We start from the raw sequence: 57,671 nt of genomic DNA on the forward strand, positions 1-57,671 counted from the left end.
CCTCGTGAGTCCCGGGGAGGACGACTCGGCCGCGCTGGTCGATCCGCCCGCGGAGGTCGCCGTGACGGCATCCGAACCTCCGCCGAAGACGCCGCGCAAACAGCCTGCCGCCGATCGGACCAAGGCTCCGGCGGCGGACGACGACGAGCCGATCAAGCTCTCCCCGCGCGCCGCCACGAACCTCATGATTCGGGCACTCCGGCTGGGGATCGCCAAGAGCGACAGCGAGTGGATGCCGAGCTCAGAGGTGAAGAAGCAGATGCGGCGCATGGACCCCGCATTCAGCGAGTCTGCCCTGGGCTACAAGACCTTCACCGACTTCGTGAAGTCGCGAAGCGGCCAGGTGGAGATGGACGACGGCGGGGCGAACAACTCTCGTCGCATCCGACTGAGGGCGGCAGCCTCGCCGACCGGCTGACCGCTTCGAGGGCGTACCGGCGGCAGAATGGTGCCATGACGCTCCCCCGCAGCACCCCGGAGGCCGAGGGCCTGTCCTCGTCCGCGATCCTCGACTTCATCCGCGCCGCCGATACCGGCCTCGACAGCCTGCACAGCATGATGATCGTGCGGCACGGTCGGGTGATCGCGGAGGGGTGGTGGGCACCCTATGCGGCGGGGCACCCCCACATGATGTTCTCGGTGAGCAAGAGCTTCACTGCAACGGCCGTCGGGCTCGCGATCAACGAAGGCCTCCTCACCCTCGACGACCGTGTCGTCGACCTGCTGCCCGAGGATCTTCCGGCCGAGATCGACGCCCGCCTCGCGGCCCTGACCGTGCGCCACCTGCTCACGATGACGACCGGGCATGCCGTCGACACCGTCTCGCTCGCAGACAGCACCCACGGCGACAACTGGGCCCGCGCGATCCTCGCCCAGCCGCTCGAGTTCGAGCCGGGCACGCACTACCTGTACAACAGCGGCGCGACCCATGTGCTCTCGGCGATCGTGCAGCGCCTCACCGCCCAGCGCCTGCTCGACTACCTCGGTCCACGTCTGTTCGAGCCGCTCGGGATCACGGATGCCACCTGGGAGAGTTCCCCGCAGGGCATCGACGCCGGAGGGTGGGGGCTCAGCATCACGACCGAACAGCTCGCGACCTTCGGCCAGCTCCTCCTGCAGCGGGGGCAGTGGAACGGCAGCCAACTCGTGCCGGCCGAGTGGATCGACGAGGCCACCTCCCTTCAGGTGGTCACCGCTGCGGCCGACCATGATCTCGACGGCCGCCAGGGCTACGGCTTCCAGTTCTGGCGCAACCGGCTCGCAGGCTATCGTGCCGACGGGGCCTTCGGCCAGTTCTGCATCGTGCTGCCGGAGCAGGATGCGGTCGTGGTGCTCACCTCCGCGCTTCCGGTCGCGCAGCTCGCGCTCGACCTCGTGTGGGAGCACCTGCTCCCTGCTTTCGGCAACTCGGCGCTTCCGCCCGTGGAGAGCCCGCTTACGGCGCTGCTCGCCGGCCTCAGCCTCCCGACCATTGCCGGCGACGCGACGGCCGCGATGGCGGAGCAGGTCTACGGAGTGCGCTTCACTTTCGAGCACCCGGCGATCTCGGCGGTGACGGTGGAGCCTGGGCGGATCATGGTCGACGAGAACGGCGCGATCACCGAGCTCGCTTTCGAACACGGCCGGTGGTCGGCTTCCGCCGATTCTCGGGTGAGTGCCAGCGGCGCCTGGGTCTCCCCCGACACCCTCGTCGTGCGGGCCCATGATGTCGTGACGCCGTATTCGCGCACAGTGACTCTGACCTTCGCGAACGACACCGTGACCCTCGATATCGCACAGAACGTGGCCTTCGGCGACCTGCCACACACCCACGCGGTGTCGCTGCCGCGCCGCTGAGCCGGGCAGCTCGGTCGGCGGGCAACCCGCCAGTTGACCTGATGTTCAGGCGACACTGTCGCGCAATTTACTGTCTGTCCAACTCGCCTCGCGAAGGTGGTCTCGCTACGGAGCAACGCTCCGGAGCGAGGCTCCTCCTTCCGCGAAAGAGGTCGCAGTGCCAGACGTCACCCGTCGCTCACTCCTGCTCTCCGGGGCCGGTGGGCTCGCGCTCCTCTCACTCGGTGGCCTCTCGGCACAAGCCGAGGGTCGCATCACCCGCCTGACCGATTCCCGGGCTTTCACCACGGCGGGTACGACACTCGAACAGACGGCGAGCGCTTCCGCGACCAGCGGATATCGTCGCCTGGTCGCGGGGCCGGGCTTTGCGCTGGTCGTGCGAGAGGAACTCGCGGCCTCACGGCGCGGGCGGGATGACCGCCGCTCGGCGCTGGCCTCGATCGTGCATCTCACCGACCTGCACATCATCGATGCCCAGTCGCCGATGCGCTTCGAGTTCATGGCAGAGTCCTGCCCGTCCTTCTTCCGCCCTCAGGAGGCCCTCGGAACCCACGCGGCAGCACAGCTCATTACGCGGATCAACCAGCTCGCGACAGGACCATTCAGCGGCCGGGCGTTCGACTGTGTCGTCTCGACCGGCGACAACTCCGACAACAACGAAGAGCTCGAGATGCAGTGGTTCCTTAGGGTGATGAGCGGCGGGGCGATCGTGGCGAATTCCGGTGCCGAGACCGAGTGGGAGGGCGTGCAGCACTCGGGCGATCCGCTCTACTACAACCCGGAACTCGCCGTGATGGACCGCTACAAGAAGGCCGGATTCCCGCGCATCGAGGGGTTCTTCGACCGGGTGATCCGCGAGCACGACAGCGACGGGGTGAAGACGCCGTGGTACTCGGTGTTCGGCAACCACGACGACTCGATCGGCGGCACGATCCCCGCGAACTGGACGCCGCTCGAGGAGCTCTACACCGGCCCCACCAAGTTCACCGGTTTCACGACGGAGGCCGCCAACGCGACGCTGGCCGCGGGCCTCACCGGAGACCGGTCCGCACGTCTCGGTCGAGAGGTGCGAGCAGAGCGACGCTGGGAGGTGACTGCCGACCACCGGCGCAAGCCATTCTCGCCGCGGGGGTTCATGGCCGCCCATCTCGACCCATCAGCGACCGGTGCCGGTCCGGTCGGACACGGTTTCACGCCGAAGGCGGCGGACGAGGGCATCGCGTATTACAGCTTCGAGATCTCGCCCGGAGTCACCGGCATCGCCCTCGATTCGACCCATCATGGTGGATGGACCCGCGGGTCGGTGGGACACGCCCAGTTCCTCTGGCTGGAGAGGATGCTGCGCTCGGGAAGCAGCACCTCCTACGACGAGAGCGGCGCGAGGGTGATGCGCCAAGCCGATGACCGCCTTTTCGTGCTGTTCAGCCATCACACCAGTAGGTCCATGGACAACCTCGCGCGGGATCCGGCCGACCCCGACGAGAAGAGGCACCCCGGGGGCGAGATCGTCGCCCTCCTGCAGCGCTATCCGAATGTCCTCGCCTGGGTGAACGGTCACTCCCACACCAACGCGATCACGCCGCACCCAGGGCCGTCCCCCGAACGCGGCTTCTGGGAGATCAACACCGCGTCCCATATCGAGTTCCCCCAGCAGGCGCGGATCATCGATGTCTGCGACAACCAGGACGGAACGCTCTCGCTGTTCACGACGCTGATCGAGTCGGCGGCGCCGTACCAGAGCTCCTACGGGGATGGCGACCAGGCCGCCCTCGCTTCGCTGTATCGCGAATTCTCCCTCAACGATCTCCACTACACCGGGGCACACGAGGGGCTGCCGAAAGACCACAACACCGAGTTGCTGTTGCCCCATCCGCTTCACTGACGGAGCTCCTCCGAAGGCTCGCCCTACGAGAGCGTGAGCCGCGGCACATCCGGCGGGTCGAAGCCCAACACCTGGCCGTAGAAAGAGAGTTCGCTCTCGGTGGCGTCGATGATCGTCTCCGCCCGCCGGAACCCGTGGGATTCACCCTCGTAGGCCAGGTAGGCGTGCGGCAGCCCCTTCGCCGCGAGCGCATCACGAAACAGCTCGGACTGGGCCGGGGGCACGATCTCGTCGTCGAGCCCCTGCAGCAGCAGCACCGGTGTTGTCAGGTCGTTGACGTGGGTGATGGGCGATCGTTCCGTATAGAGGGCGGATGCCTCGGGCAACGGGCCCACCAGGCCGTCGGTGTAGCGGGACTCGAAGTCGTGGGTCTCGGCGGCGAGCGTGGCGAGGTCGGAGACGCCGTAGTACGAGGCTCCCGCCGCGAAGACGGCAGATCGGGTGAGCGCCGCGAGCACCGTGAAGCCACCGGCGGACCCCCCGCGGATCGCGACGCGGGCGGCATCGGCGAGACCGGCATCCGCGATTCCGCGCACCGCGGCGATGACATCTTCCACGTCGACGACGCCCCACTGGCCTCGAAGCCGGTTGCGGTATTCGCGCCCGTAGCCCGAGGATCCGCCGTAGTTCACGTCGATGATGCCGATCCCGCGGCTGGTGAAGTAGCTGTAGATGGGCGAGTATCCGCCGGAGCTGTGCCCGGTGGGACCGCCATGGACGACCGCGATATAGGGGGGCTTCTCCCCGGCCGGAGCGTCGTAGTCGTCGTTGCGCGGCGGGTAGACGAAACTGTGGACATCGCGCGCACCGTGGAAGGTCCGCGCCTCTGCGATCGGCACGTATGCCGCATCCGGCATGCTATCGACGTCGCGGCGCACATCGGTGAGCGTGCCATCGTCGAGATCGAGCATGCGGAGCCCTCCGCAGAGAGCCGAGCTACCTCCGGTGAGCAGCACCCGGCTGCCGTTACGGGCACCGAGTCGGATACCGGTCAATGGCAGATCGACGGTGCGCGCGGTGCCATCGACGGGGTCGACGATCACGAGACCGTCCGCTCCGAGAGTGCGAACCGCGAGAATCCTCCCATCATCGAGCGGGTCGTAGAAGCGGTTGCCGAGTTGCCAGAGCGGGCCGCCGAAGTCGGCGTCCTCCCGATGGAGTGTGGCAACCTCGCCGTGAACGGTCACCGAGTAGAGATTCCACCAGCCACTCCGGTCGCTCACTATCGAGAGCGTCGCATCGTCGATCCACTCCGGTTGCAGCACGCTCTCGGTGACCGAACCCGCGAGGGTCTCGACTCTTCCGCTCTCCAGTTCGGTCACGCGGAGTTCTGTGCCGTCCCACGGCATCTGGGGATGTTCCCATCCGATCCAGGCGAGCCTCGCACCGTCAGGCGAGAACCGCGGGAACGCGAGAAAGTGCGACCCGGAGGCCAGCGAACGGATGCCCGGGTCTTCGACCGCCGCTGTACTGTCGAATGACGCTGTGCTGTCGACCGCCCCCGTGCCATCGAGCTGCACGGCCACGATGTCCCGGGTGACCGCGCCGTCCGCGTGGATCTCGCGGACGGCGATCACCTCCGACCCCCGAATACTGATGTCGCCGAAGCGGAAGCCGCGGCCCGCGGGCGTGAGCGGCACGGGAATCGAGCCACCGTCGTCCAGCCGGTACAACCGCTGGTCGCTGAATTCGACGAAGACGAGCGCCCGATCCGCGGTCACGGCCCAGGCGCCTCCCCCGTACTCGTGCACGCGGCTGCGGGCATTCCAGGGGCCGGGCAGCACGTCGCCCCCGGCATTCGCCACGACGTAGCGACCGCCCTCCTCAGGTCGCCCCTCGCACCACCACGGCTGGTCACCGACCCAGCATCCGCCCTGCACCGGATGCCCACCCGCGGCGATGTCGCGGGCAGAGATCGGAGAGCGCCAGGTTCCGTAGGGAGAGATGGTGGTCATCGTCTCATTCTGCCCGCTGGAGGGTGGGGGAATTCCACCCTTCCGCGATCGATCCGGCGGGTCTAGCCTCATACCGTGACGGCCGACCCGGATGCCTACAGAGAGCCCCTCGAGCGCGCCCATGCCCATGCCAGGGAATGGCTCGAATCCATCCCCACCCGACCGGTACCTCCGCGGCTGACGGCCGATCAGGTGGCTGCGAACCTGGCCCGGCCCCTCGCCGAGCACGGTCGAGATGCAGCCGAGGTCGTCGATTCACTCTCCGCGATAGTCGAGCCCGGCCTGATGGCAGTGCCCTCCGGTCGATTCTTCGGTTGGGTCATGGGCGGCACGCTCCCCTCGGCGATGGCGGCCGACTGGCTCGTGAGCGCCTGGGACCAGAACGCCGGGATGCGCTTCGCCACCCCGGGTGTGGCCGCGATCGAGGAGGCAGCCGGTGCCGAGCTCCTCGACCTGCTCGGACTCCCGGCCGGGTCGGATGTCGGATTCACGACCGGGGGCACCACGGCAAATTTCGTGGGAATCGCCGCCGGGCGCCAGCACGTGCTCGACCGCGTCGGCTGGAATCTCTCGGAGGACGGGCTGAGCGGCGCACCGCGGATCGCCGTCTTCGCCGGACGTGAGCGACACGCCTCGGTCGATCTCGCCCTGCGCTACCTCGGCCTCGGACTGCCGATCGAGGTGGATGCCGACCGCGAGGGACGCATCATCCCCGCGGCTCTCGCCGAAGCGATGCGCGACGTCGACGGGCCGGCGATCCTCTGCCTTCAGGCCGGCAACCTGCACTCCGGCGCCTTCGACCCGATGCGCGAGACGATCGAGATCGCGCATCACCATGGTGCGTGGGTACACGTGGACGGCGCCTTCGGACTGTGGGCTGCGGCGAGTCCGCTCTATCGCACGCACCTCGACGGTCTCGAAACTGCTGATTCCTGGGCGACGGATGCGCACAAGACTCTCAATGTGCCCTACGACTGTGGAATCGCGGCCGTCGCCCATCCGGAAGCGGTGAGATCGGCCTTCGCTGTGCACACCAGCTATCTCATCAATGCCACCGAGGGTCCGGGCGACCCCTTCGACAAGGTGCCGGAGCTGTCTCGCCGGGCGCGGGGGGGTTCCGGTGTGGGCCGCCCTGCAGGAGCTCGGACGCGCGGGGGTGATTGCGCTCGTCGAGCGTCTCGCCGCGAACGCCCGCGCTCTCGCCGAGGGCCTCTCGTCTCTCCCCGGTGTCGAGGTGCTCAATGATGTCGTCTTCACGCAGGTGAGCCTCGCCTTCGGGGATGACGAGAACACCCGCCGGGTCACCAAGAACCTCATCGCCGATGGTGCGGTCTGGATGAGCGGATCGCGGTGGCAGGACCGCGACATCCTGCGGATCTCGGTGAGCAACTGGTCGACGGATGACGCGGACCTGGCCATCGCGATCGACGCGGTGCGACGGGCGATGGCCGGCTAGCGCCGGAGCGGACCGTCTACAGGGAGAGCGTGCCCCACGCGCGACTGCCCCGGGAGGCGCGATCGTCGAGAGCGCCGTAGACCGCTGACCAGCCCGCCTCGAACTGCACCGGGGTGAGTCGGCCGGCGCGGTATTCGGCATCCAGTTGCTCCAGGCGCTCGAGACTGCGACGAAACAGCTCGGGCTGGCCGACGAGCCGGGTCTCCCCCGCCAGACAGGTCACGATCGCCGACACGACGCGGAGTTCGCCGCGCAGACGGCGAGCGAGGGTACGGGTGATGAGCAGGCCGGCCGCATAGACGACCCCGAGCATCAGAAGGGGGGCGAAGGATCGAAGATCGGCGAGCGCGACAGCGCCGATGAGCGCGACGGCGAATCCCCAACCGCTCCACGACTGTGAAAGGGCGAGAGTGCGTCGTTCCGAATCGTTGGTGCCGGGTGGGAAGACGGTGAGTCGATAGCGACCCCACCCCCTGCGATGCACGTCGGCGAGATTCGGGAGCTCGACCCGGCCCCATTCGTGATGGCTATCCAGGGGGATCCGCGTGACGCTTCTCGATGACAGGGACTTCTTCGCCCGGGACTCTGTTGACACAGCCACAGGTCTACGCCCGCATCCGCTGCCGCTCGGGCATCCTTACGAAACCTCTACGAGATCCTCACGGCGAGGCTCGGCGAGGCCGTCAGACAGGCGAGGCCGTCAGACAGCCGAGGCGGCCCGGCGGGCTTCGCCGAGCCGCGGCCGTCGTCAGCTCATCGCGGGAGCAAGAGGCGAATCCTCTTCCCCGTCCCGCCAATAGCGGCGCCGCAGGAGCGCCCGTTCGCCGAGGGTCCACGCGGTCGTCGCCGAGAGATAGATCGTGGCAGCGAGGGGAACGAATGCCGCGAAGACGATGGTGAGGAACGGCATCCAACTGAGAACCCGCACGATCGTGGCAGCCGACTCCGGCGCATCCGGATTCGGAAGGGTGAGCCGCAGTGCGACTCTCCGGGACAGCCAGGCGACGCCGGCCATCATCGCGAAGAGCACGAGGTAGACGGCGATGCCGGCAGCCCCGGTCGTGGCGAGGTGCACGAAGGTGGTGCCGAGCGGCACCCCGAACAGACGCTCGGTCAGGAGCGCATTCGGGTGCCCGTCCACGGTGGTGCGGATGAAGAGGGCGTAGACGAGAGAGAGAACCGGCGCCTGTGCGAGGGCGGGCAGGAACCCCGCGAATTGCGAGGTGTTCTCTGCCTTGTACAGCGCCGCCGTCTTCTGTTGAAGCAGCAGCGGATCCTTCTTGTGTCGCCGTTGCAGGGCGAGGATCTGTGGGTGGAGGCGACGGCGAGTGCCCTCGGCCTTCACCTGCGAGACGCCGACCGGGATGAGCAGCGTGCGCACGATCGCGGTGAGCAGGATGATGGCGAGGGTGGCGCTGGCCGCGCCGGCGAGCGGAGACACGAGGGTCGCGAGACCCTCGACGAGGGAGTAGGCCAGGTCGAGAAGAGTGGCTATGGGGGCAAAGGAAAAGAGGTCCACGATAAGAGTCCTTGCAGTCGAAACGGATGCGTGACCGAGAGTGGCCACGCGGCATCCGCTTGCGCGGGGCTCTGCTAGGTGGCCGGGATCGGCTGCGAGGGCGCCCTGGTACGCGGGCGGCCGGGGGTGGTCGGATGCTGCGGGGCGGGCCTGCCGAGGGCGACCGAGCGCCGCGCCTGCGCTCGCGCGCCGACCGTCATCTCTGAGGATCCCACGAGCACGAGGGAATAGCCGATTGCTGCTGCACTCGCCACCGTCACAGCGGCGATGCCGAGAACGGTCAGCGAACCGTGGCTGCCATCCGATACCGCGTAAGACACGAGCAGAAGCGCCGCGAATCCGCCCGGAAGCATGGCCGCAAGGGCATTCAGAAGCCGGGTCGCGACCGCGACTGGCTGCGCCTTCGACGTACTCACCCGGCAACCGTACCCCGCCGAGTGGCCGGAGACCATACTCCGCCGGGCGTAGTCGCCCCGGCGCGAACGCACCGAAGGCCGGATCCCACCGCAGTGGGACCCGGCCTTCGGGGTGATCGCGTTCTGTTGTCAGTCCGCCAGGATCAGATAGAGGGCGCGGCGCGCCTCATCCAGCTTCTCGATCGCGGCCGCGCGTTGGGCGTCCGTCGCCGAGTGACGGAACTGCTGGGCTACGCCCATCAGCTTTCCGACGCTCTCGAAGAAGGCGCCAGCCTGTTCGGAGCGACCGGGGGTCGCCTCCCACGCCTTGGCGAAGTCATCCGCATGCTCACTGACGTAGGTCTTGCCGGCGTCGGTGAGTTCGAATTCGGTCTTGCGACCGTCGCCGACGGAGACGATGAGGTCCTCGTCGACGAGCTGCTGCAGCGTGGGATACACCGAGCCGGGGCTCGGGCGCCAGGCACCACTGGTCTTGTCGGCGATCGCCTTGATCAGGCCATAGCCGTTGGACGGGCCCTCGGCCAGCAGGGAGAGGATGACAGAGCGCACATCGCCCTTGCCTGCCCTGCGCGGACCGCGAGGACCGAAGCCCGGTCCGCCGAACCCGGAGCCGAAGCCCGGTCCGCCGAAGCCCGGTCCGCCGAAGCCCCCGAATCCGGGGCCGCGACCGCGGCCTTCGCCGGAACCGGCGGATTCGTGATTGAACCGAATGGGGTGATGGTCGGAGTTGCGGAAGTTTCTGTTGTGAATATCGTGATTGCGTTTCATGATCGCATGTCCTTTCGTTCGCCCAGCTACGTGATACTTTGCTGAGCCATCGCAGAGTTTCTGCGATGGCTCAAAGATATATCGTTGACTATCGCAATGCAAGTCCCATTCCTGGCAATGTGTTGAGTGTGGACGGCGCGACCCTCGAGCTCGTTGTGAGTCACCCCCCTCTCGCGTTGACGAACGCCCGCCCCCTCGCCAGCCGCTCCATCGTCACGACCCCCCGGACCCGTCGATCCGCGAGAGATGGCCACCCTGCTCCATCCGGTACCAGGCGTCGACACCGAGCCGACGGAGGAAATCCAGGTCGTGGCTGACAACGAGCACCGCCCCACGAAACCCCTGCAGCGCATCCACCAGCTGCGTGACGCTCTGGACATCCAGGTTGTTGGTCGGCTCGTCGAGCACGAGGAGACGGGGCGGCGGGTCCGCGAGTAGCAGCCTCGCCAGAGCGACGCGAAAGCGCTCACCCCCCGACAGGGTCGCGATGGTGCGCCCGACCGAGTCGCCACGGAACAGGAAGCGAGCGAGCCGATTGCGGAGTTCTCCGTCGGTGACCGTGCCGCTGCGCACGCTCTCGAGCACCGTCGCAGAGTCGTCCAGACCGCCGAGACGCTGACTGAGGTAGCCGACCCGATCGCCGCTGTCCCGCACGATCGCCTCGAGCAGCGTCGTCTTGCCGACGCCATTCGGCCCGATGATCGCCACCCGCTCCGGCCCCTGGATGATCACGCCACGAAACTCGGCGATCCGGCGCGACGCCGGCACTCCCGGGTCGGGGAGGTCGATGTGGATGGATGCATCGTGCCGCACCCGATCGGACGCCGCATCCAGGGCCTCCCGAGCCCCGAGCACCCGGTCATCGGCCGCTCCGCGGAGCTTGCCCGCCGATGCCTCCCCCGCAGAACGGCGGGCGTTGAACAGGATCTTCGGCATGCTCCCGCGATCCTTCTCCCCCGACCGGGCGCTGCGAGCGATCTTCGTCTCGGCCTCCATGCGCTGCCGCTTCTCCACCCGAACCGCCTGCTCCGCGGCCCGTTCGGCCTGTCGAGCGGCGGCCTGCTCCCGCTCCACGCGCTCGAGATAGCTGCTGTAAGGGCCGCCGAAAATCCCGAGTTGTCCTTCTCTCAGCTCGGCCGTGTCGTCCATCAGCTCGAGCAGGGTTATGTCGTGGCTCACGACGATCAGGGTGCCACGCCATCCGCGCACCAGGCCCGCCAAGCGCTCGCGGGCGCCGCTGTCGAGGTTGTTCGTCGGCTCGTCGAGCAGCACCATGGGAGTGCCGGCAAGCCGCAACCCTGCGATCGCGACGAGCATCGCCTCTCCACCCGAGAGCGAACCGACCGTGCGATCGAGGCTGACGGTGAGACCGGCATCGCGAAGCGCCTGGGCGGCTTCGATCTCGATATCCCACCTCTCGCCCAGTTCCTCGAATCGCTGTGACGAAACGTCACCGCCCTCTATAGCGCGCAGGGCGTCCACCTGCCGGCGCACGCCGAGCAGCTCGGCCACGCTGCTGTCGACCTGGAGTGGCACATCCTGGGCAAGACAGCCGACGGCTCCGGATGTCGCGATGGTGCCAGAGGTCGGCACGAGAGCGCCGGAGATCAGCTTGAGAAGCGTGGACTTGCCGGAGCCGTTGAGCCCGACGAGCCCGGTGCGTCCGCTACCGAAGGCGGCGGAGATGCCCCGGAGGGCGACGGCCCCGTCGGGCCAGGTCAGCCCGACTTCGCTGAGGACGATGGATGAAGAAGATTGCGCAGACATGCGGCTCCCGAGTGGTCAGTGACTGCACTGACTCCGGCGTCGCGAATGCGGCGGGTCGTCAGCGCCTGGACGCGGGAGCGATCTTCAACGGAATTGTTCCTTCGGTGGGGAGTACTTCAGTCTCTCAGGATGACCGAGCACTCACAAGACGGTGGTCAAAACCGTGAGTACCGGCGGGCCGGCGAGAATCGTGCCCAGGTTCGATGCTCCATCGCCCGCGCGCCAGGCACGGTACGCGGCATCGGCCTCGAGGGATTCCCACCGTTCGAGCACCACGATGTGAAGCGGGTTCGCCACATCGACGAGTACTTCGACACCCTCGTTGCCGGCAAACGCCCGCGTCGCGGCGAGCACCTCGTGGATCACCTCGTGCGCGACATCGGCCGACTCGGGGGCGATGGACAGGTCGAGTGTTGCGGTGACGGGTATTCCCGTGGCTCCAGTCTGTTCGGTTCGGCTTCGGTGTTTTCCGCTATTGCTTGGCGCGCTCCAGCACGAGTTCGCGCACGCGGGCGGCATCCGCCGTGCCCTTCATCGCCTTCATCACCGCACCGATCACAGCGCCGGCGGCCTGCACCTTGCCGTCGCGGATCTTCTCGAGCACGTCGGGCTGGGCCGCGAGAGCCTCGTCGATCGCAGCGATGAGGGCACCGTCATCCGACACCACCTTGAGGCCGCGCGATTCGACGACCGCGGCGGGGGAACCTTCGCCGGCGATGACGCCTTCGAGTACCTGGCGCGCCAGGCGGTCGGTGAGTTCGCCGTCTTCGATGAGGGCGATCAGCTCGCTGACATGCAGTGGCGAGACGAGGGACGACGCGTCCACGTCTGCGGCGTTGGCCAGGCGCGCGATCTCGCCGGTCCACCACTTGCGGGCCTGCGCGGCAGACGCACCGGCAGCCGTGGTCTCCTCGATCTCGACGAGAAGGCCGGAGTTCGCGACATCCTGGAACTCCAGGTCGGTGAATCCCCAGGCCTCCTTGAGCCGACGGCGACGGACGGCCGGTGCCTCGGGCAATGCGGCGCGCAGCTCCTCGATGAGTTCGAGCGACGGCTCGACCGGGAGGAGGTCGGGCTCGGGAAAGTAGCGGTAATCGTCGGCGTCGCTCTTGGGCCGGCCGGCGGACGTCACGCCGGTGTCCTCGTGCCAGTGGCGGGTCTCCTGGATGATCGTGCCACCGTCGGCGAGGATCGCCGCCTGACGCTGGATCTCATAGCGGATGGCGCGCTCGACGCTTCGCAGGGAGTTGACATTCTTTGTCTCGGTGCGAGTGCCGAGCGTGCCGGACCCGCGCGGGGAGAGCGAGATGTTCGCGTCGCAACGAAGGTTGCCGCGCTCCATCTTGGCGTCGCTGATCCCGAGGGAGCGCACGATGTCGCGGATGGTCGAGACGTAGGCCTTGGCGAGCTCCGGGGCATCCCGCTCTGCGCCGTAGATGATGTTGGTGACGATCTCGACCAGGGGCACTCCGGCGCGGTTGTAATCGACGAGCGAGTACTCCGCGCCCTGGATGCGCCCGGTGGCGCCTCCGACGTGCGTGAGCTTTCCGGCGTCTTCTTCCATGTGCGCACGCTCGATGGGGATCTGGAAGGTTCGGCCATCTTCGAGCTCCACTTCGACGCTGCCATCGAAGGCGATCGGCTCGTCGAACTGGCTGATCTGGTAGTTCTTCGCCAGGTCGGGGTAGAAGTAGTTCTTGCGCGCGAAGCGGCTCGAGGGGCGGATGCTGCACCCCAGGGCAAGCCCGAGGCTGATCGAGTACTTCACCGCCTGCTCGTTCACCACCGGGAGGCTGCCCGGAAGTCCGAGGTCCACGGGCGTGACGTTCGTGTTCGGCTCGCCGCCGAAGAAGTTCGGCGCATCGCTGAACATCTTGGTCTTCGTGTTCAGTTCGACGTGCACCTCGAAACCGAGCACCGGCTCGAAGAGCTCGATCGCACGGTCGTAGTCCATCAGTTCAGCTTTAGCCACCAGACGATTCTACGGGCGTGGCGAGGGGAGGATCTTCGGACGGCGAAGGCTCAACGACCGGCTCGGTATTCGCGCCTGCTTCGAGCATCGTCGCGGCACCCCTCTTCTCGGCGCGGACGAAGGCGATGCCGGCCAGGATGAGAGCTCCCCCGATCAACTGCGGCACCGTGAGGTCCTCCCCCAGCAGGATCCACGCGTAGAGCGCTGCCGCGATGACCTCGAGCAGGCCGGCGAAGGATGCCAGCCGGGAGCCGAGCATCTCGGTGGCGGTGATGCTGCTGGCGTAAGCCACTGCCGTGGCGAATACGCCGACGACGATCAGAGGCACCCACCAGCTCACTGTCGTGCCGAGCAGATGCACCGTCGTGAACGTCGCCGCGAAGGGAACGAGACCGGTGAGGCCAGCGATCCCGAGCACAAGGCCGCCGAGCACGAGCCCGCTCGCCGCGAGCGCGACCGGTGGAAGGCCGTCGCTCGGCCGTGCCGCGACCACGTAATAGATCGCGCACCCCACCGTCGCGAGCGTGGCGAAGCCGAGCCCCACCAGGTCGAAACCGCCTCCGCCTCGCGGCGAGACGACGAGAACGAGGCCCGCGACCGCCACGACCGAGCCGATGAGAACGACGACAGAGGGCATCCGCCGACTGGTCACCCAGACGAACCCGACCAGCAGCAGCGGCGCCATGTATTCGATGAGGATCGCGGTGTTCACGGGAATCCGCTGCAGCGCGGCGAAGTAGACCAGTTGAGTGCCGGCCACGCCGATGAGCCCCATCGCCACGATGCGCCAACGGGCGCGCCAGAGCACTACCCAGCTGCCTCGGAGCGAGAACAGGGCGAGCGGCGCGAGCACGAGTCCGCCGATGAGCGCCCTTGCCGTCACCGCGGCCGCAGGGCTCCAGCCCGCCTCGAGAAGGGGCTTGATGAATGCCCCCGACATTCCGAAGGTCGCGGCGGCGATCACGGCGATGACCAGGCCGAGCGAGGTGGACGAAGGCTTCATTCTGCTGACGGTAGTCTGGGGGAAAGTAAGGAGTCAAATTGCTTGTTGCCCCTGACACCGTGGAGACTCTCGAGTTCACCGTCGCGTTGGCGAACACGCATCCGCTCGCCTCCCGAAGCGGGTCGGACGAGCTCACCACAACCGGTGATCTCGACGCGATTCTCGCCCGTTTCCGCTACTCCGGCCGCATCGATCACGACGAGGCGGAGCGCGCCCAGGTCGCGCTCACGCGGCAGCGGCTGCGAGCCATCTGGGACCTCGGGCGAGACGGCGCCGTCACCGAGGTGAACGCGATGCTGGCGGAAGCGGACGCCCTGCCCCAACTCACCCGGCACGACGAATCGGGATGGCATTGGCACGCGACGGCAGCCGATGCTCCCCTTGCCGAGCGCATGCGGGTCGAGGTCGCCCTCGCCCTGGCCGATGTCATCCGCATGGACGCCATGGACCGGCTCCGCACCTGCGACGCACCCGACTGCTCCGGAGTGCTCGTGGACCTCTCACGCAACGGGTCGAAACGGTACTGCAGCGTGCGCTGCGGCAACCGGATGAACATGGTCGCGTTCCGCGAGCGCTCCGCCGACGGGATCTCGAGCCGGTGACGACTCCGCGAGCGGTACTGCCGCCCAGCGCTAGCGCGTGGCCAGCTCCGGTGCCTGGCTGATCAGCGTGCCGCCCCAGCTGTCTTCGAGCAACGCTTCGATGACGGCACCGTGCTCGTAGAGCCGAGCATCCGCGCGTGCCGGCGCCATGAGCTGGAGCCCGGTGGGCAGCCCGTCCTCCGGGGCGAGCCCCATCGGCAGTCCCATGCCGGGGATGCCCGCGAGGTTCGCCGGGATGGTCGTCACGTCGTTCAGATACATCGCGAGCGGATCGTCGATCTTCTCGCCGATCCGGAACGCGGTGGTCGGCGCTGCCGGACTGATCAGGATGTCCGCCTTCTCGAAAGCCGCGGCGAAGTCGCGCTGGATGAGCGTGCGCACCTTCTGCGCGCTGCCGTAGTAGGCGTCGTAATAGCCCGCGCTGAGGGCATAGGTGCCGAGGATGATGCGGCGCTTGACCTCCGGACCGAAACCGGCCTCCCGGGTCGCGGCCATCACATCCTCGACAGTCCCTCCCCCCACAGGGTTCACTCGGAGGCCGAATCGCACAGAATCGAATTTCGCGAGGTTGCTCGACGCCTCGGCCGGAAGGATCAGGTAGTAGGCGGCGACGGCGTACTCGAAGTTCGGGGCGCTGACCTCGACGATCTCTGCTCCGTTGGAGGCGAGCAGGTCGAGGGTCTCGTGGAACCGCTGGCTGACCCCGGCCTGGAAGCCCGGTGCGTCGAGCTCCTTCACCACGCCGACGCGCACACCGTTGAGGTTGCGCTTCAGCTGTCCGGCTTTCGCGGCCGCCGCGAAGCTCGGCCATTCGTCCCGCAGAGAGGTGGAATCCCGTGGATCGTGACCACCGATCACGTCGTGCAGCAACGCGGCGTCGAGAACCGTGCGGGAGACGGGACCCACCTGATCGAGCGAGCTCGCCAGCGCGATGGCGCCATACCGGCTCACCCCGCCATACGTGGGCTTGACCCCGACCGATCCCGTGACCGCCGCGGGTTGGCGGATCGAGCCACCCGTGTCCGAGCCGAGTGCAAGCGGTGCTTCGAACGCGGCTACTGCCGCCGCGCTGCCTCCGCCCGATCCGCCGGGGATGCGATCCAGGTCCCAGGGGTTATGGGTCACGCCATACGCCGAGAACTCGGTCGAAGATCCCATGGCGAATTCGTCCATGTTCGTCTTGCCGAGCGGCACGAGGAAGGCTTCGCGGAGCTTGCGCACCACCGTGGCGTCGTAGGGAGGTATCCAACCCTCGAGGATCTTGCTGCCCGCGGTGGAGGGCATGTCCAGCGTGCAGAGCACGTCCTTGATGGCGATCGGGATGCCGGCGAGCGGCGGAAGCCGGTCACCGCTGCGGCGCAGCACATCGACGCCCTCCGCGGTGTCGATGGCGTCCTTCGAGACATGGAGGAAGGCGTGCACATCGCCATCGACCGCGGCGATGCGGTCGAGGTGTGCCCTGGTCACCTCGACGCTCGAGACCTCGCGCGCCTGGAGGAGTTCGCTCAGCGAGGCCGCGCTGAGGCGGGTGAGATCGGCGGTGCCGTCGACATGGGACATTACTGCTCCTCCCCCAGGATTGCAGAGACTTTGAACCGGCTTCCGTCGTGCTCCGGGGCGCCGCTGAGGGCTTCCTCCTGCGAGAGCGTCTCGCCAATCACGTCGGGGCGGAACACATTGGTGAGCGGAATCGGATGACTCGTGGCCGGAACATCCGCCGTCGCGACCTCGGAGACCTTCGCGATGGAGTCGATGATCACGCCCAGTTCGCCGGTGAGCTTCTCGATCTCGGCTGGTGTGAGCGCGATGCGGGCGAGGTTGGCGAGATGAGCGACCTGATCGGTGGTGATGCGGCCGTCGGACTCAGCAGGATTTTCAGACATGGAACTCCGTGCGTTGGATCGCTTGGGGGGACACCCGATTCTATTCGCACCGGCGTCAACGTCGATCCGTTCCGGCAGACGGGCGCCGCTCAGCGACCGTCCGCGAGCGTGCGGGCCGCATCCTCCGGGGAACCGGTGGAGACCAGGGCGCCCTGGTCGAGTCCGATCAGCGCAAGGTTGCGCATCGCCGTGGTGCCGGTGTCGAAGTACCCGAGGTGGCCAACCGCGGCGGCGAGCGGCTTGTGCGTTATCGGATCGGTCTCGGCCGCGACATCCATCTTTCTCGCGCCGAAGCTGGGCGCGCCGGGGTCGCTGCCGTAGAAGGCGGTGTTCACGATCGGGTCCCAGGCCGCTTCGCCGACGAAGACGTTGCCCTTGGTCACCGCAAGGGCCGAAGCCGACTGAGCGGCAGACCCGGGGGAACCGATGATGGCGAGCGCATCGACGGACATGCCGCCCTTCGCGAGTTCCATCATCGCGGCGGTGGACCCGTAGGAGTGTGTCACCAGACTGACAAAGGGCGGCGTATCCGCCCGTGCCGCGCGGAGCCCCTGGATGGCGTGCCCGAGAAAACTGGCGCCGCTCTGTGCTCGATCCAGCGAGGCGATGTCGAGCACGCCCGGTGTCTGGTAGCCGATCCAGGCCACGGTGGCGGCGGTCTTCCCGACCAGTGCGGGATCGCCGGTCGACAGGGTCTTCAACCACCCGGCCTGCTGCGTCTGCAGGTCTTGGGCGATCACGGTCCAGTCGTACATCTGCCCCTGCACGGTGAAGAACATGCCGGGCACGAGATAACTCACGTAGTCCGCGGTGCTGAGGTCGCCAACAACCACGGCGGCTCGCACCTCGCCCGACGTGTCGAGCGTGAGTAGCTGTCGTTTCGATTCGCTTTTCGTGCGCTGCAGGGTCTTCTTCACCTGCTCCAGGATGTCGAGGTGATGGCGCTTCTCGACGAGCTTCGCGCGCCCCGCACCGGTCGCGATCGATGCCTCGAGCTGGGCGACCGAGCGGGTGAGGGTGAGACGGTTGGCCCGGTCGCGCACGGCGAAGGGCACTCCGTCCAGATTGCCGACCACCTCGGGCGCTTGTGTCGAGAGGGTCTTCTTCCCCGACGTCGGCAGGGATCCCCACCAGGCCGCCACAGAACTGGCGCGCGGCGGACTCACCAGCAGTTTCTGCACCGCCGAGGGGTTGCGGGAGACGAAGGCCGCAATATCCGACCCGGAAAGCACCGTCAGTCGGTCGAGGGTCTCGCTGCCACTGCTTCGGGGAAGAAGGGAGGGGTCGACGGGCGTCGAGAGGGTGCTCGCTTGGGTCACATCCGAGGGCCGGGGGCCGCCAGAAGACAGCATGCCCGCACCGGAGCCGACCGGGGAGAACAGCCCTCCGAACAGCGACTGATCCTGGGCCGACGGGTCGACCGACACCACGATCGCGGAGATCTGGCGGCTGATTTCGTGTACGCCGAATGCCTCTGCTACCCCACCGAGCGCGCCGGAGGGCGAGAGGACTGCTGCAACGTCGAACAGCAAAAGGTCTGTATCCAATCGTTGGATCCGGCATTCGGGGGAACACCGTGAGCAACGGGAATCTGTTTCTACCCCCAATAGTAGGGTCGAATATGCCTCTGACCTAGGTTTTTGCTGAGCGGCACCAGATAGTCACGCGGTGTTTACACGCGAGACTATCTCGGGAATCAGCCGTTAAGCGCGTCCGGACCGAATTCGAGAAGTACGGCGAACTGGGCTGCATCGATGATACGAAGGCCCAGTTCCTCGGCTTTCGTCAATTTGGAGCCGGCTCCGGGGCCCGCAGCAACGAAATCCGTCTTCTTGGAGACGCTCGACGCCGCCTTGCCGCCGGCCGCGATGATCGCTTCGAGGGCCCCCTCGCGGGTGAACCCTTCCAGACTCCCTGTCGCGACGACGGTGATGCCAGAGAGCGGCCCTCCGGCGGCAACCGCTGCACCCGGGCCGGCGTGACCGGGGATGCTCAACTGCACTCCGGCATCCGCCCACCGGTCGATGATCTCGACATGCCAGTCGACGGAGAACCAGTCGATCAGGGCGTCGGCGATGATGCCGCCCACCCCGTCTACCGCCGCGAGCTCCTCCCGGCTCGCCGCCCGGATGGCCGCGATGGAACCGAAATACGCGGCCAGCGCACGAGCGGCGACGGGCCCGACATGGCGGATGCTCAGTGCCACGAGGATGCGCCAGAGGTCCTTGGTCTTTGCGAGCTCGAGCTCGGAGAGAAACTTCTCGGCGGCCGAGGATGGCACGGAGTCCTCATCGCCGGCGAAATCGGTCGCCTGGGGATCGAAGGGTGCATCGGCCCCCTTCCCCGACTTCTTGCGCCTCTTGCGATAGGGCGTCTCGGTGCGCTCCGATCCGTCGGGATCGAGTTTGACGAGGCCGGTCTCGTGGTCCCGCACCCGCACGGTGATCGGAAAGATGTCGCGGAGGGTGAGAGAGAACAGCCCGGCCTCGGTGATCAGCGGCGGATCGACGGGAACGTCGGGCTGGGTCAGAGCGGAGGCACCGACCTCACCGAGACCCTCGATGTCGAGCGCACCCCGGCTGCCGACGTGCTCCACGCGACCGCGGACCTGGGCGGGACAACTGCGGGCGTTGGGACACCGGAGGTCGACATCCCCCTCCTTCGCCGGGGCGAGCAGGGTTCCACACTCCGGGCAATTCGTCGGCATCACGAACTCCCGCTCGGTGCCGTCGCGGAGTTCGACGACCGGGCCGAGCACTTCGGGAATCACGTCGCCCGCCTTGCGCAGCACTACGGTGTCCCCGATGAGCACGCCTTTGGCCTTCACGACATCCTGGTTGTGCAGGGTGGCCTGGCGCACCTCGCTGCCCGCCACCCGCACCTTCTCCATCACGGCGAAGGGAGTGACGCGGCCGGTGCGCCCGACACTCACCACGATGTCCAGGAGTTTGGTGTTGACCTGCTCCGGCGGATACTTGTACGCGATCGCCCAGCGTGGCGCCCGGCTCGTCGCGCCGAGTTCGTCGTGCAGCTCGAGTTCATCGACTTTGATCACGATGCCGTCGATCTCGTGCTCGACGCTGCCTCGGTGTTCGCCGAAATACTCGATGAACTCGGCGGCATCCGCTGCCGACGTCACCACCCGGAAGTGCGTGCTGGTCGGCAGACCCCATTGGCTGAGCAGACCGTAGGTCGCCGACTGGGAGTCGACGGGCGGATTCGCCCACGCACCGATGCCGTGCACGAGCATGCTCAGACGCCCGAGCCTCTTGTGCATCCGCTCGAGTTGCACGGGAGTCTTGTTCTCGGCGACCTGGCGCAGGCTTCCGGATGCCGCATTACGCGCGTTCGCGAACACGCGCTCCCCCGCTGCGACCTGATCGGCGTTGAGCTGCTCGAAGATCTCGGACTCGAAGAAGACCTCACCGCGCACTTCGACGATCGGCGGATGACCGCTGCCTGCGAGCTTCGTCGGTATCACCTTCACGAAGGCGATGTTCTCGGTCACGTCTTCGCCGACCACTCCGTCGCCGCGGGTCGCCGCCGTGACGAGCACGCCGTGTTCATAGCGGAGGTTGATGGCCAGCCCGTCGATTTTGAGCTCACACAGGTAGTCGATGTGGCGGCCGGCATTGCGCTCGACCTTTGCGGCCCACTCGGCGAATTCCTCGAGAGAGAAGACGTTGTCGAGGCTCAGCATCCGCTCGGCATGGCGCACGGGGGCGAAGAGCGTCGAATCGGCGCGACCCCCCACGGTCTGGGTCGGAGAGTCCTGGCTCTGCAACTCGGGAAACAGGCGCTCGAGCTCTTCGAGCCGATGAAGCATCCGATCGTATTCCTCGTCGGCCACGAGCACTTCGTCGCGCTCGTAGTAGGCATCGCGCAACTCGAGCACTCGCGTCGTCAGCTCTCCGGCCTCCACCCCGGCCTGCTCGAGGGTGAGATCTTCCGCGGTGTCTTTCTCCAGGTTCGCCACCGCTTCAGCTTAGGTTCGACCGCCGACCTCCCGCACTCCCGGTGCCGCCGCCTGCCCGAGCACGCGGCATCCGTCCCCCGAGTGGTGCGCATCATTCAGGAAGGTGTGATGCGGATGATGCGGGAGCCCCCTTGCGGGACCCCGCCCAGTCACTCCTGCCCCGTCAGCCCCGCACCTTCCTGAATGATGAAAGGGCAGAACGGGGGAATCAGCGGGCGGGCAGGGGAACCGCGGACACCGTGCGGTCGATGGTGCACTGGCCAAGGACGCGGGTGCCGAGGTAGAGCACGGCGGTCTGGCCGGGCGCGACACCGTTGAGAGGCACATCCGGACGGATGACGAGCTCGCCATCCCGAAGCACGGCAACGGCCGGCACCGGGTCGGCGTGGGCACGGATCTGCACGTGGCAGGCGAACTCGGTGAACGGATCGGCCGGGGCGAGCCCCGCCCAGCTGAACTTGCCCCCGGCGACCTCGGCGAGATCGAGGGCCTCCTTCGGGCCGACGACCACCGTGTTGCTCGACGGCCGCACCTCGAGCACGAACCGGGGACGGCCGTCCGGTGAGGGCACACCGAGGTGCAAACCCTTGCGCTGGCCGACGGTGAAGGCCGCAGCCCCCTCGTGACTGCCGACCACGGAACCATCCCGCTCCAGGATGACGCCCTCCTCGGCTCCCACGCGATCCGCGAGCCAGCCGCGGGTGTCGCCGTCGGGGATGAAACAGATGTCATGGCTGTCGGGCTTCGTCGCGACGCTGAACCCGCGCTCTGCGGCCTCCGCGCGCACCTCAGCCTTCGACGGCGTCGCACCGAGAGGGAACATGCTGTGCGCGAGCTGCTCCGCGGTGAGCACCCCGAGCACGTAGGACTGGTCCTTCGCCCAGGCCGCGGCCCGGTGCAGTTCGCGATTGCCCTCGTCGTCGGTGAGGATCGTCGCGTAATGCCCCGTGGCGACCGCGTCGAAGCCGAGGTCGAGCGCCTTCTCGAGCACGGCCGCGAACTTGATGCGCTCGTTGCAGCGCATGCAGGGGTTGGGGGTGCGTCCGGCCGAGTATTCGGCCACGAAGTCGTCCACGACGTCGAGAGCGAAACGCTCCGAGAAATCCCAGACGTAGTAGGGGATGCCGATGATGTTGGCCGCCCGCTGGGCGTCCATCGAGTCCTCGATGGTGCAGCATCCGCGGGCCCCTGTGCGCAACGTGCCTGGCATGCGGCTGAGCGCCAGATGCACGCCGACCACCTCGTGACCGGCCTCGACGGCGCGCGCGGCCGCGACGGCGGAGTCCACTCCGCCACTCATCGCCGCCAGTACCTTCATGACTTCCAGTGTAGGCGCGGCTCCCCTCGTCATAACTCCGGCAGATCGCCGGCGGCCGAGCAGGGGTTGCCCGAAACCCGGGAGCCGCCGAAACCTGCCCGGCAGATTGCAGGAGTTATGCAGGATGGCGGGGCGGGGCGGGGCGGGTCGCGCGGTACGAGAGGCTCAGCCGGGCAGGTCCGGACTGGCCAGCTGCAGTTGGATCACCGACTGCCCGGAGACCCGGGGATCCCCGCTCAGCTGCAGCAGCCAGGAGATGTTCGGCTTGCGATTGCTCGTGAGCGTCACGAGGTGCACCCCCGTCGCGTCATCGGACGACTGTCGTTCCGTCCATCCGGAGGCTTCGATCTTCTGCACCATCGCCTTCGAGATGGCGACCGGATCGTTGGAGGGGTCGAGCGAGATGATGCGCAGCACTCCGTAGTACGACCCGGAGGATGCCGTCGCCGGCACGAGCTGGTCGGTACTGTCCACGTGCACGACGATCGACGCGGGCAACAGAGCCACGATGGCATCCGCGAGTCGCACGGTCTCGGTCTTCGCTGCCTCGCCGGTGAAGTCGTCGGGGAACACGGAGGTGAGAGCCGGATCCGCCGGAACACTCTCGGTCGGGCTCGGAGTCGGCGCCGGGGACGCGGTACAGCCGGTCATCGCGAGCATCAGTACGAGCAATGCGGCAGCGATCGCCGAAGAGCGTCGCCTAGGCATCGACGCTGTCGACCCGCGCCGCGACATCCCGGTCGTTGAGGCCCGCTCTCGTTGCTCGCTCCACAGCGGCGGGCAGTGCTTGCAGGAACGCGTCGACGTCGGCCTCTGTGGTGGTGTGCCCGACGGTGATGCGCAGGGCTCCGCGAGCATCGGCCACGCTGAGCCCCATGCCGAGTAGCACGTGGGATGCCTCGGGGATTCCGGCGCGGCAGGCCGAGCCGGTGCTCACCGACACCCCCGCGGCATCGAGCAGAAACAGGAGGGAGTCGCCCTCGCAGCCGGGGAAGGTGAAGTGGGCGTTGTTGTCGAGGCGCGCATCGAGATCGGGGTCGCCGCGCAGCACGGCCGACGGCACGGCCGCCCGGACGCCGGCGATGATGCGGTCCCGCAAAGGCGCGAACGAGGTCACCGGATGTTGCGCCGCGACCCCGAACGAGATGGCGGCCGGCACATCCTGGGTACCAGACCGCACATCGCGCTGCTGCCCTCCCCCGTGGATCAGCGGCACGACAACGGCGGAGCGGTCGAGAACGAGGGCTCCGATGCCGAGCGGTCCGCCGAACTTGTGCGCCGACACCGACAGTGCCGCAAGACCGGTGGCGGCGAAGTCGATCGGCACGTGACGGTAGGCGGAGATCGCGTCGGCATGCACCGGAACTCCGTGACGGGCGGCGAGCGCGGCGATCTCAGCGATCGGCTGAACGGTGCCCACCTCGTTGTTGGCCCAGAGCAGGGTCACCAGGGCGACGTCGTCATGCTGCTCGAGGAGCTCGGCGAGCTCGTCCACCCGCACGCGGCCCAGTTCGTCGATCGGCACCCAGTCGATGATGGCGCCTTCGTAACGCTCGAGCCATTCGACGGTGTCGATGGTGGCATGGTGCTCGCCGCGCGGCACGAGGATCCGCGCACGGGTACCGCTCGCGTTCCGCGCCCAGAACAGCCCCTTCACGGCGAGGTTGACCGACTCCGTTCCGCCGGAGGTGAAGACGACCTCGATCGGATCACAGCCCAGGGACTCCGCGACGCTCTCCCGAGCCTCCTCGAGCATCCGCTTGGCGTTCTGGCCCTGGGAGTGGATGGAGGAGGGGTTGCCGACGATGCCGAGAGCCTCGGTGTAGGCCGCGATCGCCTCGGGAAGCATCGGGGTCGTGGCGGCATGGTCGAGATACACGGGCACGGATGACACCTCCAGTTGCGCACACGCCGTAACCTGCACGACTCACGGAGTCTCTACTCTAGAACGCATGCCTGTGACCGATCCGACCGTCGACTCGTTGATCTCGACGGTCGCGCCCCTCTCAGATCCGCTGCGAGACCTCGGCGTGCGCACGACCCCCACCGGCGGCGAGCTGCGGGTCTGGTCGGCCAGTGCCACCGCCATCGAACTCTGCATCTACGGAAGCAAAGATCCGAATTGGGTCGCCGAGAGCATCCAGTTGCAGAAGGATGACGGCGACGTCTGGTGCGGCACCTCGCCCAACCTTGTGGCCGGCACCCGATACTCACTGCGGGCGACCGGACCGACCGGACCGACCCACCGCTTCGATCCCGCCATGCACCTCATCGACCCCTACGCCCGCGGCCTTGCCCGCACGGCATCCGGGGACTGGCGCTCGTACGTGCAAGACGACGATTTCGACTGGAACGGTACCACCAAACCGCAGGTGCCGCTCGACCACACCGTGCTGTACGAAGCGCACGCCCGCGGCATCTCGAAGCTCAACCCGGCAGTCCCCGAGGAGCTTCGCGGCACCTATGCCGGGCTCGCGCACGACACGGCCATCAGCTATCTCAAGGACCTCGGCGTCACGACGATCCAGTTGCTGCCCGTGCACCAGTTCGTGAGCGAACAGCGGCTCATCAAACAGGGCCTCAGCAACTACTGGGGCTACAACACCCTCAACTTCTTCACACCCCACGCGCAATACGCCTCGCGCGAGGCCCAGTTCGGCGGCACCGGCGCGGTGTTGCGCGAGTTCAAGGGCATGGTGAAACTGCTTCACGAAGCCGGCCTCGAGGTCGTGCTCGACGTGGTCTACAACCACACAGCCGAGGAGGGCAAGGAGGGCCCGACCACGTCCCTTCGCGGCCTCGACAACGCGTCGTACTATCGCCAGGACGCCAAGGGCAACTACATCGACGTCACCGGATGCGGCAACACCGTGAATTTCGCCCAGCCCGCCGCCCAGCGGCTCGTGCTCGATTCGCTGCGCTACTGGGCCAACGAGGTGCAGATCGACGGCTTCCGGTTCGACCTCGCTGCGACCCTCGGTCGTGACGAACGCGTGGAGTTCGATCCGCACCATCCGCTCATCGAGGCGATAGTCACCGACCCGGAGCTGCAGGGCGTGAAGATGATCGCCGAGCCCTGGGACGTGGGAATGGGCGGCTGGCAGGTCGGCAATTTCCCCGAGCCGTGGTCGGAGTGGAACGACGACTACCGCGACCGCACCCGCAACTTCTGGCTGACCGACATCGGAGCGGCACGGGCCGACGGTGTCGCCCCGATCGGGATCGGCCAGCTCGCGTCGAAGCTCTCCGGCTCGAAGGGGGTCTTCGCCCAGGAGCGCGGCCCGCTCGCCTCCGTCAACTTCGTCACCGCGCACGACGGCTTCACCCTCGCGGACCTCACCGCCTACAACCAGAAGCACAATCTGGGAAATGGCGAGAACAACCGCGACGGCACGGACAACAACCACTCCTTCAACTACGGCGTCGAGGGGCCGACCCATGACGCGACGATCCTCTCGGCTCGCGAGAAGGCGATCCGCAACCTGCTCGGCACCCTGCTGCTCTCGGCCGGCCTGCCGATGATCACGGCCGGCGACGAATTCGGTCGCAGCCAGCGGGGCAACAACAACGCCTACTGTCATGACAGCGAGCTGACATGGCTTCCCTGGGAGCACGAGGACTGGCAGGACGAGCTGCTGCTGGTCTCCCAGAAGCTGCTCCGGCTGCGCCGGGCGAACCCGGCTCTGCGGCCGATCCGCTTCGGGATCTTCGGGGAGACCGTGCCTTCGGCGACCCAGATGGACTGGTTCAACAAAGAGGGACTCTCGATGTCGATCGAGGACTGGGACTCCCCGACGGAACGCACCCTTCAGTACCTGGCGGCCTCCACTCCCGAGTTCGAGGAATTCAACCGCATCCTGCTCATCGTGCACGGGCTGGAGGCTCCGGAGACGGTCTGCCTGCCCGAGCACGAAGGCGTGGAATCCTACGAACTGCTCTGGAACAGTGCGGACGACCACGCCGAGGGCGAGACCCACGCCCCCGGCTCGGAATTGACACTGGCCCCCGCTTCGATGCAGTTGTTCCTCGCACACTCGTCATGACCGCGACCCCCGCGACGTCGGCCCTCTCGGCTCTCGGGATCCCGTTCATCGAGCACGAGTATGCCCACGATTCCGCCAACACCTCATTCGGGCTCGAGGCCGCCGCGGTGCTCGGACTGGAGCCGGAGCGGGTATTCAAGACCCTGCTCGCGGATGTCGATGGCGGCCTCGCCGTCGCGATCGTGCCGGTCTCGGGCAAACTCGATCTCAAAGCCCTCGCCAGCGCGCTCGGCGCGAAGAAGGCGACGATGGCCGACCCAGCACTGGCCGAGAAGCGCACGGGCTACGTGGTCGGCGGCATCAGCCCGATCGGTCAGAAGACCGCTCTGCGCACGGTGCTCGACGAGACGGCTGAGCTCTTCGACACGATCTTCGTCTCCGGTGGCCGCCGCGGCTTCGACCTCGAGCTCGCACCGCAAGACCTGGTGCGCGCGACGGCCGGTTTTCTGGCGCCGATCGCCCGCGCCTGAGTCACTGCGCGGCGGGGGGCGAGGATGCCGTGCGGCGCGCCCGCCGGCGCTTCTGCCGACGCGCTGCGGAGATCGCCGTCGCCACCGTGTAGGCCGCGTAGGCGAAGAGCAGTCCGGCGACCACCGGCACGATCCAGGTCCTGTTCTCCCCATTGACCGCGTTATTGACGTACCCGATGTAGGGCAGCGAATACCAGACCCGGCCCTTCACCTGTTCGGCGAGGATCTCCCCCGGATCGGGCTGGCTGTTGTTGTCGCCCTTGAACTGGAAGGCGCGGGTGCCGTTGGAATCGTTGTGGATGGCGATAATGCGGTGCGTGATCACGCCCGGCTTGCCCGACACGATCTGGTAGGTCGCGACGTCCCCGACCCTCAGCTCGTCGGTTTTCACCGGTACGTCCACGATCAGGGTGCCCGGCGGAAGTCCCGGAATCATCGAGCTCGTCAGAACGGTGAGCGGGATGCCTCCGGCCACTTTCGGGATGACGACGACCAGCGCCGCGAGCGCCAGAACGAGAATGAGCACCGCACCGCTCAGCGCGAGGCCGAGGTAATGGCCGAGGCCCTTGTCTCGATCGGCACGACGCGGACCGGAGCGGGGCCGCCGCGGCGGATCGCCGGCGGCAGATTCGCCGTCGGGGATCGAGTGGTCAGTCATCCTCTGATTGTCGCCCACGACGGGCCACGATCAGGAACATCCCCACTCCGAGCAGCAGACCGCCACCCACGATCAGTGGCACGGGCAGGGAACCTCCCGTGAAGGCGACAGTGCGGAAGCTGCCGGTGTTGGCGAGCAGAGTGCCGTCGTCGCGGCACGCCGATCCGGAGAACACCCCTGCCGCGGCATCCCGCATCGCCACCATCAGGTCGAGGGATGCCCGGTCCGATTGCGCCACGCTGGCGGTGAGATCCGCCATGGTGAAGGTGAGTGTGAGTTTCACCGTGTCCCCCGTGGCAATGGACGCGGCGTTGCTCACCACCTCGCAGGGCGAGAGGGTCGAGAGAGCCTGGGATACCGGCGTCAAACCGGGCACCGAATCGACAGTGCTCAGACTCACCCCCTGGGCGAAAACCGTCGAGGTCGAGTCGAGGTTTCGGATGCTCACCCGCAGCGCGGCCGCGGAGCCGGAGGGATTCCGGATGTACAGCGAGCGGCTCACGGACTGCCCCGGAATGAGCATCCCGACCCCGTCGAAGAGCCCGCCGTCGAGTGTCGGGGCGAAGGTCACCCCATCCCGACTCACCAGTACGCTGTCCGTGGCGGCGGACGCCGGGGCGACAGTTCCCCCGAGCACCAGGGCGGATGCGACGGCGACCATCGCCGCCACTGCTGCGATCCGCGAGCGCATCACGGCACCTGCGTGAGGGTGAAGGACTGGGTGGCAGTGCCATCGCAGGTGTACTGCTGCACCTGGGTACCGGCGTTGTTGCTCTTGAGGGTCAGGCACTTCGTGCTGTTGACGCTGGCGACGTGCACCTTCCCGTTGCCCTCGGAGGTGATGTTCCAGAGTTGGTTGTTGTTGCCCGACCAGTTCCAGGTGATTGCCGACGAGCCATCGGTAGTGCTCGCCCCGCTGATGTCCCAGACGAGATTCGGAGTCGCGGTGGAGAAGATCTTGTAATCGGCGCCCGACACGTTCACAAACTGCCAGGTCTGGCTGCGACCGGTCTGGCAGGCCAGGGTCACGAGATTGTTCCCGTTCGCGCCGGGTGAGACGCCACCGTCGATGCACAGGTTCGCAGAGGTGAACTTGATCTGGTAGTTGACCGAGGTGTCGAACGCCGTCGTGGTGACACTCCGTGAAGAGGATGCCGCCGAGACGTTGTTCGCCGCATCCCGCGCCTTCACCGTGTACGCGTAGGTCGTCCCCCCGGTGAGGCCCGTGTCGGTGTAGGAGACGGCCGGTGCCGCGACCGAGCCGACGAGTGTGCCGCCGCGGTAGATGTCATAGCTCGTGACGGCGACGTTGTCGGTCGAGGCCGCCCAGGTGAGGGTGGTCCTCGCCGCGGAGGTCGCGGACGCCGCGGGTCGCCCTGGCGCCCTCGGCGCTACGGTATCGGCCACGGTCTGGGTAGCCGTGGCCGAGGAGGTGCCGTTCCACGAACCCTGGGAGTAGGTGAGGGTCACCGTCGGAATCGATGCCGGTCCCACCGTCGTGGCATAGCTCGCGGGGATCGTGGTTCGCACGCAGAAGATGTCGACGGCACCGACGGGCACGGCGTCTGTCGTCGAGAGCCCGGTGGAGAGCACAGCGCTGCCGGACTGGGCTCCGACGGCGGAGCTCGCGGTGCACTGCGAGGCGGACGCGACGATCCAGCCGGTGAGGGTCGTCGCGTTAGAGAGCCCGTTCGCGGCGGCCTTCACCTCGACCGTGTAGTTGGCCGGCACATTGCCGGAGTTGGTGACTGACACGGCGGCGGTGTCGGAGAGCACCGCGGGCGAGTAGGTCGCGTTCAGGTTGGCGACATCCGCCGGCGTGATGGTGACGGACAGGGTTCCGGCCGACACGGTGCCGCCGAGCGACGATGACGCGGAGGTCCAGACCGCGGCCGCGATGCCGGTGCTGGCGAGAACGAGAAACGCCGTGAGCCCCGCGATGATCGCCCCGCGTGGCACCCGGATGCGCGTCGCGCGTCGTGGAGCGCCTGGCGTACTCAATTCTGGATCCCGTCGATGGTGGCCGTGAAGTTCAGAGCGCTCTGCCCCTGCGCGGAGTTCGCGGGTGAACCCGAGAACTTCACGGAGACGCAGAGGACCGACGACTGGCCGACGGGGAGTGCTGTTCCGATGGTAGCAACCGAGGGGGCCGCGAAGGTGCTGTAGACCCAGGCGGAGGTCACTGTTCCCGCGCTGCAGTTCGCCGCGGTCGATGCCGTGGCGAATCCGAAGCTGAGTGACTGCGTGAACGCGTTGGAGGTCGGCACTACGAGGCCGCTGGTGCGAAGGGTGAGGGGGATCGTTCCCGTGTTGGTCAGCACGGCCGAACCGTAGAGCACCTCGCCCGGGTACATCACCGTCGTGGGCATGGCCAGTGCTGTCGAGACCTTGAGGTCGGCAGATCCGGCGGAGATCGCCCCGTTGGATGAGGTGGCCTGCGACTTGTTCCACAGGGCGTAGGTGCCGCCGCTCGCGACGCCGGCAAGGCCGATGGCGAGGATGAGGGCGAAGGTCGTCATGACCATCGAACGCACCGAGACGAGGGTGCGGATACTGCGGCGGGCGACATGTCGTCCCCCACGCGAAGAGGCGGTGCCAGTGAGAGTAGTCATCAGTGGCACCGCCTTTCCGAATGTCGTGAAAATGAGGAGTGAATGCGGCCGGGGCCACTCGCACAGGGGCCCACCTTCGGGTGGTGGGCTCCCGCGCGGGTCTGACTAGTTCTGGGTGAGAGTGACCGTCAGGTTGTTGAGGTTCACCGAGCCGAGCTTGGCGTCGTTCTCGGCGCCGGCGGTGGTGGACTTCGGGAAGGTGATGGTCGCCGTGACGGTGACCGGGGAGGACGCGATGCCGGCGGTTCCGGGGGTGACCGTGTAGGTCGGGCCGGATCCCGTGATGGCGGAACCGGTCGCGGCGAGAACGGTGTTGGCCGTGAGGTAGCCGGCGAGAGCGGTGTCTGCTGCTGCAGCGGTGGCTCCCGTGATCGAGGCAGTTCCGAGTCCGAGGGTCGCGACCAGGTTGTTGCCCGATGCGGTGACGTTCACGGTCTTGGTGAACTTGAGCACGTCGCCGGGCACGGCCTTGAACGAGGCGAGGGTGATCGCGGTGCCGTTCGCGGTCCAGGTGCCCGCGGTGCCAGAGTCTGCGACGAGAAGGTTGCCCGCGACGATGTTGCCGCCGGCGACCGAAGCGCTCGAGTTCCAGAGGGCGAAGGTACCCGCACCGCCGAGGAGGAGGGCGACGCCAGCTGCGCCGGCGATTGCACCTTTGAGGAGCTTGTTCATTTTCATTCCTTTCGCGACACCGTTGATGTCGGGTGGGGCGCGCCGTAGCTCGCCGGTTGTTCTGTGCCGCGGGGCGGCATGAGCGTCGTGATCGGCACGAAGCTCCGAGTCTGTGTGGCCGCATCGGTGAGACCGACCGGCTGTCATGCCCTTCGGTTTCACCTTGCGGCTTGCCTCGGGCACCTTCCCCATAAAGAACACTACGTAGGACAGACCAAGTTGTCTATCCTCCATGTACCCCCAGAGTAGGGCACAAGCGATATACCGGAAATGGCATGTGAAAAGTTGTCAACTGCAGCTTCTTCTACTGAATCCATCGCAGTAAAGCCCGAAAACCACGGATTCCGTGGGATTCGTGGAAGGCAGCGTTGGCGGCCAATCGCCTCACTGGGGTACAAATCTGAGCGTCCAGGGGACAGCGTCGATCGACGATCCTGAAGATTCTCTTGCGCGCGGTTCGTGGAACGGGCCTCGTGCGTCACATCGAACAGATCGGCTCCGAATCGACTCGCCGTGCGTGGCACTGTCTCGGCACCCGCGCGGTCGGCGACACCGCGCACCACGAAAGGGACCGAACGCGGAAAGGGCCTCCTGCGGATCGCCGGAGGCCCTTCTGAAGCGGAGGTTACGAAGCCACCGCGATCAGTCCGAGTTCCGCCGGGCTCGCCAGCAGAGGATTGCGCGGCACCACGCGCACGTTATAACCGAAGCTGCCCGCCCGCGAGAGCGTGACAGTGCCGGCGAACTGAGCCGGATCGCCGACCGTTGGCGAGGGTGTGAGTTCAACGCTGTGAGGGTTCTCCAGGCGATCGTTCTCACGGGCACGCCCGTAGACGACCTCCACCGACACGTCCGCCGGGGTCAGCCCGGCCAGGTTGACGTGCGCGCGCACGTGCAGCTGGTCCCCGACCTGCGGCACGGCATCCACTCCCCCGGATTCGACGTGCGCGACCGATACGTGGGGCCAGGCCGCAGTAACCTTTGTCTTCCACGCGGCGAGAGCGCGCGCCGGAGCGTAGTTGTCGGCCGAGATCGTGCGATGCGCGACGGCTGATGGCACGTAGAGCCGCTGCACGTACTCGCGCACCATGCGGTCTGCCGAAAGCTCGAACGACAGGGTCGACAGCGTGTGGCGGATCGACTCCACCCACCGTGTCGGCACGCCATCCGCACCCCGGTCATAGAACCGCGGGGCGATCTGGTGCTCGATCAGGTCGTACATGGAGTCTGCCTCGAGCTTGTCGCGCTCGGCCGAATCCCCCGCCGAGTCGGCGCTCGGGATGGCCCAGCCGTTCTCCTCGTCGTAGAACTCCGCCCACCAGCCATCCAGGATGGACAGGTTGAGCGAGCCGTTGAGCGCAGCCTTCATACCGGAGGTGCCGCAGGCCTCGAGCGGGCGCAGCGGGTTGTTCAGCCAGACATCCGTGCCCGGGTACAGCAACTGCGCCATCGCGATGTCGTAGTTGGGAAGGAAGACCATTCGCTTGCGGATCTCCGGCTCCTGGGAGAACTCCACCAGCTTCTGGATGAGGCGCTTGCCCTCGTCATCGGCCGGATGCGACTTTCCCGCGATCACGATCTGCACCGGGTGTTCCTTGGAGAGCAGGATGGAGCGGAGGCGTTCCGGGTCGTGGAGCATCAGCGTGAGGCGCTTGTAAGTGGGAACGCGACGGGCGAAGCCGATCGTCAGCACATCCGGGTCGAGAAGCTGCGAGAACCAGGACGGATCGCCGATGCCCGGGTTCTGCTCGCCCCAGGCGTCGGAGACTCGGGAACGGGCATCCCTCACGAGCTGCTGCCGCATGCCGTTTCGCACATTCCACAGGTCTGCGTCACTCACGGATTCGGAGGCCCAGTCGGCTGTCGTCGTGTCAGACGTGCCGAGGCGGTCAGCCGCGAGCGCCACGAGCGACGGGTCGGTCCAGGTCGGAGCGTGCACGCCGTTGGTCACGGAGGTGATCGGTACATCGTCGGCGTCGAAGCCCGGCCACAGCGCCCCGAACATGCCGCGACTCACCTCACCGTGCAGCTGCGATACTCCGTTGGCGCGCTGGCCGAGCCGAAGTCCCATCACCGCCATGTTGAAGGTGTTGGCCGTGCCGCCCTCGTAGTTCTCGGCTCCGAGGGCGAGTACGTCGTCGACCTCGACCCCGGGAAGCAGGTCGGTGGAGAAGTACTGCTGCACCAGCGAGGAGTCGAAGCGATCGATACCAGCCGGCACCGGCGTGTGGGTGGTGAACACGGTGCCCGCGCGCACGACCTGCAGTGCCTCGTCGAAGGACAGGCCCTCTCCGATCAGGTCGCTGATGCGCTCGAGACCGAGGAATCCGGCATGGCCCTCGTTGGTGTGAAACAGCTCGGGAGCATCCGCATCCGTCAACTCGGTGAGCAGCTTGATGGCGCGCACGCCGCCGATGCCGAGCAGCAGCTCCTGCAGCAGGCGATGTTCACCGCCGCCGCCGTAGAGGCGGTCGGTGACCGAGCGCAGGGCATCCTCGTTCTCCGGGATGTCGGTGTCGAGCAGAAGCAGGCGGATGCGACCCACTGCGACCTGCCAGATGCGCGCATAGAGCGCTCGCCCGCCGGGAAGAGCGAGGGCAACCTGGGCTGCGGTGCCATCCGGGTGACGCAAGACCGAGAGCGGCAGGCCATCGGGGTCGAGCACGGGATAGGACTCCTGCTGCCAGCCGTCCGGGGAGATGGACTGGGCGAAGTAGCCGGAGCGGTAGAACAGTCCGACACCGATGATCGGCACACCGAGGTCGGAGGCGCTCTTGAGGTGGTCGCCGGCGAGGATGCCGAGACCGCCGGAGTACTGGGGAAGGGCGGCGGCGATGCCGAACTCTGGCGAGAAGTATCCGATCGCCTTGGGGGCGGCATCCGTCACCGTCTGCTGGTACCAGCGCGGTTCGGTGAGGTAGGTGTGCAGGTCCTGAGCCAGGTTCGCGGCACGGTCGACGAAACCCTGATCGGCGGCGAGCTCCTGCAGTCGAGCCGGCTCGATCTCGCCGAGGAGACCGATGGGGTCGTGGGCGCTCGACTCCCACAGTTCGGGAGAGATGTCTTCGAACAGGCGCCGGGTCGGGAGGTGCCAGGACCAGCGGAGATTCGTGGCGAGCTCCTCCAGCGGTGCAAGAACCTCGGGGAGAACGGTGCGGACGGTAAATCGACGGATAGCCTTCACCGTTACACCCTAGGGGCAGAAAGTTACGGATTGGAGCCCCGACTGCAACCGTTTCCACAAAAACGCGGGGAGCCGCACAGGAGTCAAGGGGGGAGAGATTCTTTTGCAGAGCCGGTACGGTCGAAGAGTGACCAATGTCTACGAACCAAAGATGGGCCGCATCCCGATCAGGGAGCTCGCTCCCCAACAGCCCGACAATAACTGGCCAGCGAAAGCCTTCGTGGGCGAGGTGGTGCCGTTTCAGGCCACCGTCTTCAAGGAGGGGCACGACGTCCTCGGCGTCGATCTCCTCCTCTCCACCCCGGAGGGTGTGCAGTCGAAGCACCGGATGCACGAGGTCGGTGTCGGCTTCGACCGCTGGGAAGTGGAAGTGCTCCTCGACGCGCAGGGCACCTGGGTCTACAGCGTCCAGGCCTGGAACGACGACTGGGCGACCTGGCTCCACAACGCCGAGATCAAGATCCCGGCGGGCATCGACGTCAAACTCATGCTCCTGATGGGCACCGGCCTTCTCGCACGAGCGGTGAAAGCAGACCCCACCAACAAGATCCTGAAGGATGCGGCGAAGGTGATGGGCACCAAGAGTCTGTCGCCCGCCGCACGCTTCGAGGTGGCGCTCGACCCCCGGGTCACCGCCGAGATCGAGAAGAAGCCTCTCGCGAGCCTCACCACGCTGAGCCTCCCCCTCGAGGTGCGGGTCGAACGTGCCCGAGCCGGTGCCGGCAGCTGGTACGAATTCTTCCCGCGCTCTGAGGGCGCAAAGCAGGGCAAGGACGGCAGCTGGACGAGCGGCACCTTCCGCACGGCCGCGCGCCGTCTCCCCAACGTCGCCGGCATGGGCTTCGACGTCATCTACCTTCCCCCGATCCATCCGATCGGGGTCAGCTTTCGCAAAGGCCCGAACAACACGCTGAACCCGGGCCCGCACGATCCGGGATCCCCGTGGGCCATCGGGTCGAACGACGGCGGGCATGACGCCATCCATCCAGACCTCGGCACTGTCGAGGACTTCGAGGCCTTCGTCGATACGGCGAAGAAGAATGGCCTGGAAGTGGCCCTCGACCTGGCGCTGCAGTGCTCGCCGGACCACCCCTGGGTCGTCGAACACCCCGAGTGGTTCACCACCCTGCCGGACGGGTCGATCGCCTATGCGGAGAATCCGCCGAAGAAGTACCAGGACATCTATCCGATCAACTTCGACAACGATCCCATCGGCATCCGCACCGAGGTCTTGCGCATCGTCAAGTACTGGATCGGGCTCGGAGTCAACATCTTCCGGGTGGACAACCCGCACACCAAGCCCCTGCAGTTCTGGGAATGGATGCTGCATCAGGTGAACTCGGAATTCCCCGACGTGGTCTTCCTCGCCGAGGCGTTCACCCGGCCGGCCATGATGTATTCGCTCGGGCAGGCCGGATTCCAGCAGTCCTATTCCTACTTCACCTGGCGAAACACCAAGGAGGAGCTCGAGGAGTTCTTCACCGAGATCTCTCACGAGCACTCGGCGTACTTCCGCCCGAACCTCTTCGTCAACACCCCGGACATCCTCACCGAGTTCCTGCAGTTCGGGGGGCCACCGGCCTACAAGATCCGCGCGGCACTCGCAGCGACGGCGTCGCCCAGCTGGGGCGTGTACGCGGGTTACGAGTTGTTCGAGAACGTGGCCCGGCCCGGCTCCGAAGAGAACATCGACAACGAGAAGTACCAGTACAAGGCCCGGGACTTCGGAGCGGCGGAGGCCGCCGGCAGGTCCCTCGCTCCGTACATCACCCAGTTGAACAAGATCCGTGCGGAGCATCCGGCCCTGCGCCAGCTGCGCAATCTGGACATCCATTGGAGCGACGACGAGTCGATTCTCGTCTACAGCAAGTACCTCGACGGATCGTTCACCCGCTCCGGCCGGGGAGACGCCATCATCGTCGTCGCCAACCTGGATCCGCATTCGGCCCGCGAGACCACCGTCTATCTCGACCCCACCCGGTTCGGCGTCGATCCGGACGAGCCGTTCGAGGTGACCGATCTCATCACCCGGCAGAAATTCACCTGGGGCCAGCAGAACTTCGTGCGGCTCGACGCCTTTGTCGAACCCGTGCACATCCTGCGTGTCGAACTCCCGAGAGGCAAGTAAATGGCGAAGGACCCGTCCACTCCCCCCAAGAAGACGCCCGCGGCCGCAGTGCCCGCGGCGAAAGCGGCGAAGGCCCCCGCAGAGGCCAAACCGGCCGCGAAGAAACCCGCCGCCAAGAAGGCTTCGACGAAGGCAGCCGCCGGCGCCGTGGTTCCGGCCCTGCCGACGCTGCATCCCGACCACATCGCTGCGTTGGTGGAGGGCCGTCACCCCCGCCCGCACGAGACTCTCGGCCAGCACGCTCTCGGCGACGGCTTCGTAATCCGCGTGATCCGTGCGCTGGCGGATTCCGTGACGGCGATCCGTGCCGACGGAAGCCGCGTCGTGCTCAGCCATCTCTCCGACGGCCTCTGGCAGGGCTATGCGCCCGGCCCCGGCCAGGCTTACCAGGTCGAGACGACCTACTCGAACGGACCGGACTGGGTGACGGACGACCCGTACCGGTTCGTCTCCTCGGTGGGCGAGATCGACCTCTACCTCTGGGGCCAGGGCCGCCACGAGCAGCTCTGGCAGGTGTTCGGAGCACACTTCCGGCCGCACGAGGATGTCACCGGCACGAGCTTCTCGGTCTGGGCGCCGCATGCCAAGGCCGCTCGGGTGCTCGGTGACTTCAACGGCTGGTACGGCCTCGGCCACGCCATGCGTCGTCTCGACGACAACGGCGTCTGGGAGATCTTCGTTCCCGGGCTCACACCAGGCACCTCTTACAAGTTCGAGCTCCTCACCGCTGATGGCCGCTGGGTGCAGCGCGCCGACCCGATGGCCCGCTACACCGAGGTGCCCCCGGCGACCGCGTCGAAGGTGGGACAGACGCTCTACGAGTGGGGCGACTCCGAGTGGATGCGTCGGCGTGCAGAGCGCGACCCGCACAACTCCCCGATGAGCGTCTACGAACTGCATGTCGGATCGTGGCGCCCCGGCCTGGACTACCGCGCGCTGGCGGACGAGCTGATCCCCTACCTGCAGGAGACCGCGTTCACCCACGTCGAGTTCATGCCGCTGGCGGAGCACCCCTTCGGCGGCTCCTGGGGCTACCAGGTGACCGGCTATTTCGCGCCGACCAGCCGATTCGGGCATCCGGACGACCTGCGCTACCTGATCGACCGCCTCCACCAGGCCGACATCGGCGTGATCATGGACTGGGTTCCCGCGCACTTCCCCAAGGACGAATGGGCCCTTGCGAACTTCGACGGCCAGCCGCTGTACGAACACTCCGACCCCCGGCGCGGCGAACAGCGCGACTGGGGCACCCTTGTCTTCAACTTCGGTGACTCACAGGTGCGCAACTTCCTCGTCGCCAACGCCACCTATTGGCTCGAAGACTTCCACATCGACGGCCTCCGGGTCGATGCCGTGGCCTCGATGCTCTACCTCGACTATTCGCGGGAAGCGGATGACTGGCTGCCGAACGTCAACGGCGGGCGGGAGAACCTCGAGGCGATCAGCTTCCTGCAGGAGGTGAATGCCACCGCCTACAAGCGCAATCCCGGCATCGTGATGATCGCCGAGGAGTCGACGGCCTGGCCGGGAGTCACGAAGCCGACGGGCGGCTCCGGCCTCGGCTTCGGCCTGAAGTGGAACATGGGCTGGATGCACGACAGCCTCTCCTACATGGAGGAAGACCCCGTCAACCGCTCCTATCACCACAACGAGATCACGTTCAGCATGGTCTACGCCTTCACCGAGAGCTTCCTGCTGCCGATCAGCCACGACGAGGTCGTGCACGGCAAGGGGTCACTGCTGCACAAGATGCCCGGCGACCAGTGGCAGAAGCTCGCGAACCTGCGCGCCTATCTCGCGTTCATGTGGTCGCATCCGGGCAAGCAGTTGTTGTTCATGGGATCCGAGTTCGGGCAGCCATCGGAGTGGAGCGAAGAGCGCGGGCTCGACTGGTGGATCCTCGACCAGCCGATCCACCGCGGGCTGCTCACCCTGGTCAGCCAGATGAACCGGGTCTATCGCGACCAGCCGTCGCTGTGGTCGCGCGACAACGACCCGGGCGGGTTCGAATGGATCGACGCGGGTGACGCCGAGCACAACGCTGTCTCGTTCCTGCGCTGGGACAACCACGGCAATCCCATCGCGGTGCTGATGAACTTCGGCGGCAACCCCGTGGGGCCCTATCGGGTCGGGCTTCCGTTCGCGGGCACCTGGGACGAGATCCTCAACACGGATGCCTCGGAATACGGCGGCTCGGGAGTCGGCAACTTCGGCGCGGTCGAGGCCACCGACACTCCCTGGGCCGGTCGCCCGGCATCCGCGGAGGTCACGCTGCCTCCGCTGGCCGGTCTGTGGCTCAAGCTGCGCCGCTAGCGCTGCCGTGAGTGACACCCGCCCCCGAACTTTCGGGCGCGGGTGTCGCTTTTCGCGGTGTTGACTTGAGCGCCACGAAGCGGCGAATCGCCCCACGGTCGTCGCTGACCGCGGCCGAGATCGGCTTCCGAGCGGCTAGCTCCGGGGTTGTGCCGAGCTAGTAGAGCAGCCCCGTCAGGCGACGGCGAGCGGAGACCACCCGGGGATCGTCCCCACCCGCGATCTCGAAGAAGTCGAGGAGGCGGGTGCGAACCCGGTCCTTGCCCGGCTGGTCGAGGGTAGGAAAGAGGTCGAGTAGGCGTCCGAATGCGTCTTCGAGGTGCCCACCGGAGGTATCGAGATCGGCGACGGCGAGCTGGGCATCGACGTCGGTCGGAGCCGCAGCGGCGGCATCCCGGATCTCGGCCGCCGAAGCGCTGCCGAGGCGGGAGAGAAGGGACACCTGCGCGAGCCCGGCAACGGCGAGCTGATCACGAGGGTCTTGCGCGATCGCCGTCTTGTATTCGCGGATGGCCGTGTCGAAGTCTCCCGCCGCGATCGCATCGTATGCCTCCTGGTGGTGCGGTGGCAGCGGTTCCTCGACCGGCTCGGCGGGCTCGGCGCCGGGCTCCGGTGGCTCGACGGTGCCGGTGACGTTCTGTTGAGCGGCGAGGGTGAGCAACTGGTCGAGCACCTGCTTCACATCCGCCTCCGGCAGCTCGCCCTCGTACAACGCGATGGGGCGACCGCCGACCACCGCAGCGACGGTGGGCGCGGCCGCAGCGTGAAAGGCCTGCGTCAGCTGGGGATTGGCCGCGGCATCCACGGTCGCGAGCACGAGGCGACCCGCGTAGGAGGTGACGGCGCGGATGAGAGTCGCCGACGGTTCACCGACGTACAGCTCGACGACCACCGGAACGGTCTGCGAGAGATCGAGGATGGCGGTGAAGGATGCATCGGAGGATTCGACCACGAGGGAGGGCACCGAGGCCGCCGGCCCGGGAGCGGAACCCGCCGGGGCCGCCGGCGGACGCACCAGCGAGGAGAGGTCGACGGCGCCGCGCAGGTTGGCGCGGCTTGCGGGGGGAATCGAGGTCACGGGAGCTCCTTGGCCGAGGTGAGGCCGGTCGCGAAACCGAGCAGGGAGATCTTCTCCGTGCTCGTCGAACTGGGGACGTAGAACAGGAGTTGGTCACTGTAGACCGCGACCGTGCCCTTGGTGGACCCGGTGACGCCGGAGAGCGACTTCACCTGCCCCTCGGGATTGACCGCGGCACCCGCTTCGACCGGAGTCACCGTCACCGTCTCGTTCAGATTGACCGCCACGATGGCGCCGGAGTCGTTGCTGCCGAGCGAGATGCTGTCGTACGGACCGACGCTATTGGCGAATTCCATCTTCGCGGTGGCCGGCAACGCCGCCTGGAGCGACTTACGGTACTCGAGCCCGATCAGCCCGATCAGCTTGTCGTTGGAGGTGTCGAAGTACTTCGCCGACTCGCTCGTCGGACCCTTCTCGAGGATGTCGCCATAGGCGAGCGCGATCTTGGACGGGGCGAGCTCGAGCAGCTTGACGTCGGGATCGAGGCGCGGAGCACCGATTTCCTTGGCCGCCAGCTTGGGCAGTACCACTCCGGCCTCGAGGGCAGTCGCGTATTCGACCTTGTAGTCGGATCGGGCGGTCTTCTGCTCGAGCATCAGACCGACGGGTGGCACCTTCTTGTCGGTGGGGTTCTGCACGACGGTGAAGACGACTCGCGGCCATTTTCCAGCATCCTGCAGCTGCGGCAGAATCACGGTGGCGCTGCTGGCCGGGATGGCGGCGAGCGCGGCCTGCGTGTCATCCACCTTTCGGATGGCGTAGTTCGCGGCGCGCAGGTCGAGCGCGGCACCGTCAAAGCGGGTCTTCGCGAGCTCGACGTCTTTATCGGCATCAGCCTTCGCCGCGACAGCAGAGATCCGCGAGAGGATCACCCTCAACTGCGGAACCGTCACGGCGGGAGGCGAGACATCTGCGGCGGCGGCCGTGGCGGTGGGTGTCGGAGTGGCCGACGCGGCGCCGGGCCCGAAGTCGGGCCAGGAATCGGGCGTGCACCCGCTGAGGGTGAGTCCACCGATCAGCAGCACGGGCACGATCGCGACCATGCGCCTGCGGGTGGACCGGCGGGAACCGGTGGGAGCGAGAGCCTTCGGTTTGCGCGGCCGGTAGCTGCGCTGGCGGGGCACCTTGGGCATCTTGGGAGTCTTCCGGCGAGGCCCGCGGGAGCGGCGCAGGTGCGCGAGACCCCACAGGTAGAGAGCGAGGCCGACGATCAGCAGCACGATTCCGCCCACGATCAGGGGGCCGGACCAGGGCGTGCGGTTGTCGAGAGGCCATCGGATGGAGAGTGTGCTTGGGGCGGCGCTCGTGCCATCGGACACGATGATCACCGAGATGTTGTCGGGAACATTCACCGTGAAATCGAGGCTGTCAGTCTCGCTGAACTCGTCGAGCCAGAGGTCGGAGCCCTGCGGATTGGGCACCTCGGTAGCTTTGCCCGCGACCAGGCGAGAGGTGAGCGTGGACTTGGCCTTGTTGAAACCGACCCGGTTGTAACTCGCATCGCCGACCCAGGCCAGCACGTCATCGGTGCGCCCGTAGGCCGCGAAGATCTTCTTCGCGCCGCTGATCCGGATCTCCTGGCGGCCCGGGAGGGACTTGAGCGTCGAGGAATTGACGATGGTGACGGGGGCCTTCGTGGTGAAGGTCTCCGAGGCGGTGATGCTGTCGGCTTCGGCGAGCACGGTGCGCTGGGCGATACCGTAGGCGATGAGCCCGAATGCGATCACGAAACTGATGATCGCGGCGATGAAACGCACGTTGGTTACTCCTCTCGTGTTGCCGTGGGCGACCGGCGGTCGGCATCTCCCGCGACACCGCCGCCTCCAGCGCTCGAGCGGCGGAGGGCGACATCGGGTGACGCCGTGAGGCCCGTAGGACTGACTGAAAAGTCCGTGTGGCAACAGGCAAAGACGTTCCAGAATAGCCTAGCGACCCTGAGAACCGTCTCACCATAGCCACCAGACCCCCGTAAACAGGGCGTTCTGGCCCCCGAAACGGGCCGGGGCGCGGCCGTACTCTCACGCTAAACTCGGATGGTTCCGGCCACGACTCTGCTCGCGCCCGGGCGAAATCACTCACGAGGAGACAGCGTGGCCACTGACGACGAGACCTTCACCACGGCGATGCGCGGGTACAACCGCGACGAGGTGGACAGTGCGATCCAGGACCTCCGGCGCGAGCTGATCAAGGCCAACAGCGACAAGGCCGAAGCGGCCAAGGAGCTCAAACGCCTTCATGCGACCGTCGACGACCTCCAGGCCGAGATCGAAGAGACCGGCAGCCCCACCTACAGCGGGCTGGGCACCAAACTCGAGAACACCCTCCGCGTCGCCGAGGAACAGTCGACGCGGCTCATCAGCCAGGCCGACATCGACGCCGAGAAATTGCGCAGCGGCGTGCAGGCCGAGGTCACCAAGCTGCGCACCGACGCGATGGAGAGCGCCGACAAGAGCGTCGCCGACGCGCATGCCACGGTCGGTCGCATCCTCGATTCGGCGAATTCCGAGGCCTCCGAGCTGTTGGAGCGCACTCGCGCCGAAGCCGAGACGATCACGCAGGACGCCCTGCGGGACGCCGCCGCGATCCGGGGCGCCGTCGCCACCGAGGCCGCGGAGGCTCGCGCCACCGCCAAACGCGAATCCGCCGCCGTCCGCGCCGAGGCGGAGCGGGAGGCCGCAGAACTCAAGGCCGTCGCCACGCGGGAGATGAGCGAGGCGCGGGATGCCGCCGCCGCGCTCGCCCGGGAGACGGAGCTCGGTCGCACCGAGTTCACCAGCGAAGCCGAGAAGCAGTGGGGCGACCTGGCGCGCGACACCGAACAGCAGCGCACCGATCTCGAACGGGACACACTGGCGGCACGCATCGAGCTGGAGCGTTCCACGGAGACCCAGCGTGCCGAGTTGGCCCGCGAGATCGATGAGGCTCGCACCGCATTCGAACTCGACAGCACCGAGAAGCGCAATGTGCTCGAGAACGAAATGGCGGATGCCCACAACGCCCTCGCCCGACGCACCGCCGAGACCCGCGCCGCCCTCGAACAGGAGACCACCGCCGCTCGCATCGCGCTCGAACAGGAGACCGACGCTGCGCGCACGGCGCTCGAACAGGAGACCGACGCTGCGCGCACGGCGCTCGAACAGCAGACGGAGGCGGATCGGGTCGCGCTCGAACAGCAGACTGCAGCCGCTCGCGCCGCCCTAGAACAGGAGACCACCGCCGCTCGCGATGCACTGGCCCTCGACACCGCCACGACGCGGGATGCCCTCGAGCAGGAGACAACGGCCGCTCGCGCCGCCATCGCACAGGAGACCGCCGCAGCCGACGCGAAGGTGCAGCAGGATCGCTCGGCCGCTGCCGCCACCATCACGCAGGACGCGAAGGCGGCAAAGGCCAAGCTCGCCCTCGAGGTCAAGCGCGCCCGCGCCGAGCTCGAGCAGGAGACCACCGAGGCACGCGCGAAACTCGAGGCGGAGCTTGCCGCAGCGCGCGCCGAGCTCGAGCACGACGTCGAAGAACAGCGCACCAATGTCGCCCGCGAAGTGGAGCAGTTGCGCGCGGATGTCACCCGCGAGGTCGAACAGACCCGTGCCTCGCTCATCCACGACACCGCCGAGGCACGCAACCGACTCGCCCTCGACTCCGAGCAGGCGCGCACCGACCTCGACGTGGAGCTCAAGGCACGCCGGGACGAGGCCGAGAAGGAGTTCCTGACGAAGCACCAGGAGGCCGTCGCCCAGACCCAGAAATACCTCGACGAGGCGAATGCCCAGCTGGCCGACGCCATCCGGATCACCGGAGAGAAGCGCGCGGAAGCCGACGCGATCGATGTCGATGCCAAGGCCGAGGCGCGCGAGCTGCGCGATCGCTCGGGCAACGAGGCCGCGGAGATCATCTCCAACGCCGAGGCTCGTGCCAAGGCGATGATCAAGGATGCCGACAAGCGCACCGCAGATCTCGTCGCGGATGCCGAAGAGCGACTGTCCCAGATCCGCATCGAACGCGAGGCCGTGGCGGGTTACTTCGAGAGCCTCCGGACTGTACTGTCTCAGGCAGAGAAGGTTGCAACCGATAAGTAGCCTCTGAACGGGCAACCCTTCTTCTACTCACGGGAGTCGCAGTGAAGATCCAAAACGCCTTCCGTCTCGGCCTGCTCGGTGGGCTCGGAGTGCTCGTCGCTGTCGGCATCGGTGGTGCGGTGGCGTCGCTGTCGACGATTCTCACCTACATCGGGGCGGCACTGTTCGTCGCCCTCGGCATCGACCCGGCCGTCTCCTGGCTCGAGCGCCACAAGTTTCCCCGCTCGGTGGCCATTCTCACGGTGCTGATCGGCATTCTGGCCGTCTTCGTCGGGCTGATCTTCGCCGTCGTGCCGGTGATCGTCGACCAGGTGAACAACCTCATCTCGAGCCTTCCCGACTTCATCGCCACGGTGACGAGGGCGACCTGGATCAGGGACACCCAGAAGAGCCTTCCCGACTGGATCAACCTGAACGAGCTGATCACGCAGTCCGGCAATTGGTTGCGCAGCAACGTGTCGACCATCGGTGGCGGCCTGCTGTCGGTGGGTGTCGGTATCGCGAGTGGGGCGACCGGCTTCGTCATCATCCTGATCCTCACCCTCTACTTCGTCGCCTCGCTGTCCAATATGAAGCGCGGACTCTATCGCCTTGTTCCCGCCTCCAAGCGAGCCCGCTTCTCCGACCTCGCCGAGCAGATCAGCGCTTCCGTCGGCCGATACGTGGTTGGCCAGGGCACCATCGCCCTCGCCAACGGAGTCGCCAGCTTCCTCTTCCTGTCGATCGGGCAGCTCTTCGGAGCGAAGTACCCGGCGCTCTTCGCCTTCATCGCGTTCCTTTTCGCACTCGTACCGCTCGTCGGAACGCTCTCCGGCAGCATCCTGATCACCCTGAGCACCCTGCTTCTCGCCGGTCCCGGCCCGGCGCTCTGGGTGGGCGTCTACTACGTGATCTACATGCAGATCGAGGCATACGTGATCAACCCGCGAGTGATGAACCGTGCAGTGAAGGTGCCCGGCGCTATCGTGGTGATCGCCGCCCTCGCGGGCGGAGCGCTGCTCGGGATCCTCGGCGCGCTCATCGCCATCCCCGTGGCCGCCTCGGTGCTGTTGATCATCGACCAGGTGGTCGTGCCCCGGCAGAACGAGCTCTGAGCGATCCCGCACGAGCGTGCGCTGTTGAGCCGGCACGAGTGTTCTCAGGCGGGTCTCAGATCGTCGCCGGCCACACCTCTGGTAGGGGAAGCGCAGCGGGGTTGATCCGCTGGACCACCTCGCTCAGCACGCGGCGGGTCTGCGACTCCCCCACCCACAGGTGCTTTCCCCCCTCGACTGCCACGAGGTCGATCTCGGGCACTATCGCGAATCGAGCGGCCGCCTCGGCCGGGCGCAGATAGTCGTCGAGTTCGGGGATGAGCGCGACCAGTCGCTTGCCGCTCCCTGCCCAGGCGCCGATCTCGGCATCCGTCGCCCGGTGCAGCGGCGGGGAGAGCAGGATCGCCCCGTCGATGGGATGCTCCAGGCCGTATTTCAGCACGACCTCGGTGCCGAACGACCAGCCGAGCAGCCACGGGTGAGGCAGTCCGCGCGCCGCGATGAGATCCATCGCGGCCGCGAGGTCGTGCCGTTCGTCGATGCCCTCCCCGAAGGATCCACCCGAAGTGCCCCTGGGCGAGGAGACCCCGCGGAAATTGAACCGCAGCACCGCGAGGTCCGCAAGGGCGGGCAACCGGCCCGCGATCTTGCGGATGATGTGCGAGTCCATGAACCCGCCGGCGGTGGGCAGTGGATGCAGTGCGACGATAGTCGCGACCGGGTCGCGATCGAGGGGTAGCGAGAGTTCGCCGACCAGCGTGATTCCGTCGACGGTGTGCAGCTCTACCTCTTCGCGCCGGGCCGGCAACTCCACCCCGCCGCGGATCTCGACGCCCGTCACTTGATCTTCCAACAGTGCAGGTGCCAGTGTCGGCGGGCCGCCAGGTCTTCCGCCTCGCCCATCAGCCCATCCGCCCGCCAGGCCACGAGGTGAGCGGTTCCGGGGGCGATGTCGAGTCCGCAGCCCGGGCAGGTATAGGTCTTGCTCGCGGATGCGGCGGAAATCGATTGCACATTCCACAGGCCGTCGCGGCGGGACTCCGTGCGCAGGCTGCCGAAGAGAGCCCGCGAGATGTCGTAAGCCTCGTCATCCGCTCCCCCGGAGCGCGGTCCACGGGGGCGGTTCGAGCGGGGCATGATTCAACCCTAACCAGTGCCGAGGCCCGCGGCGGCCCTTACGACCCGCTCGGATTGTCGATCTGCTCGAGCCTGGTCTCTTCGAGATCCAGCATGGCCTGCGCGCGGGAGAGGATGCGTGAGGCATAGGTTCCGGCGCTGCGCGCGTCGAGGAGCGCCTCCCGCTCTGCCCTCAGCACTTCGCGTCGCAGAGTTCGATACTGCTGATGCGGAGAATTCACGAGCGCATCGGCACCCGCGCCGTGCTCGGCGCGTTCCCACGCCGATTCTGCACCGAGCAGGGTGTCGTGACGAACCCGCTCGATGACCTCCGGGTCCACGACGTCGTCGCCCGGCAATTCGAGCCGCGGGCTCTCCAACACCGACACCCCGGCCTCGCTCATCGCGTCGAGAAGTGTCGCGAGCTCCCGACGGTCGGCGGCCCGGTCCGTGCCGCGGATGCCGCTGACGCGGATCAGCCAGGGAAGGGTGCCACCCTGCAGCAGCAGTGTCGTGATCGCCACGGTGAAGGCCACGAGAATGAGCTGCTCCCGGTAGGGGAAACTGCCGTCGGCGGGCAGCGATTGCGCCGCAGCGAGCGTGACGACCCCGCGCATCCCCGACCAGGACAGGATGACTCCGCCCTTCCATCCGAAGCCCTCTTCACGTAATTGCGTGAGGTCTGTCGCGCGACGGTTGTAGACCCTGGTGGCGCGCTGCCGGCTGCGCTCGAGCCGGGCATCCTGGCTGGCTCGGCCCCTCACCCGTTCGATGGCCTGGGCGAAACGTCGGTTTCTGCGCTCCTTGTGCTCGTTGTGGCGCTGGAGCCACCACAGCAATGGGCCGACGAAGAGGAATCGGATGCCGATGATGACCGCGGTCATCAGCAGTCCGACATAGACGGAATCGATGGCGGGGAACAGCTTGGGATCCACCGATTCCACGATCCGGCGGATCTGCAGCCCCATGAGCAGGAAGACCCCGTTCTCCACGACGAACTGCGCCGTGCGCCAATTGAGCCGCTCGCTGATGCGCGCCTGCGGGGTGAAGTGGCGCGCGCTGCTGTGGCCGGCATACAGACCGGCGACCACGACGGCAAGCACTCCCGATGCGCCGAGCTCTTCGGCCGGGATGAACGCGATGAACGGCACGGCGAAAGAGATCGCAGTGTCGAGCACCGGGTCCCGCAGCTTCGACCGCAGGAACACCGTTACGAAGCCGATCACGAGGCCGACGACGATGGCCACGACCACCGCGAAGCCGAAGTCGCTGATCACTCCCCCGATATTGACGGTGGTGACCCCGGCGACGATCGCCGAGGCGGCCGCGACGGCCGACCGCAGCAGCACGAGCGCTGTCGCGTCATTGACCAGGCTCTCTCCCTCGAGAATCGTGATCAGCCGAGGAGGAAGCCCGAGCCGCTTTCCCAGCGACGTGGCGGCGACGGCATCCGTCGGGCTGATGACCGCACCGAGCGCCACGGCAGCGGCGAAATTGAGGTCGGGGAAGATCAGGTAGAGCAGCGAGCCGGTGATGAAAGCGGATGCGACCACGAGCAGCACCGACAGCGCGGAGATCGTGTTCAGGTTGCGCCGGAAGTCGACGAGGGGCACGTTGATCGCCGCGGCATACAGCAGCGGGGGCAAGAGGCCGACGAGGATGACCTCGGGGGGAAGTGCGAAGTCGGCCGGAAACCCCGGAAGGTAGCTCCCACCGATGCCGAGCACCACCAGGATGAGGGGCGAGGCTACCCCCAGCTTCTTCGAGAAGGCCGCGACGACGACAATGGTGACGATGCCGATGACTCCCAGCGCGGCGAACTGGGCGAATTGCGGGGAGTCCATCAAGCCATTTTACCGGCGCAGACGGGGCTTTCAGAGCGGGTCAGTACCAGCCCGTTGACTGACTGTGGCCCCACGCGCCACAGGGAGTGCCGTAGCGAGCCGCGATGTAGCCGAGCCCCCAGGAGATCTGGGTGGCGGGGTTGGTGGCCCAGTCGGCGCCCGCAGAGGCCATCTTGGATCCCGGGAGCGCCTGGGGGATGCCGTAGGCACCGCTCGGGTTGGCCGCGTACACGTTCCAGTGCGACTCTCGGTTGAACAGTGCGACGAGGCAGGCGAACTGGTCTTCGCCCCACCCGCGAGCGAGAACCATGTCGTGGCCGATGGCCTGGGCCGAACCCGGATCCGGCGTTCCGACGGCCGGTGCCCCGGCGGCCCGCACGACGATGACCGGCTCTTTCTTCTTCTCGGTGACCTTGTAGCTGTCGCGGACGACCGTGGCCCGCGTGACATCTGCGATCTCCAGGGTCTGCACGGGTCCCTTGGACGTCTGGGTCGCGGCGAAGGAATTCTGCACCTGGTCGGGGGCGATCGTGAGAGCCAGGATCAGGCCGGCCGCGGCGAGGAAGGAGAAGATCGGCAGGAGTCGACGTGTGCGCAATTGGTGCCCCTGAGCAGCGACCCCGGCTCGACGTGATGCGGCCTGGGGCGAGGAATCCTGCGATCGCCTACCCATAGAAAGAAGAGTTTAGCCGACGGGATGGCAAAAAGCCCATCCGCGGTCAGCGGACCGCCAGCATCACGTTGACGACGGCGTCGAGAAGCAGGTCTACCTGCGCCTCGCGGTAGCCGCCCTTCTTGGGGCGGAAGGCCACGGTGCGCACCTCGTCGATGCTCATCGGACGACCATCCTGGAAGTAGTTGGTGAGGCGGGTGGCGAAGGCATCCACATCGGCCCGGTGATAGCCGTTCGCGAGGAATCCCACCCGGTCGAAGCGGTGGCCGACCGGTCGGGCGAGTCGATCGAGGATCTCCCGCGCGATGGTGCGGGCCTCGGTGTACCACGCCTCGTCCCCGCGGTCCTGAATGGCGCGCTCCCGCTCTCGGCTGGCGAAGGCATCTTCGAGGCGCTCCAGCGCCGCATCGACGTGAGAAGGCGAGTAGCCGCCCTTCTCCAACGTGAAGGCCATGCGGCGGATGTTCGTGGCGTTCACCACCGTCGGCTCGGTCGAGTCGGCGGAGTAGGCGCGACGCGCCTCCTCGAGGAAGTCTTCGACCTGGTCGACGCTGTAGCCGCGGCGGGACTTGCGGATGCGGGGGAACGTTGTACTCACGCGACCATTGTGCCTTACCCGTCAGGCGAAATCGGTCAGCTGAAGATCACGAACAGCACGTAGGCCGCTGCCGCGCTCGGCAGGATCGAGTCGAGCCGGTCGAGGAAGCCGCCATGGCCGGGGAGCCAGGTGCTGATGTCTTTGATGCCGAGGTCGCGCTTGATGAGCGACTCGGTGAGGTCACCGATCGTGCCGGTGAACACCATGACCGCGCCGAAGATCAGGCCGAACCACCACGGCTCCTGGAGCATGAAGACGGAGACGATCACGCCGGCGACGAGGGCGGTGAGCACCGATCCGGCGAAACCCTCCCAGGTCTTCTTCGGGCTGATGCGGGGCGCCATGGGATGTTTCCCGAACAGGAGGCCCGAGGCGTAGGCCCCGATATCCACGGAGATCACCACGAGCAGGAAGGCGAGGGCCCACCACTCTCCACCCTTCTGCGCGGCGAGAAGCACGGCGAAGCTACCGAGGAACGGCACATAGACCTGGACGAAGGTGCCGGCCGCGACATCCTTCCACAGGTCCTGGGCGTTGGCCTTGTGGTGCTTGCCGAGACTCTCGGCCAGTCGCCAGACGGCCACGAAGACGATGCCGCCGAGCACGACGAGCCACCGGCACTGATCTTCGAGGTAGAAGGCGGCCGGCACCGAAGCGAGCCCCGCGACGACGCTGGGCCAGCGGGGAACGTCGCGACCCGCGAACCGCAGAGCACTCGCGAGCTCGAAGGTCGTGAACGCGATCAACGCGCCCGTGAAGATCATGAAGAGCGCCTTGATGAAGATGAGGCTGCCGATGAGCAACACGCCGAGCCCCACCCCGATGAGGATGGCGAGCGGCAGGTTGCGACCGGTGCGCGCCTCGATCTTCACCGTCGTGGCATCGATCTGCGCCCGCGTCGCCGCAACCTGCGCCTTGAACTCTTCTTCGAGCACGTGAGCGCGCGCCTCGATCTCGTCGCGCTTGGTTCGACCGCGACTCTTCTTCGCGGGAGCTCCCTCGGCTGGCTCAGTCATTCAAACCTCGAGCAGCTCGGCTTCCTTCTTCTTCAGGGCATCCTCGATCGCGTCGATGTGCGTCTTCGTCACCGACTCGAGCTCCTTCTCACCCCTGGCCACTTCGTCGTCGCCGACCTCGGACTTGAGAGCGTCCAGGTCGTCCTTGGCCTTGCGACGGATGTTGCGGATCGAGACCTTGGAATCCTCGCCCTTGGCGCGCACGATCTTCACGAACTCGCGGCGACGTTCCTCGGTGAGTTCCGGCAGCGTCGCGCGGATGATTGTGCCGTCGTTGCCCACGTTCGCCCCGAGGTTCGGCGCGGTGGCGATCGCACGCTCGATCTCCTTGAGGGCACCCTTGTCGTAGGGCGTGATCACGAGGGTGCGGGCTTCGGGGTTGTTCATCCCCGCGAGCTGGCCGAGCGGAGTCGGGGTGCCGTAGTAGTCCACGAGGATCTTCTGGAACAGAGCCGGGTTGGCGCGGCCGGTGCGCACGTTGCTGAAGTCGTCTTTCGCGGCTTCGACGGACTTGTGCATCTTGTCTTTGGCTTCTGCCAGCACATCGGAAATCACGAGAGGTCTCCTTCGAGGGGGATCGGACTTGTTTGAGTTTAGTTGGAGACGCGTTTGCGCGAGACCAGCTAATTGGACACGAGGGTGCCGAGGCGATCGCCGCGGATGGCTGCGGTCACGTTGCCGTGCGGCTCCATACCGAAGACGACCATGGGCATCTTGTTGTCCATGCAGAGGCTGAACGCCGTCGAGTCCACGACCTTGAGACCCTTGACGAGGGCCTCCTGGTACGTGACGTGCTCCAGCTTCTTCGCTTCGCTGTTGGTGCGAGGGTCGGAGTCGTACACGCCGTCCACTCCGTTCTTGGCCAGGAGCACGACATCCGCGCTGATCTCTAGGGCCCGCTGGGCTGCGACGGTGTCGGTGGAGAAGTAGGGCAGACCGGCGCCGGCGCCGAAGATGACGACCCGGCCCTTCTCCAGGTGACGCTCTGCGCGTCGTGGGATGTACGGCTCGGCGACCTGGGTCATCGAGATGGCGGACTGCACGCGGGTCGCCGCCCCGGCCTGCTCGAGGAAGTCCTGCAGGGCGAGCGCGTTCATCACGGTGCCGAGCATGCCCATGTAGTCGGCCCGGCCACGGTCCATGCCGCGCTGGCTGAGTTCGGCTCCCCGGAAGAAGTTGCCGCCTCCGACGACGATGGCGACCTCGACATCCGTCGCCGCTGCCGCGATCTCCTTCGCAAGCGAACTGACCACGTCGGGATTGACACCGAGGGAGCCACCGCCGAAGGACTCTCCGGAGAGCTTCAGCAGAACCCGTCTCTTGCGCGCGTCTGTCATGCCTGCTCCTTCAGTTGTGGCCCTGTTCAGGCTACCGGATGGTCGGGCGGGCGCTGGGCGTGCACGGCGTTCTGGGTGTGCGTCGTCGTGCACAGTGCTTCGCGACGGTGCTCGATCGGATTCGACCTGGCGGCGTGCACACGCGCCCGGCCCGGGCACACACGAAGGAGCCCGGACCGCGTACGCGATCCGGGCTCCTTCGAGGTGTTGCAGGAGGGCTAGGCGCCGACCTTGAAGCGGGCGAACCCGGTAACGGTGAGGCCGGCATCCTTCAGCACGGTGGCGACGGACTGCTTGTTGTCCCGTGCGTAGTCCTGCTCGGGCAGAACGACCTGCTTGAAGAAGCCGTTCACGCGACCCTCGATGATCTTCGGAAGAGCTGCTTCCGGCTTGCCCTCGCCGCGGCCGATCTCCTCGACGATGCGACGCTCGGACTCGACCTGCTCGGCCGGAACCTCGTCGCGAGACAGGTACAGCGGGTCGGCGAACGAGATGTGCTGCGCGATGCTGCGGGCGGTCTCTGCATCGTCACCCGAGTATCCGACGACCACGCCCACCTGCGGGGGCAGGTCCTTGTTGGTCTTGTGCAGGTACACGGCGAACTTCTCGCCCGAGATGACGGCAACGCGGCGCAGAACGATCTTCTCGCCGAGGATGGCGGCTTCGTTGCTGATCAGGTCGGCCACGGTCTCCGAGCCGACGGGGGCCGCGAGGCCCTCTTCGGGAGTGGATGCCCCGGCCGCGACGATCGCGTCGAGCACGGTCTCGCCCAGGGTCACGAACTTCGCGCCCTTCGCAACGAAATCGGTCTCGCAGGACAGCTCGATGAGCGTCGTGGTCGCGCCGTTCTCCTTCGCCGCGACGAGTCCCTCGCTGGTGGAGCGGTCGGCGCGCTTGGCGTTGCCCTTGGCACCCTTCAGGCGCAGCAGTTCGGTGGCCTTGTCGAGGTCACCGCCGGCTTCGACGAGAGCGTTCTTGGTTTCGACCATGCCGGTGCCGAGGCGCTCGCGCAGGGTCTTGAGGTCTTCAAGGCTGAAATCTGCCATGTCGGCTTCCTTTACTTCTTGGCGGCAGCAGGCTTTGCTGCAGCCGGCTTCGATGCGGCCGGCTTCTTGTCGGCCTTCTTGTCATCAGCGGTCTTGTCATTCGCGGTCTTGGCGTCGGCGGGGTGAGCCTTCTCGGCGTCAGTCGCTTCGGCCTCGATCTTGGCCTCGGCCTCCTCGTCGGAGACGACGTGGTGCTCGGGAACGATGGTCGCGTCAGCGGCGGCCTCGTGCTCGGCGACGACGGCATCCGCGTCGTTCTCTTCGACAGGAACCTCGGAGGCGATGACCTCGGCGACTGCCGCGGTGTTCGACTCGGTCGAGCCGACAAGGCCGTCGACGGCCTCGATCTTCTCGGCCTCGGTGGACGGGGTCTCGGATGCTCCGAGGAGTTCCGCTTCCCACTCGGCGAGAGGCTCGACGGCGGAGACGTTGCCCGTGCCCTCTTCGGCCTTCTGGTGGCGCTGGATGAGGCCCTCGGCCGCGGCATCCGCAATGATGCGGGTGAGCAGTCCGACGGAACGGATGGCGTCGTCGTTACCCGGGATCGGGTACTGCACCTCATCGGGGTCGCAGTTGGTGTCGAGGATCGCGATGACCGGGATACCGAGCTTGTGCGCCTCGTCGATCGCGAGGTGCTCCTTCTTGGTGTCGACGATCCAGATCGCAGACGGGGTCTTCGTGAGGTTGCGGATTCCCCCGAGCGAACGCTGCAGCTTCACGAGCTCGCGACGCTGGATGAGCAGCTCCTTCTTGGTGTAGCCGCGCGTGGTGTCGTCGAAGTCGATCTCTTCGAGCTCCTTCATGCGGGCGAGACGCTTGGAGACCGTCTGGAAGTTGGTGAGGAGGCCACCGAGCCAGCGCTGGTTGACGAAAGGCTGGCCGACGCGCTGCGCCTGCTCCGCGATCGAACCCTGAGCCTGCTTCTTGGTGCCGACGAAGAGGATGGTGCCCCCGTGGGCGACAGTCTCCTTGACGTAGTCATAGGTCTTGTCGATGTACTGCAACGACTGCTGCAGGTCGATGATGTGGCTGCCCGAACGCTCGGTCAGGATGAAACGCTTCATCTTCGGGTTCCAGCGGCGGGTCTGGTGTCCGAAGTGCACGCCGCTGTCGAGCAGCTGGCGGATGGTTACAACGGCCATGAGCCGTCTCCTTATCTGCGTCACACGCCCTTTCGGGCACGGCATGACGCTATTTCAGTTCGTTATGACCGCCGGTCGGCGGCCAATCCTGGTGCCCGGCACACGTCCGCCCGACCCGCTGATGCGAGTGGAGACTGGTGGAGGAGTGCCGCATCCGGGGATGCAGTGGGCACGCGTAGTCACCCCGCCAGAGCGGGATGCTTCGGAAAGTGTATCACCGGGTGGAGTTGATCCGCTCCCGTCCTCCCCCACGCTCCGGCCCGCCGTTCCACCCCCAGACTGAGGGATGCCGGCGCCGGCGCGCACTCTCCACGGAGATGCTGTTCGGGTGTTGTCCCCGTTCGCGGCCGCCCGGCCGACCCGGCTTAGTCGCCTGGTGATCCTGAGTGTTCTGCTGTCGGCATCGGTCTCCCCCGTGCCGGCGGTGGCGCATGCCGCGGCGGGGGCGACTTTCGACTGGGCCTGGCCGGTGGCTGCACCCCACCCGATCGTGAGGCCGTTCATCGCACCGGCGACCCCCTATGCAGCCGGGCACCGGGGAATCGACATCGCCGCGGCGGAGGGGTCCTCAGTCACCGCACCGACAGATGGTGTCGTGTATTTCGCGGGCGTTGTCGTCGATCGTCCCGTCCTCTCCATCCGGCATGCGGATGGTCTGGTCTCCAGCTACGAACCCGTCGAATCTGCGCTTCCGGCGGGCACTGCGATTGTTCGCGGGCAGCTCGTGGGACACGTTCTTTCCGGTCATTGCAGCCCCGCGTGCCTCCACTTCGGTGTTCGCCGCTACGGCGAGTATGTCTCGCCGCTCAACTATCTCGGGGGCATCCCGCCATCGGTGTTGCTGCCGACGAGAACACTGGCCCACCCGCCGTGACGCCCGCCGACGATGACTATCGTTGGAACAATGATCAGCCGACGCGATGCCGCCCAGCGCCTCGATATCCCGCTCGAGATGGCCCGACGACATGACATCCCCGGCTGGATCTCGGAAGAGGATCTCGCGGCGCTCGAGACGGATCCGCCGGCGTGGCTGCTGCAGTCCCGGGCGAACCGCACGGGGCGGCGACCGGTCTGGATACAGCTGACGTGTGACTTCTGCGGACGCACCGAATCGGCACGCCCCAAGAAGTGGTGGCCGCAGTTCACCTACCTCAGCTGTTCGGACCACGACATCTGGGATCTGCCCGAGCCGGCGGCCGGACTCGCGCGCCAGGAGTTCGATGAGATCGGCGGCGTCTTTGTCGGAGTCGTCGACAGCTGAGGCGGAGTCGAGCAGCGTCAGGTCCGTCGGAGCCGATCGGCCGCCGGGCCCTGGCGTGACCGCAGTGAGAGCCTGCGGGCATCCCTCGCAGACTGGCGTCAGCGGCGCGAATGCGTCGGGGCCACCAGCTGGTGGCGCACGCCGTAATCTGCCCGAGGGCGTATTCCGCGACCCGGAGAGCGCCCCATGGCGCACGCCGCCCTCAGGCACACGCCGGCGTCAGGCGCGCGGATGCGCCGATCGATAGCTCTCCTTGAGGCGCTCCGCGGAGACGTGCGTGTAGATCTGGGTCGTGCCGAGGCTGGCGTGGCCGAGCATCTCCTGCACGGCGCGAAGATCCGCGCCACCGTCGAGCAGGTGGGTCGCAGCCGTATGCCGGAGGGCGTGCGGACCGGACGGCCCGCTTCCCGGGATCGTGGACAGCAGAGTCGAAACGAGGGAGTAGACGGCGCGGGTGCCGAGCCGCGCTCCGCGACCGGAGAGGAAGAGAGCATCCGTCTCGACCACCGCCAGGACCGGGCGGGCGACAGCGAGGTAGCGCTCGATCGCCCGACTGGCGGGAACTCCGAACGGCACGACACGTTCCTTGGCACCTTTGCCGGTGACCCGCACCGTCAGTCGCTCGAAGTCGACACGGGAGATATCGAGACCGGTGACCTCGCTCACCCGAAGTGCCGAGGCATAGAGGAGTTCGATCACCGCGAGATCGCGGACGGCATTCGGATCGTCGGTTGCGGCGCGCTCTTCGAGGGTCGCGAGGATCCGTTGCATCTGCGCGCCGGTGAGAACACGGGGAAGGTGATGGTCGGAGCGAGGAGATTTGAGCCGGGATGCCGCGTCGCCGCTCACCCGGTTGGTCTTTGCGAGCCAGGAGGTGAGACCGCGCACCGCCGCCGACCGTCGCGCCAGAGTGGACCGCGCCAGGCCGGCCTGGGAACCCTGCCACAGCCAGTCCCTCAGCAGCTCGAGGGATACCTGATCGGCCTGATCGACACCGCGGGAGTGCGCGAATTCATTGAGCTGGCCAAGATCCGAGCGGTAGGAGCGCACGGTGTGCGCGCTGAAACCGCGCTCGGCGGCGAGATACACCGTGAAGTCGTCGACAGCGCGTTGCAGTTGCACGTCTCCATCGTGCTGCACGCCGATGCTTTCCAGCGGACGACCCGCTCGCGCGCGGCATTCACGCTTCCGTCAGCGGCGCCCGCCCAGAAAGTGCGGCCGCGGGTCTCTCACGCCGCTGCGGCACCGCGCAGAGAATGCGAGCGGGCTCAGGCCCGACCCTCCTCGACATCCGCGATCGACACGGTGGAGGACTTGTTCGAGAAGATGTCGAGCCGACGTTCCGGGCTGAGCGCTGCCATCTTCTCCACGAAGCCGGAACTGAAACCGCTCACCTGTGCGTGGTTGCCGATGGGAACAACCGAGTGCACGATCTGCTCGTCATAGACCTGCAGCAGGTTGAAGGATTGTCCTCCATCGATGCCCGACAGGGCGTGCGCCGGCGCGCTCAAGTCCATCGTGTAACACGTCGCCGCGGCGACCGAGACGGGGACGCCGGCAAAGATGCTGTGCGTGGCGTAGTGGAGGTGGCCGGCGAGGATCCCCCGCACATCCGTGCCCCGGATCACCTCGGCCAGTGCTGGTTGGCCCCGCAGCTCGAGCAGCGCCATGAGGTCGATCGGCGTCGGTATCGGCGGGTGATGGAGGGCGAGAAGGGTGCCGTGGGGAGCCGGGGTCGAGAGCTCGCTTCGGAGCCACTCGAGCTGCTGCACAGTGACATCCCCGTGGTGATACCCCGGCACCGTGCTGTCGAAGGCGATGATGCGCAGCCCGTCGATGTCGTGGACGCGGTCCTGCGGTCGTGGGGCAGCATCTGCTGTCGAGCGCTCGTCGTAGAGGTCTCTGGCAAACCGCTGCCGCTCGTCGTGATTGCCCATCACCCAGACCACAGTCGATCCCATCCGGGCCGCCGCCGGCTCGACGATCTGTCGGAGAGACTGGTAGGCGTCCTCCTCGGCGAGGTCCGTGAGGTCACCGGTGAAGACGATGGCCGCGGGAGTGGTCGCGGAGCGCTCCAGCTGTTCCAGAGCCCGCCGCAGGTTGTGGTGGGTGTCGATCTTGCCATAGAGAGCTCGCCCGCCGCCCCGTCCATCGGCACCGAGGAAGTGCGTATCGCTGAGGTGGGCGATCACGTGCGTGGGTGCGGGATACTGTCCGAACTGGATCACCCCTCCACCCTAGGGTTTCAGCCCCGGGTCGGAGACGTGTGGTCGACCTCGAACTTCGGGCACGGCCGATGTGCGCCGTCATCTCGATTGCGCGACATGATTGGCCCATGACCGAACCGTCCGGAGACCGAGACCGAGACCGATTCAACCCGGTGCTCTTCACCGCGCCCGTGATCCTCATCGTTGTGGGTCTAGTGATCCTCCTCCTGGTACCCGGCAGGGCACTCCTCGGAATTCTCGCCATCGCGCTGGCGATCGTGAGCGCCGTCACAACCGTCCGTCGCTATCGGAGAGACCGGTATCGCAAGGACCAACGCACGTCGCCGCCCGGTAGTCGGCCCGGGCGCTGACACTCCGATCCGGTCGCCGACCCGGGTGTTCGAGCTCCGAGCGGTGATACTCGGGTCAAGACTCCGGGGAGGCGTCGACCGCGGCGTCAATAATCCGATACCGCCGAGGTCACCTCCGGCGGAAGATCCACCCCCGTTCCCGCTCCTCGGCCTCGCCGTCCATCTCAAGGGATCCGAGTTCCGCCTGCACCTCCGCGACCGACAGGCCCGACCGGGCGGCGAGATCATCCACCGATCGTGGCGCGCGCAGGCTGAGTGCGTCCGTGAGGCGAACGCGCAGGGAGCTCGGGCCGGGACTGCTCTCCGCTGAGGCGGGGAGATCCTGCACCTCCGCGCCGGGCACCAGCTCGGCCATCTCGGCGGCGGAGGTCACGAGAGTGGCCAGATAGTCCCGGATGAGCCGGTGGCAGCCCGCGGATGCCGCCGAGGTGACCGGGCC

50 protein-coding genes and 1 pseudogene (2 of these 51 cut by a window edge) are annotated in these 57,671 nt (G+C 67.0%); 14 read left to right on the forward strand and 37 right to left on the reverse strand.

All coding sequences use genetic code 11. From position 1 onward, the window contains the following. The 3 genes from F1C58_RS10780 to F1C58_RS10790 form a co-directional block, all read left to right on the forward strand. Positions 1 to 418: the 3' end of an NYN domain-containing protein gene (locus F1C58_RS10780; RefSeq protein WP_185201111.1), read on the forward strand. 575 nt of this gene lie to the left of the window's left edge; only the last 418 of its 993 coding nucleotides appear in the window; its start codon lies off the left edge, out of view; it ends in the stop codon at positions 416 to 418. Positions 419 to 453: 35 nt separating this feature from the next. Further along, on the forward strand, positions 454 to 1,836 hold the full coding sequence (locus F1C58_RS10785; protein ID WP_185201112.1) for a serine hydrolase: 1,383 nt from the start codon (positions 454 to 456) through the stop codon (positions 1,834 to 1,836). 157 nt (positions 1,837 to 1,993) lie between these two features. Next, positions 1,994 to 3,718: a TIGR03767 family metallophosphoesterase gene (locus F1C58_RS10790; RefSeq protein WP_185201113.1), complete on the forward strand. Its 1,725-nt coding sequence runs from the start codon at positions 1,994 to 1,996 to the stop codon at positions 3,716 to 3,718. A 23-nt stretch (positions 3,719 to 3,741) separates the two neighbouring features. Here F1C58_RS10790 and F1C58_RS10795 read toward each other — a convergent pair whose 3' ends face one another. Next, positions 3,742 to 5,673 carry a prolyl oligopeptidase family serine peptidase gene (locus F1C58_RS10795; RefSeq protein WP_185201114.1) on the reverse strand — a complete coding sequence of 644 codons (1,932 nt, stop codon included), beginning with the start codon at positions 5,671 to 5,673 and terminating at the stop codon, positions 3,742 to 3,744. A 75-nt stretch (positions 5,674 to 5,748) separates the two neighbouring features. Here F1C58_RS10795 and F1C58_RS10800 point away from each other — a divergent pair. Next, positions 5,749 to 7,129: pseudogene (locus F1C58_RS10800) on the forward strand (aspartate aminotransferase family protein). Between the two features lie 16 nt (positions 7,130 to 7,145). Here F1C58_RS10800 and F1C58_RS10805 read toward each other — a convergent pair. From F1C58_RS10805 to F1C58_RS10840, 8 genes are all read right to left on the reverse strand, one after another. Next, on the reverse strand, positions 7,146 to 7,724 hold the full coding sequence (locus F1C58_RS10805) for a DUF6611 family protein (protein ID WP_185201115.1): 579 nt from the start codon (positions 7,722 to 7,724) through the stop codon (positions 7,146 to 7,148). Between the two features lie 153 nt (positions 7,725 to 7,877). Beyond that, positions 7,878 to 8,648 (reverse strand): membrane protein insertase YidC, encoded by a 771-nt coding sequence (locus F1C58_RS10810; protein WP_185201116.1) that lies wholly within the window; start codon positions 8,646 to 8,648, stop codon positions 7,878 to 7,880. Between the two features lie 74 nt (positions 8,649 to 8,722). After that, the gene (locus tag F1C58_RS10815) at positions 8,723 to 9,064 is read right to left on the reverse strand and encodes a hypothetical protein (protein ID WP_185201117.1); all 342 of its coding nucleotides are present in this window, start codon (positions 9,062 to 9,064) and stop codon (positions 8,723 to 8,725) included. 129 nt (positions 9,065 to 9,193) lie between these two features. Then, positions 9,194 to 9,832 carry a PadR family transcriptional regulator gene (locus tag F1C58_RS10820; protein WP_185201118.1) on the reverse strand — a complete coding sequence of 213 codons (639 nt, stop codon included), beginning with the start codon at positions 9,830 to 9,832 and terminating at the stop codon, positions 9,194 to 9,196. 213 nt (positions 9,833 to 10,045) lie between these two features. Continuing rightward, positions 10,046 to 11,599, reverse strand: coding sequence for an ABC-F family ATP-binding cassette domain-containing protein (locus F1C58_RS10825; RefSeq protein WP_185201119.1), 1,554 nt, complete (start codon positions 11,597 to 11,599; stop codon positions 10,046 to 10,048). Positions 11,600 to 11,740: 141 nt separating this feature from the next. Further along, positions 11,741 to 11,965 carry a putative quinol monooxygenase gene (locus tag F1C58_RS17100; protein WP_370543646.1) on the reverse strand — a complete coding sequence of 75 codons (225 nt, stop codon included), beginning with the start codon at positions 11,963 to 11,965 and terminating at the stop codon, positions 11,741 to 11,743. Between the two features lie 106 nt (positions 11,966 to 12,071). After that, positions 12,072 to 13,571 carry an Asp-tRNA(Asn)/Glu-tRNA(Gln) amidotransferase subunit GatB gene (gene gatB, locus F1C58_RS10835; protein WP_185201121.1) on the reverse strand — a complete coding sequence of 500 codons (1,500 nt, stop codon included), beginning with the start codon at positions 13,569 to 13,571 and terminating at the stop codon, positions 12,072 to 12,074. Next, positions 13,564 to 14,574 carry a DMT family transporter gene (locus tag F1C58_RS10840; protein ID WP_185201122.1) on the reverse strand — a complete coding sequence of 337 codons (1,011 nt, stop codon included), beginning with the start codon at positions 14,572 to 14,574 and terminating at the stop codon, positions 13,564 to 13,566. Before F1C58_RS10840 ends, gatB begins: the two co-directional genes overlap by 8 nt. A gap of 38 nt (positions 14,575 to 14,612) precedes the next feature. On the opposite strand from F1C58_RS10840, the gene F1C58_RS10845 reads away from it, so the two are divergent. Next, entirely contained in the window at positions 14,613 to 15,176 is a 564-nt protein-coding gene (locus F1C58_RS10845; RefSeq protein WP_185201123.1) for a CGNR zinc finger domain-containing protein, read from the forward strand. Positions 15,177 to 15,206: 30 nt separating this feature from the next. Here the strand turns inward: F1C58_RS10845 and gatA are convergent, their stop codons facing one another. From gatA to F1C58_RS10880, 7 genes are all read right to left on the reverse strand, one after another. After that, positions 15,207 to 16,736: an Asp-tRNA(Asn)/Glu-tRNA(Gln) amidotransferase subunit GatA gene (gene gatA, locus F1C58_RS10850; protein WP_185201124.1), complete on the reverse strand. Its 1,530-nt coding sequence runs from the start codon at positions 16,734 to 16,736 to the stop codon at positions 15,207 to 15,209. Then, positions 16,736 to 17,059: an Asp-tRNA(Asn)/Glu-tRNA(Gln) amidotransferase subunit GatC gene (gatC, locus tag F1C58_RS10855; RefSeq protein ID WP_185201125.1), complete on the reverse strand. Its 324-nt coding sequence runs from the start codon at positions 17,057 to 17,059 to the stop codon at positions 16,736 to 16,738. The genes gatA and gatC overlap by 1 nt, the downstream gene beginning before the upstream one ends. Before the next feature lie 89 nt (positions 17,060 to 17,148). Continuing rightward, positions 17,149 to 18,606: an alpha/beta hydrolase gene (locus F1C58_RS10860; RefSeq protein WP_185201126.1), complete on the reverse strand. Its 1,458-nt coding sequence runs from the start codon at positions 18,604 to 18,606 to the stop codon at positions 17,149 to 17,151. Positions 18,607 to 18,755: 149 nt separating this feature from the next. Continuing rightward, positions 18,756 to 21,035, reverse strand: a complete 2,280-nt coding sequence (ligA, locus tag F1C58_RS10865) for an NAD-dependent DNA ligase LigA (RefSeq protein WP_370543647.1) — start codon at positions 21,033 to 21,035, stop codon at positions 18,756 to 18,758. 208 nt (positions 21,036 to 21,243) lie between these two features. Continuing rightward, positions 21,244 to 22,353 (reverse strand): tRNA 2-thiouridine(34) synthase MnmA, encoded by a 1,110-nt coding sequence (mnmA, locus tag F1C58_RS10870; protein WP_185201127.1) that lies wholly within the window; start codon positions 22,351 to 22,353, stop codon positions 21,244 to 21,246. Between the two features lie 165 nt (positions 22,354 to 22,518). Next, positions 22,519 to 23,061, reverse strand: a complete 543-nt coding sequence (locus tag F1C58_RS10875; RefSeq protein WP_185201128.1) for a hypothetical protein — start codon at positions 23,059 to 23,061, stop codon at positions 22,519 to 22,521. Then, entirely contained in the window at positions 23,054 to 24,238 is a 1,185-nt protein-coding gene (locus tag F1C58_RS10880) for a cysteine desulfurase family protein (RefSeq protein WP_185201129.1), read from the reverse strand. Before F1C58_RS10880 ends, F1C58_RS10875 begins: the two co-directional genes overlap by 8 nt. Before the next feature lie 67 nt (positions 24,239 to 24,305). On the opposite strand from F1C58_RS10880, the gene glgX reads away from it, so the two are divergent. Then, positions 24,306 to 26,396, forward strand: coding sequence for a glycogen debranching protein GlgX (gene glgX, locus F1C58_RS10885; RefSeq protein ID WP_185201130.1), 2,091 nt, complete (start codon positions 24,306 to 24,308; stop codon positions 26,394 to 26,396). Continuing rightward, complete coding sequence (ybaK, locus tag F1C58_RS10890) at positions 26,393 to 26,866, forward strand: Cys-tRNA(Pro) deacylase (protein ID WP_185201131.1); 474 nt, start codon at positions 26,393 to 26,395, stop codon at positions 26,864 to 26,866. The genes glgX and ybaK overlap by 4 nt, the downstream gene beginning before the upstream one ends. 1 nt (position 26,867) lies before the next feature. On the opposite strand, the gene F1C58_RS10895 is transcribed toward ybaK, so the two are convergent. The 6 genes from F1C58_RS10895 to glgP all read right to left on the reverse strand — a co-directional run bounded on the left by F1C58_RS10895 (position 26,868) and on the right by glgP (position 33,992). Then, positions 26,868 to 27,524 carry a signal peptidase I gene (locus F1C58_RS10895; RefSeq protein WP_185201132.1) on the reverse strand — a complete coding sequence of 219 codons (657 nt, stop codon included), beginning with the start codon at positions 27,522 to 27,524 and terminating at the stop codon, positions 26,868 to 26,870. Further along, positions 27,517 to 28,218 (reverse strand): hypothetical protein, encoded by a 702-nt coding sequence (locus F1C58_RS10900; RefSeq protein WP_185201133.1) that lies wholly within the window; start codon positions 28,216 to 28,218, stop codon positions 27,517 to 27,519. The genes F1C58_RS10895 and F1C58_RS10900 overlap by 8 nt, the downstream gene beginning before the upstream one ends. Next, entirely contained in the window at positions 28,215 to 29,525 is a 1,311-nt protein-coding gene (locus F1C58_RS10905) for an RICIN domain-containing protein (RefSeq protein ID WP_185201134.1), read from the reverse strand. Before F1C58_RS10905 ends, F1C58_RS10900 begins: the two co-directional genes overlap by 4 nt. Further along, the gene (locus F1C58_RS10910; RefSeq protein ID WP_185201135.1) at positions 29,522 to 30,136 is read right to left on the reverse strand and encodes a hypothetical protein; all 615 of its coding nucleotides are present in this window, start codon (positions 30,134 to 30,136) and stop codon (positions 29,522 to 29,524) included. The genes F1C58_RS10905 and F1C58_RS10910 overlap by 4 nt, the downstream gene beginning before the upstream one ends. A 105-nt stretch (positions 30,137 to 30,241) precedes the next feature. Next, entirely contained in the window at positions 30,242 to 30,808 is a 567-nt protein-coding gene (locus tag F1C58_RS10915; protein WP_185201136.1) for an alternate-type signal peptide domain-containing protein, read from the reverse strand. 625 nt (positions 30,809 to 31,433) lie between these two features. Next, positions 31,434 to 33,992, reverse strand: coding sequence for an alpha-glucan family phosphorylase (gene glgP, locus F1C58_RS10920; protein WP_185201137.1), 2,559 nt, complete (start codon positions 33,990 to 33,992; stop codon positions 31,434 to 31,436). Between the two features lie 151 nt (positions 33,993 to 34,143). Between glgP and F1C58_RS10925 the strand changes: the two genes are divergently transcribed. Then, positions 34,144 to 36,120 (forward strand): alpha-1,4-glucan--maltose-1-phosphate maltosyltransferase, encoded by a 1,977-nt coding sequence (locus F1C58_RS10925; protein WP_185204112.1) that lies wholly within the window; start codon positions 34,144 to 34,146, stop codon positions 36,118 to 36,120. Then, positions 36,121 to 38,433, forward strand: coding sequence for a 1,4-alpha-glucan branching protein GlgB (glgB, locus tag F1C58_RS10930; protein ID WP_185201138.1), 2,313 nt, complete (start codon positions 36,121 to 36,123; stop codon positions 38,431 to 38,433). A 157-nt stretch (positions 38,434 to 38,590) separates the two neighbouring features. Here glgB and F1C58_RS10935 read toward each other — a convergent pair whose 3' ends face one another. Together F1C58_RS10935 and F1C58_RS10940 are read right to left on the reverse strand one after the other, a co-directional pair. Next, positions 38,591 to 39,511, reverse strand: a complete 921-nt coding sequence (locus F1C58_RS10935) for a co-chaperone YbbN (protein WP_185201139.1) — start codon at positions 39,509 to 39,511, stop codon at positions 38,591 to 38,593. After that, entirely contained in the window at positions 39,508 to 41,268 is a 1,761-nt protein-coding gene (locus tag F1C58_RS10940) for a hypothetical protein (protein ID WP_185201140.1), read from the reverse strand. Before F1C58_RS10940 ends, F1C58_RS10935 begins: the two co-directional genes overlap by 4 nt. A 333-nt stretch (positions 41,269 to 41,601) precedes the next feature. On the opposite strand from F1C58_RS10940, the gene F1C58_RS10945 reads away from it, so the two are divergent. Both F1C58_RS10945 and F1C58_RS10950 read left to right on the forward strand, forming a co-directional pair. Further along, positions 41,602 to 43,587: a DivIVA domain-containing protein gene (locus tag F1C58_RS10945; RefSeq protein WP_185201141.1), complete on the forward strand. Its 1,986-nt coding sequence runs from the start codon at positions 41,602 to 41,604 to the stop codon at positions 43,585 to 43,587. Between the two features lie 41 nt (positions 43,588 to 43,628). Further along, a complete protein-coding gene (locus F1C58_RS10950) occupies positions 43,629 to 44,681 on the forward strand; it encodes an AI-2E family transporter (RefSeq protein WP_185201142.1) in 1,053 nt (350 codons plus the stop codon). 55 nt (positions 44,682 to 44,736) lie between these two features. Here F1C58_RS10950 and F1C58_RS10955 read toward each other — a convergent pair whose 3' ends face one another. The 10 genes from F1C58_RS10955 to rpsB all read right to left on the reverse strand — a co-directional run bounded on the left by F1C58_RS10955 (position 44,737) and on the right by rpsB (position 53,393). Then, positions 44,737 to 45,462: an alpha/beta hydrolase gene (locus F1C58_RS10955; RefSeq protein ID WP_185201143.1), complete on the reverse strand. Its 726-nt coding sequence runs from the start codon at positions 45,460 to 45,462 to the stop codon at positions 44,737 to 44,739. Continuing rightward, positions 45,459 to 45,758 carry a hypothetical protein gene (locus tag F1C58_RS10960; RefSeq protein WP_185201144.1) on the reverse strand — a complete coding sequence of 100 codons (300 nt, stop codon included), beginning with the start codon at positions 45,756 to 45,758 and terminating at the stop codon, positions 45,459 to 45,461. The genes F1C58_RS10955 and F1C58_RS10960 overlap by 4 nt, the downstream gene beginning before the upstream one ends. A gap of 38 nt (positions 45,759 to 45,796) precedes the next feature. Then, on the reverse strand, positions 45,797 to 47,581 hold the full coding sequence (locus F1C58_RS10965) for a sodium:proton antiporter (protein ID WP_185201145.1): 1,785 nt from the start codon (positions 47,579 to 47,581) through the stop codon (positions 45,797 to 45,799). Between the two features lie 40 nt (positions 47,582 to 47,621). Next, the gene (locus tag F1C58_RS10970) at positions 47,622 to 48,179 is read right to left on the reverse strand and encodes a transglycosylase SLT domain-containing protein (RefSeq protein WP_255461075.1); all 558 of its coding nucleotides are present in this window, start codon (positions 48,177 to 48,179) and stop codon (positions 47,622 to 47,624) included. Positions 48,180 to 48,300: 121 nt separating this feature from the next. After that, complete coding sequence (locus F1C58_RS10975) at positions 48,301 to 48,852, reverse strand: DivIVA domain-containing protein (RefSeq protein WP_185201146.1); 552 nt, start codon at positions 48,850 to 48,852, stop codon at positions 48,301 to 48,303. A 35-nt stretch (positions 48,853 to 48,887) separates the two neighbouring features. Next, the gene (locus F1C58_RS10980) at positions 48,888 to 49,868 is read right to left on the reverse strand and encodes a phosphatidate cytidylyltransferase (RefSeq protein ID WP_185201147.1); all 981 of its coding nucleotides are present in this window, start codon (positions 49,866 to 49,868) and stop codon (positions 48,888 to 48,890) included. Continuing rightward, complete coding sequence (frr, locus tag F1C58_RS10985) at positions 49,869 to 50,423, reverse strand: ribosome recycling factor (RefSeq protein ID WP_185201148.1); 555 nt, start codon at positions 50,421 to 50,423, stop codon at positions 49,869 to 49,871. It lies immediately after the preceding gene. A 68-nt stretch (positions 50,424 to 50,491) separates the two neighbouring features. After that, positions 50,492 to 51,205 (reverse strand): UMP kinase, encoded by a 714-nt coding sequence (gene pyrH / locus F1C58_RS10990; protein WP_185201149.1) that lies wholly within the window; start codon positions 51,203 to 51,205, stop codon positions 50,492 to 50,494. Between the two features lie 218 nt (positions 51,206 to 51,423). Continuing rightward, a complete protein-coding gene (tsf, locus tag F1C58_RS10995) occupies positions 51,424 to 52,251 on the reverse strand; it encodes a translation elongation factor Ts (RefSeq protein ID WP_185201150.1) in 828 nt (275 codons plus the stop codon). A gap of 11 nt (positions 52,252 to 52,262) precedes the next feature. Next, the gene (gene rpsB / locus F1C58_RS11000) at positions 52,263 to 53,393 is read right to left on the reverse strand and encodes a 30S ribosomal protein S2 (RefSeq protein WP_185201151.1); all 1,131 of its coding nucleotides are present in this window, start codon (positions 53,391 to 53,393) and stop codon (positions 52,263 to 52,265) included. A gap of 328 nt (positions 53,394 to 53,721) precedes the next feature. Here rpsB and F1C58_RS11005 point away from each other — a divergent pair, with 328 nt between their 5' ends. Beyond that, complete coding sequence (locus F1C58_RS11005; protein WP_185201152.1) at positions 53,722 to 54,267, forward strand: M23 family metallopeptidase; 546 nt, start codon at positions 53,722 to 53,724, stop codon at positions 54,265 to 54,267. Positions 54,268 to 54,297: 30 nt separating this feature from the next. After that, the gene (locus F1C58_RS11010) at positions 54,298 to 54,654 is read left to right on the forward strand and encodes a hypothetical protein (protein ID WP_185201153.1); all 357 of its coding nucleotides are present in this window, start codon (positions 54,298 to 54,300) and stop codon (positions 54,652 to 54,654) included. Between the two features lie 219 nt (positions 54,655 to 54,873). Here F1C58_RS11010 and F1C58_RS11015 read toward each other — a convergent pair whose 3' ends face one another. Both F1C58_RS11015 and F1C58_RS11020 read right to left on the reverse strand, forming a co-directional pair. Continuing rightward, on the reverse strand, positions 54,874 to 55,776 hold the full coding sequence (locus tag F1C58_RS11015; RefSeq protein ID WP_185201154.1) for a tyrosine recombinase XerC: 903 nt from the start codon (positions 55,774 to 55,776) through the stop codon (positions 54,874 to 54,876). A 146-nt stretch (positions 55,777 to 55,922) separates the two neighbouring features. Next, entirely contained in the window at positions 55,923 to 56,882 is a 960-nt protein-coding gene (locus tag F1C58_RS11020; RefSeq protein WP_185201155.1) for a metallophosphoesterase, read from the reverse strand. 107 nt (positions 56,883 to 56,989) lie between these two features. Here F1C58_RS11020 and F1C58_RS11025 point away from each other — a divergent pair, with 107 nt between their 5' ends. Next, positions 56,990 to 57,232, forward strand: coding sequence for a hypothetical protein (locus tag F1C58_RS11025; protein WP_185201156.1), 243 nt, complete (start codon positions 56,990 to 56,992; stop codon positions 57,230 to 57,232). A 109-nt stretch (positions 57,233 to 57,341) separates the two neighbouring features. Here F1C58_RS11025 and dprA read toward each other — a convergent pair whose 3' ends face one another. Continuing rightward, positions 57,342 to 57,671: the end of a DNA-processing protein DprA gene (gene dprA / locus F1C58_RS11030; RefSeq protein ID WP_185201157.1), read on the reverse strand. Its footprint extends 891 nt past the window's final position; the window shows 330 of its 1,221 coding nt (coding positions 892-1,221); the start codon falls outside the window, past its right edge; the stop codon is at positions 57,342 to 57,344.

Origin of the sequence: Glaciihabitans sp. INWT7, from assembly GCF_014217685.1 — a bacterium.
Classification (GTDB): domain Bacteria; phylum Actinomycetota; class Actinomycetes; order Actinomycetales; family Microbacteriaceae; genus Lacisediminihabitans.

Coding starts and splice junctions, on each gene's coding strand:
- F1C58_RS10785 (WP_185201112.1), top strand. CDS start 454: ATGACGCTCCCCCGCAGCACCCCGGAGGCCGAGGGCCTGTCCTCGTCC.
- F1C58_RS10795 (WP_185201114.1), bottom strand. CDS start 5,673: ATGACCACCATCTCTCCCTACGGAACCTGGCGCTCTCCGATCTCTGCC.
- F1C58_RS10820 (WP_185201118.1), bottom strand. CDS start 9,832: ATGAAACGCAATCACGATATTCACAACAGAAACTTCCGCAACTCCGAC.
- F1C58_RS10825 (WP_185201119.1), bottom strand. CDS start 11,599: ATGTCTGCGCAATCTTCTTCATCCATCGTCCTCAGCGAAGTCGGGCTG.
- F1C58_RS10840 (WP_185201122.1), bottom strand. CDS start 14,574: ATGAAGCCTTCGTCCACCTCGCTCGGCCTGGTCATCGCCGTGATCGCC.
- gatA (WP_185201124.1), bottom strand. CDS start 16,736: ATGTCCCATGTCGACGGCACCGCCGATCTCACCCGCCTCAGCGCGGCC.
- gatC (WP_185201125.1), bottom strand. CDS start 17,059: ATGTCTGAAAATCCTGCTGAGTCCGACGGCCGCATCACCACCGATCAG.
- mnmA (WP_185201127.1), bottom strand. CDS start 22,353: ATGAAGGTACTGGCGGCGATGAGTGGCGGAGTGGACTCCGCCGTCGCG.
- F1C58_RS10875 (WP_185201128.1), bottom strand. CDS start 23,061: ATGCCTAGGCGACGCTCTTCGGCGATCGCTGCCGCATTGCTCGTACTG.
- glgX (WP_185201130.1), top strand. CDS start 24,306: ATGCCTGTGACCGATCCGACCGTCGACTCGTTGATCTCGACGGTCGCG.
- ybaK (WP_185201131.1), top strand. CDS start 26,393: ATGACCGCGACCCCCGCGACGTCGGCCCTCTCGGCTCTCGGGATCCCG.
- F1C58_RS10895 (WP_185201132.1), bottom strand. CDS start 27,524: ATGACTGACCACTCGATCCCCGACGGCGAATCTGCCGCCGGCGATCCG.
- F1C58_RS10910 (WP_185201135.1), bottom strand. CDS start 30,136: ATGACTACTCTCACTGGCACCGCCTCTTCGCGTGGGGGACGACATGTC.
- F1C58_RS10915 (WP_185201136.1), bottom strand. CDS start 30,808: ATGAACAAGCTCCTCAAAGGTGCAATCGCCGGCGCAGCTGGCGTCGCC.
- F1C58_RS10925 (WP_185204112.1), top strand. CDS start 34,144: ATGGGCCGCATCCCGATCAGGGAGCTCGCTCCCCAACAGCCCGACAAT.
- glgB (WP_185201138.1), top strand. CDS start 36,121: ATGGCGAAGGACCCGTCCACTCCCCCCAAGAAGACGCCCGCGGCCGCA.
- F1C58_RS10960 (WP_185201144.1), bottom strand. CDS start 45,758: ATGCCCCGCTCGAACCGCCCCCGTGGACCGCGCTCCGGGGGAGCGGAT.
- F1C58_RS10965 (WP_185201145.1), bottom strand. CDS start 47,581: ATGGACTCCCCGCAATTCGCCCAGTTCGCCGCGCTGGGAGTCATCGGC.
- F1C58_RS10980 (WP_185201147.1), bottom strand. CDS start 49,868: ATGACTGAGCCAGCCGAGGGAGCTCCCGCGAAGAAGAGTCGCGGTCGA.
- pyrH (WP_185201149.1), bottom strand. CDS start 51,205: ATGACAGACGCGCGCAAGAGACGGGTTCTGCTGAAGCTCTCCGGAGAG.
- tsf (WP_185201150.1), bottom strand. CDS start 52,251: ATGGCAGATTTCAGCCTTGAAGACCTCAAGACCCTGCGCGAGCGCCTC.
- rpsB (WP_185201151.1), bottom strand. CDS start 53,393: ATGGCCGTTGTAACCATCCGCCAGCTGCTCGACAGCGGCGTGCACTTC.
- F1C58_RS11010 (WP_185201153.1), top strand. CDS start 54,298: ATGATCAGCCGACGCGATGCCGCCCAGCGCCTCGATATCCCGCTCGAG.
- F1C58_RS11025 (WP_185201156.1), top strand. CDS start 56,990: ATGACCGAACCGTCCGGAGACCGAGACCGAGACCGATTCAACCCGGTG.